Origin of the sequence: Massilia sp. TSP1-1-2 (assembly GCF_049896185.1) — a bacterium.
In the GTDB taxonomy this organism is placed as follows: Bacteria; Pseudomonadota; Gammaproteobacteria; order Burkholderiales; family Burkholderiaceae_D; genus Telluria_A.
In genome coordinates this window covers 1-57,671 of sequence record NZ_JAFCTU010000034.1, presented here as the reverse complement: position 1 = coordinate 57,671, position 57,671 = coordinate 1, and the positions used below count along the sequence as shown (strand labels likewise).

The 57,671-nt window shown below is 64.8% G+C and carries 10 protein-coding genes (1 of these 10 running past the window's edge); all 10 read right to left on the bottom strand.

The window, feature by feature from the left end; translation table 11 throughout:
• Positions 1–723: the start of a hypothetical protein gene (locus tag ACP7BV_RS22345; protein ID WP_426106921.1), read on the bottom strand. It extends 1,446 nt beyond the left edge of the window; only the first 723 of its 2,169 coding nucleotides appear in the window; the start codon lies at positions 721–723; the stop codon falls past the left edge of the window.
• Between the two features lie 13 nt (positions 724–736).
• Positions 737–2,623 (bottom strand): efflux RND transporter periplasmic adaptor subunit, encoded by a 1,887-nt coding sequence (locus ACP7BV_RS22340; RefSeq protein ID WP_426106920.1) that lies wholly within the window; start codon positions 2,621–2,623, stop codon positions 737–739.
• A gap of 37 nt (positions 2,624–2,660) precedes the next feature.
• Positions 2,661–3,506: an efflux RND transporter periplasmic adaptor subunit gene (locus ACP7BV_RS22335; RefSeq protein ID WP_426106918.1), complete on the bottom strand. Its 846-nt coding sequence runs from the start codon at positions 3,504–3,506 to the stop codon at positions 2,661–2,663.
• A 1-nt stretch (position 3,507) separates the two neighbouring features.
• Complete coding sequence (locus tag ACP7BV_RS22330) at positions 3,508–5,070, bottom strand: TolC family protein (RefSeq protein ID WP_426106916.1); 1,563 nt, start codon at positions 5,068–5,070, stop codon at positions 3,508–3,510.
• A 112-nt stretch (positions 5,071–5,182) separates the two neighbouring features.
• Positions 5,183–5,896: a SapC family protein gene (locus ACP7BV_RS22325; protein WP_426106914.1), complete on the bottom strand. Its 714-nt coding sequence runs from the start codon at positions 5,894–5,896 to the stop codon at positions 5,183–5,185.
• 92 nt (positions 5,897–5,988) lie between these two features.
• Complete coding sequence (locus tag ACP7BV_RS22320) at positions 5,989–6,525, bottom strand: DUF1566 domain-containing protein (protein ID WP_426106913.1); 537 nt, start codon at positions 6,523–6,525, stop codon at positions 5,989–5,991.
• A gap of 44 nt (positions 6,526–6,569) precedes the next feature.
• Positions 6,570–7,745, bottom strand: a complete 1,176-nt coding sequence (locus ACP7BV_RS22315) for a DUF1566 domain-containing protein (RefSeq protein ID WP_426106912.1) — start codon at positions 7,743–7,745, stop codon at positions 6,570–6,572.
• Between the two features lie 216 nt (positions 7,746–7,961).
• Positions 7,962–45,077, bottom strand: a complete 37,116-nt coding sequence (locus ACP7BV_RS22310; protein WP_426106911.1) for an LEPR-XLL domain-containing protein — start codon at positions 45,075–45,077, stop codon at positions 7,962–7,964.
• Between the two features lie 683 nt (positions 45,078–45,760).
• Positions 45,761–56,599, bottom strand: coding sequence for an LEPR-XLL domain-containing protein (locus ACP7BV_RS22305; protein ID WP_426106910.1), 10,839 nt, complete (start codon positions 56,597–56,599; stop codon positions 45,761–45,763).
• Positions 56,600–56,977: 378 nt separating this feature from the next.
• Positions 56,978–57,391 (bottom strand): BLUF domain-containing protein, encoded by a 414-nt coding sequence (locus ACP7BV_RS22300; protein ID WP_426106909.1) that lies wholly within the window; start codon positions 57,389–57,391, stop codon positions 56,978–56,980.
• Positions 57,392–57,671: the final 280 nt, after the last annotated feature.

The following is a 57,671-nucleotide window of genomic DNA, read 5'->3' as shown; positions in this document are numbered from 1 at the left end:
ATCCACATACGGCAGCGGCGTAAGGATCAGGAACATGACGCCAAAGGCGTGCACCGACCCGCCAAAGCGCTTGCAGACAAAGGCGTGGCCGGTTTCATGCAGCAGCTTCATGCCCGTCAAGCTCACCATCAGCCACGGCAGGTTCGACAGCGAGAACAAGCCTTGCGAATGGTTGGACAGCGCGCCCCAGTTCTGCACGGCAGTGGCCGCGCCGGCCAGCACCACCAAGAGCCACGTCAGCAGTGCACCGGGGCCGGTGGTGAGGGCGATCAGCTTGCTGCAGCGCCCCAGCAGCCGGTCCGGATCGAACAGGAAAATGCGGGTGTACAGAAAACCGATCAGTTTGCTTTGCAGCTCGCGCCGGCGCTGCGTCTGCCCGCGCCGGTAAATAGCCTGGTTGTCGGGCAGCTCCTGGAAGTACAGCATGTTGGCCAGGTGCAGCTGGGAGAGGATGCGGACCACGTCTTCCTGGCCCGGAGCCTCGTCCGGGCGGGTGGCGATAAAGTCGAGCCAGGCTTGTTCCACCGTGCGCTCGGGGGTGAGCGTGGCGATGAAGGCATACGCTTGCGGCGTGATCCGAAAGTACCGGTGCGTGAAGCTGTCATGCAGCACGTACCACGGCTCGCCGCCAAATTGCTGGCGTTCCACGCGGGTGCTGGCCGGCAGTGCCACGCGGGCCTGGGCGATGCGGAACCACGAATCGCTAAAGACCGCGCTGCTCATGTCGTGGCCTGCTTCAACCGAGCCACCAGAGCTTCATCCGCAGGCTGTCGACCAGGCCGTGCGTGAGGATCCAGCCGACGTTGCGCTGCCCGCCGTCGATCACGGCCATGCCGCTCATGCCCGGGCGCCACCACGCTTCCGGCGCTTGCGAAAGCTTGGCCTTGACCAGGAAATGGTTGCCTTCCTGGCCCTTGACCTGGGCTACCGGAATCACGCTCGAGAGCGTAAAGGCGATCGACTGGCCGGGCCTAGCCAGCAGGCGCAATTCACCGGTGGCGTTGGGCAAAATGTAGCGCACGTCGCGCTCGGCCACCATGATCTCCACATACAGGCCGTCGATGCGGGCCACCCGAAACAGGTTGTCGCCTTTCTTGACGGGGGCGTTGAGCAAGTCCTTGCGCTCGCCGGCCACCACCACGCCATCGAACGGGGCCACCGCCTGGGCCTGGGCCAGGTATTGTTCAATCCGGGTCAGGCGCGCGTCGGCCTGGGCAAAGCGCGCTTCGGCCACGCCCAGTTCGGCCAGCGAACCGGCGGCGCGCGCCTTGTCCGCTTCCGCTTCCAGGCGCTGGCGGTCGGCGCCCAGTTCAAGCTGCTGCTGGCGCAGTTCGCGCGTGTCGAGGCTGGCCAGCAGCGCGCCCTTGCGCACCACGTCGCCGGCGCTGGCCTGCACCGCGTCGATCCGGCCGTCGAACTGGGCGCTGACCAAACGCGTGCTGTCGGTGGTGAGCTGGGCGCTGGCCTCGAACCGGTAGCTCATGCTGCCCAGCAGGACAAACAGCAGCAGCGCCGACGCCGTGGCCACCAGCACCCGCGTCCACACCTTGCCCGGGCCAAGCCAGCGCGCCAGACGCGCGCGCGTCCAGTCGCGCAGGCGCGCTCCCCACCAGCGGTCGCGCTGGCGCAATTGTTCCAGCCACGGCTGCAAGAAACCAAACATGAGACGCAGTTCGGCTTCGTCGGGCCGCTGGGCCGGTTCCTGGGCAAAGCCGAACAGCAGCACGGCGCCGGCTGCCTCGCCCTTGCCACCTACACCGGCCGCACCGCTCGCCGCCAACGGCAGCGTATGCACGCGCGCCATCCCGAGCACGCGCGCCAGCTTGCCGTGCGCGGCCAGGGGCGCGCTGTCTTCACCCGCTGCGTACCAGACCGGGCCATTGTGGCCGAGCGCTTCGTCAAACACCTCGTCCATCAGCTGCACGTTTTCCGTGTTGCGCTCAAAGCGGTCGAGGTGGCTAATCGCCACGGTGCGCACGGCGCCGTCCGCAGTCCAGCCCAGTGCCACCTGGCTGGCGCCCACACCTGCAGCCAGGTTATTCACCAGTACCAGGGCAGCTGCTTCAAAATGTTTTTCGGCCACCACCTGGGCTGCCAGGTCGAGCAGCCCCGCGCCGGCGGGCGCCGCTTCGGGGGGCTCCGGTTCGCCGAAGTCGGCCACCAGCAAGGCGCGCATTAGCAGTTCATTGAGCTGGCCGCGTTCGCGTTCCGGGATGTCCATCACCAGCAGCGCTTCGCCGATCCCGGTCGTTTGCACCACGGCCAGGATGCGCAGGCGGCCCGCGTCGTCCTGCATCGGGGTAAAGGCAAATCCTTTTTCGAGGGTGCGCTCGCCGCGCTTTTCCAGCACTTTTTCCCAGTTGCGCAGGGCCCAGTCGTCGCCCTGGGCTTCCGCGCCCAGCACCGTCCAGCCGGCTTCGGTGCGCTGGATCAGCAGCACGGCCGTGGCGCGGCACAGCGCGCGCATCAGGGCGCAATAGGTGCTCCAGTAGTCGGCGCGGTTGCGCCCGCGCCGCTCGCGCCGGTGCTGCTGCAGCGCTGCCACCAGGCCGGCGGCGTCAAGCCCCGGGGGCGGCGTTGCTGCCTCGGGCGAAAATGGCGGCAACTCTGTTGGGCGATTCATGGCGGGGTCTGTTCAGAAAGGAGGCGTGGCATGCCGCTTACCGGCGCGCGAGCGGCAGCTCGATAAAGCCCTTGATGCCGGGACGGATGCTCAAGGCGCGATTCGGCAGGTCAATCCGGATCTCCACCAGGCCGCTGGAAGGGTCGGCCACGCTGGAAACCAGCGCCACTTTGCCCATCACCGGCGCGCTGCCCGATGCAGCCTCGAAGCGCACTTCGATCGCCTGGCCCGCTTTCAAGCCCGGCACTGCCTTGAGCGGCACGTTCGTGCTCAGGTAGCAGGTCGACGCGTCGACCAGCACCATCTGCGCTTCGCCCGGCTTGGCCCATTCGCCGGCCCTGGCCGCCACTTTGGTGATCACGCCGGCGCGCGGCGCCGTCATGTCGCGCAGCGCGCGTTCCTGCATGGCGCCGTCATACTCGATTTTTTCACGGCGCTTTTGCGCCACCAGCTGTTCGACCCGGCCGCGCGCGGCCGAGTACTCCACTTCCAGGCGCGCCAGTTCATCGCGGCTGATCGACGCGGTGCTGTCGAAGACGCGCTTGGTGTTCTGGTACATGGATTGCAAGGTACGCGCGCGGTCGCGTGCGGCGTCCAGCTCGCTGTTGTCGCGCCAGATCACCTGGCGCCGGTTCACTTCCAGCATCTGCATGCGGTCGTCCAGTACCATCAGCACCTGGTTGGCCTTGACGGCCTGGCCGGCGCGCACATTCAGGCGCGACACCACGCCGCCCACGCCCATGCTGAGCGCGACTTCCTGCACCGGATGCACCAGGCCGACGAATTGTTCGGCCATGGCCTGGCAGGCGGCGCCGGCGCACAGGGCCGCCAGGGTCAGGCGGGCGGCGACGTGACGGGCACGATTGCAAACTGCGGATGGCATATCAGTCTTTCAAGGTAATGGCGTAGTGATCGAGCAGGCTGCCGTCGGCAAACAGCAGTGCGTCGTTGGCCTGGCCCAGGCGCGCCGCACTTTCAACCAGGCGCTGGCGGCTCTCGGTCAATTCCGATTCGCGCTGCAGCAGCTGCGACAGCGGCGCCATGCCGGCGTCGTAGCGCACTTTTTCAATGCGCAGCAATTCGTTGCGCAGGTCGATGTCGCCCTGCATGCGGGCCAGTTCATCCTGGCCGCCGCGCGCCTGGTCCCAGCGCGAGCGCACGTCGTTGCCCAAGGCGGTGCGGATCGAATCGATTTCGATGTTGGCCTGGCGCACGCGCGCCTCCTGGGCCCGGGCCTGCGAGCGGGCGCGCTGGTTGCCTTCCAGCGGCACTTCCACGTTCAGGCCGATCGACCAGTTCTGGTAGCGCGCCCCTTCGGTCACGGTGCGCGCAATATCGTTTTCATTGGAGAGGCCGGTATTCGAACGAGTGATCAGCAGGTCGAGCGTGGGCAAGCTCTGGTTGCGGGCGAAGTCGAGCCGCAGGCCGGCTTGCTCGGCGCGCAGTTGCGCAATGGACAGCGCCGGCCAGCGCTCGAGCGCATGCTCATAGCGCCACTTTGCGGTACCGAGGTTGAATGCGGTCGGATTCGGGGCGCCCGTAGGCAGCACCAGCGTGATGCCGCTTTGTTCCAGCCCGGCGATGTTGAGCACCGTGGCTAGGCGCGATTCGGCTTCGCGTACGCCCTGCTGGGCGCGGATCTGTTCCACTTCGCGCAGCAGCACCGCCGCCTTCGATTCGATGCCATTGCTGGCGGCCAGTTTGCCGGCGTCGATGCGCGCCGCCGTATCGGCCTGCACTTTTTGCGCGAAATCGAGTGCCCGCTGCCGGATGGCGCTCACTTCATGGGCGCGGTACAGCTGCCAGTACAGGGCCAGCGCATCGTTGCCGGTCTTGAGCAGTTGCTGGCGGTACTGCAGGGTGGCGATCCGGTATTCCAGGCGCGAGACGCGCAAGTCCGTCTCCACCACTTTGTTGCCGGCGCCCTTGAGCAGCGGTTGCTTGAAGTTGAGCACGATGGCGCCGTCGTATTCGGTGTCGCCGGCCGCGCCGCTGCCAATGATGTTGTTGCGCCGTTCGCGCAAGCGATAGCTCAGCGACAGGTCGGCGCCCGTCGGCAAGCGTTCGCGGATGCCCACTTCAGCGGTGGAATTGAGTTCGTCCAGCACGTTCAGGCGGCTGGTGGCAATGCTGGAAATGCGCTCTTCGACGGTACGCTGGCGCTCTCCACCGTCGCGCCGCCCGTTGCCGAACAAGACCACTTCGTAGAGCGCTTCCTCGGCCTTGCTCAGTTCGCCCGCCACCTCGATCTGGGCGCGGCTGTAGCGCACTTCGGCGCTGCGGCTGACGACCAGTTGCAGCAACAGTTTGGGCGTGAGCGTGACGCTGCCGGCCAGCGGCTTGAGCACAGCGGGCGGGGGCGCGGCGCAGATGGCGGGCGTGACGGCGACGGTCGCCGCGGCGGCCACGGCCAGTGCCAGCAAGGTTATTCGGGTACGTGCAGACATGGCTTACCAGCAAAAGACAAATGGGGAATGACAAAAACAAACGCCGCCCGCAGAGCGCGGCCGGCGTCGGTGTGGCTGAAGCGCGCACTTGCGCGCGGCCAGCCGGCACAACTTACTTGGCCGATTTCTCGTCCTTGAGCATGACCAGGCGTTCGATCTGCGACAGCGATGTGAGCTGGGCGTAGATGGCAGGCAGGTAATGCTTGCGGCGCACGTCCAGGAACAGCTCGTCCGACAGATTGTTCAGGCGCTCTTCATTGATGACGTAGCAGCCGGAAATATTCTTGAACTGGTCATTCTGGCGCACGCGCATGTTCAGTGGAACGAACAGGTTGTGCTCCGCCAAAAACTTGCAGAATTCGGTGGTGACCGCATCCATCTGTTGCAGTTCTGACAGATAGCGCTTGACGTTCTCGATCACTTCGGTCGGCTCGCCTTTTTCGTTGAACAGTGGCTGGCCTTCGGTGTCATTGATCAGGTCGCTGCCCTCGTCGACGCACACCAGGAACCGGCCGTCTTCGCTTGCCTGCGACAAGGCGAACGGATAGCGGCGGATGATCGCCGGAATGTAGGAAGCTGCCCACTTGCCGTTGGCGTCGACGAACAGGTTCTCGCCAGCATCCAGACCCATCAGGGCAACCGGGCGGAACTCATCTTTTTCCTTGTCTTCGATAAACACCAGCGGATAAATCGCTGCCGACCTGACAAATTCGTGCGTTGTCACGTAAGCGATGTGGAATTTGGAAGCAAATTCAAAACCTTCAACCTGCTTGACTTTTTTCCCGGCGTGACGCTGCTGATTGACAGGAACGACTTGTTTAAACATGTAGATCTCCATTGGTTTGGTAAGGGTGGGACGCTGTGGTACAGCGGCCCGACATCAGTGTTCTTGCACATCCACGGCGCGCGCGCCGCCGTTCAGTTCCCGCCACGGACCAGTCGGATGTTTTTTGCTCCGGTCTTGAAGGCAGGACCCACGTCGCCAGCGTTGAAGTCGACATACCATGCGAGGGCAGCATTCAGCGCATAGGGCGACCCCGTCCAGAAGCTCTGGGCTGGCGTGCGGGAAAATACGGTGGCGTTGATTGCCGGGTTGGTGCACTTGCGTTCAACCAGCGTCGCCAGTTCATTGCGGTTCGGCAGGCGCCAGTCGTTCGCGCCTGCACCCAGTGTGGCGGACGCGGCATTGACGGTGGCGACGCGCGCCAGGGCCTCGGCCCAGGTGCCCGTCAGCACAGCGCCGGCGGCGCAATCGGCGCCGGACAAGCCTTCCGCGCAGCGCTTCCAGGTCAGCCCCGTGGCCTTGTCGAGAACGGTGTCGGTTGCGACAGTGAAACGAGTGTCCGGCGTGTCGGCGACGATGTCGGCGCCATTGCAGGCGGCCTGCGCCGACGGGACAATGGCTGCCAGCAGCGCGGCCAGTACGAGGGTGCGCTGACGCAATTGTTTATACATGGTGGCTCCGCGAGACATAGGTGAAGTAATGGCGCTCAAAGGGTTCACCGGCCACGGACCAGGCGGATGCGATTGGCTGTCGATTTGGCCTGCGCGGTAACGGCGCCGCTATTGAAGTCAACCGCCCACGCGCCCGCGCTGTCGCCCGCTTTTGGCGAATCGGTCCAGTAAGTGGCTGCGGCCTGGTTGGCAAACGCGGCGGGGATGGTCGGCGCAGCGCTCGCGCCGCTGTCGACAATGCCCGAGAGCTCGTCCGCGTGCGGCAGGCGCCAGTCAGAAAAACCGCAGGTGCGCTCGCTGTTGGCGGCCGCGACAAACGCATCGGTGTCGCACACGCTGCCGGTGCACACGCCGCCATTGCCGGTGCCGATGGCACCGCCGTTGGCCGCTGCCGCACTGCGCCAGGTATAGGTGGCGTTGGCGCTGTGTAAGCCGCTGGCAGTCTTGCCTTCCCAAACCAGCCCGGTCACGCCATCTTGCACGCAGCTTGAATTGGGCAAGGTGGTGAGCATGAAGGCTGACACTCGAAAGCCGCCCTGCCCTGTAATCGCTGCCGTGCCGTCGCGTCCAAGCTCGGCGTCTTGCCCGGCCAGGCCCACCTGCGGACAAGCCAGGCCCACTGCAGCCAGGCTGGCGCAGGTGGTGATGCCGGTGTCGTTGATACGTTTGCTCAGTTCAAGCGTGCTGCTTGCGCTGGCGCGCAACAGGCCGCTCGCTACGCCGCTTGCGTTGCCATCGTTCCAGGCAAAGCTGAGCGTCTTGTCGGCGCTGCCCGCGCCGCTGCAAATGGCCAGATCGACCTGGCGGTTGACGGAGCCGGCGTCAAGCGTGAGGCGGCCGGTCGTGCTGGCCGCCGGCGTGGCGCTGACGTTGGAAGCTGCGACGACGAAAAAATCCACGCCGGGCGAACAGGCAATGCCGCCGGTGGCCCCGGTGATCGTAAAGCTCATGCCCACCGGATAGGTTGCCGCCGCCAGAAGCGCCGGACGGAACGACAGCACAGCCTCCCCGGTCAGACCCTGGATGGCAACGCCGGAGTTTACCGCCAGCACGTGCGGCGGGGGCGGGACGACAACCGGCGGCGGCTGCGCCGGCGCGGAACCGCCGCCACCGCCGCCGCCGCACGCGCTCAGCAATACGAGTGCAGTTCCGATCAGCGAGCGGCGCACCATTATCGCTGGCGCATGGCCGCGCTTGTTGGCAGTGTGTAGACAACGCATTCCGACCCCTTGTGACAGCCCGAGACAGAACGAGCGAAGGAGGCCAGTGTCGATGGCTTTTGGTTTTGCTGTCAAGTAATTTAACTAGAGCTGTAGGAATAAATCCACGCAGAGAGGGTAAGTCTGGCGGACGTGTATTGACATGCATGTACCATATCTTTACCCGACCGCCAGAATACCTGGCCCGCTTTGCCGCCTGATTGCTTGAAATCATGCTCAGATAGCGAGATCCTCCAGCCAGTAGTCGAACGCCAGCGTTTCTTCGGCCTGCGCGCCGCCAGCACCTTGCAAGCCGAGCGCACCCGTACTCATTGCCGCCTTGCCAATACCCTGGCTGGTGGCCGACAGCAGACCGCTGACCGCCTTGTCCAGCGCGATCGATCCGGCCAGGTAGCTTGCCACCGTGCTGCCGCCTTCAGCCGAGGCAAAGGCGGGCGCGCCAAAGAAGGACAGCGGCGCCGGGGTGGCCAGCGCTGGTGCGTGCGGCACCGTCGCAGGGGTCGGGTCTTCGGTGCGGCGCGTAACTTCGCCAATGCCTACCGCCTGCTCGTACATCGTCGCGCCGTCGAGCACGTAGAAGTGGGTACGGCCATCCGCGCCCGTATCCTGCAATTCGATGCCGGTGCGGACGGCCAGGTAAATGGCCGGGGACTGCACTTCGATCGGGTTGCCGGTGCCCACTGGCGCGCCGTAGCCGTACAGCGACACGGTCGCAGCGACCACGTTGACGGCATTGTCGCCGTTGACGTCGACGATGCCGCCGCTGGTGCTGCGCAGCACCACATGCTGGGCATTGACTTGCGCCACACCCAATGTGCCCGCCGCGTTCAACACCACCGCCGCGCTCGACGTCACCGCCGTGCCGGCATCCATCGCGATCGCGCCCGCGCCGCTGTAGATCACAACGTCGCCCGCGCTGGCAGCCACACTGTCGTGCAGTACAACGCCGTTGCGCCCGTCAAGCACGATGCTCGATGCCTGAAGGCTGCCGGCGCCCTGCGCGAGCGTGATGCTGGTGCCGAACACCTTGACCGGCGCGGCCGTGATGGCGCCCAGGTCGATTGGTGCCAGCGTGACGTTGCCGGCACCCACAGCCGCGTGGCCGTCGCTGCCCTGCACGCCGATCACCAGGCTGTCGGCGCTTGACAGGTGCGCCAGCATGCCGGCGCTGATATTGAAGGCGCCGGCAGCAGCGCCGCCGACCACGATGTCGCGCGCCATGTCGCTTGGACGCAGCAGCACGTTGGCCGCACCGTTGACGTCGCCGTTGAGCGTGAGGGTATTGGCCTGCACGATGAACTGGCCGTCGACGGCGTGCAGCACGACGTCGCCGATGATCACTTCACTCGCGCCGCGAATCACCAGCGAACCGCTTTCCAGCGTCAGCAGGCTGTCAAAGCGCACCACGCCGGTGGCGTTGATGACAACGTCGCCGTTGACCGTCACCGCGTCGGCAAAGCTGACGTTGGCCGCGCCATTGATGGTGAGCGAGGCCAGCGCCGTGGTGGCGCCAATCGGGCCGCCAAAGACGATGCTGTCGCCGCCTGCGGCCAGCGTCAGCCGGTCGTTGCCGGTGGCGCCATCGATGTTCTCGTTGAACAGCATGTCGCCGCCTGCGAGCGCGCCGTTACCGGACGTTACCGTCACCACGCCGACGATCGTTACCGCAGCGCGTGCTTCGAGCGAGTCGGCCGTCAGCTGGCCTTCGACACTGATCACGCTGCCAGGACCGGACACATTCAAGACCAGGCCATCGCGAAACACGACCGGAACGGTGCGGCCATCGATGTCGATGTCCTGGCCCGGCGCCAGCGAACCGGCGCCGATGACAACGTCGTCAAAGCCGCCCTTCAGGTTAGCCAGCGACGCGCTGTCCAGGTACAGCTGGCCGGCAGCATCCGCTGCTGCGCCGCCGATCTGGATGCCCAGGGCCGGGTTGGCAGGCATGATCAAGAGCTCGCCGCCCGCGCCAACCAGCGGCTGGTTCACCACGAAGGTGTCGCTCGTGACGCTCACGTCGCGTCCCGCGCCCGCTGCCAGCGGCACGTCGAGGACCACCGGACCGCTGCTCGCCGCCAGCGTGATATTGCCCGCTGGTGCAGCCACGCCGATCAAGGCGCTTTCCGTGACCAGCGTGGCGCTGCCATCGGCGCTGACGCGCTTCACGCTTGCCGCTACGCCAGCCGCATTGACTGCCAGGCCATCGGTGTCGACCAAGGAGATGTCGCCGCCGCCCGCTTGCGCGGCCAGTTGGCTGACCGCGATCTCGATCGGATTGTCAATACTGCCAATGGCGCCACCGGCTGCCATGCGCAAGCCTGCCGCACGCAGCTTGACGCCTTGCGTGGCGCCTGCGTTCTGGCCGTCCGTGATCATGTTACCCGCTACAACGCTCAGGTTGGCGCTGCCTGCCGAAATCATGCCCACTTCAATATCCTGCGCATGCAAGGCGATGTTGCCATTGGCGCTGCTGGTACTTGCCGTGCCGGCCATCGCAATGGTGCCCACGGCGGCAAGGTCAATCGTGCTGCCCGCGCCTGCCGTGCTGATCGCCTGGTTCTGCAACAGCGACGAACCTGCAATGGCGCTGATACTGCCGCCGGTGCTGAGCAAGCCGGCGTTGGTGACGATCATGCCGCCTGATGCGAGCAGCAGATTGCCGCCGGCTGTCACGCCGGCGTCAATGATGATGTCTCGCGCCGCGCCCAGGACCGCATTGCCAGTGACGGCAACACCGCCGGCCGCCACGTGCAGCGATTCGGCTGCCGCCACGTACAGGCCGCCCGCGCCGATGCTGGCGCTAAAGACGCCTACGTCAGTCGCCAGCGCATTGGCGCCGCTACCGGCCGCCGCTGCGTTGATCGTGAGCGCGCCTGCCATCACATCGAGCGCAGGCAAGGCCTGGACCGCGCCGCTGATGGCGCCGCCGGCTGCGAGCGTAATACTGCCCCAGCCTGCCTGGCCAGCGCGCGAGCCGCTGACACGGTCAATGACGCTGCGCGCGTCGAGCAGACCAATGACGATCTGGCCGCCCGCGCTGTAAGTGATCGCGCCGCGATCCGTGCTGCTTGTTGCTGCCGGCGCCATGGTGATGTCGCCAGTGGCGACCAGCACAATGCTGCCTGCCATTCCAGTGGTGCTGATCTGCGCTGCCTGCGCAATGCTGCCCGCAGCCAGTTCAATGCTACCGGCGGAAGTCAGGCCAGAGAGCCCCAGATCGGTGACAACGCTGGCGCTGCCGTCGGCCGCCAGGCGGCTGACCGCAACCGGCCCGACGCTGCCAATCGCAATCGCGCCAATGCCGTCCACATACAGGCTGCCGGCTACCTGCGCGGCCAGCGTCGTTACCGCTACCTGCAGGTGGGCGCCGGTGATTCCGGCGCCGCCGGTCGCTTCCAGGCGCAGCGAACGGGCCGTCACGTCGGTGTCGCCAGCGCCGCTGTCGACAATCGCTGCGGCCAACAGGCTCACGTCCAAAGCGCTGACGATGCTGCCCAGCGCCAGCGTGCCGCCGGCTGCATAACGCACATTGCCAACTGCGGTGGTGGTGACGCCGTCATCCATGTTGATGGCGCCGCCGGATGACAGCGACACCGTGGTGGCGCTGCCGATGTTTGCCTTTTGCGCAATGGCGCCGGAAGCGGACAGCGTGACCGAACCCAAGGCCGTGCTGATGGCGTTATTGACAGTGATGTCGCCCGCAGTCGCCTGCAGCAAGATGCTGCCCGCAGCCGAGACGTTGTCGCTGACGACCAGCGCGCCGCCGGTGACTAGCACCAGGTCGGCGCCGGCGGCCAGATTGGCCTGGGCCGCATTGACCGTGGCTGCTACGACGCCGCGCCCGTCAACGCGGTTCACCTGCACGCTGACCGTATCGACAGTCACGCCGTCGGTCTCGCGCAGGTAGATGGCGCCGCCCGCTTGCGCGGACAGCGTCGTCACCGTGGTGTCGAGTGCGTTGGTGGCAGCGCCGATGGCCTTGCCGGCCACCAGTTGCAGGCTGCCCGCAAAGATGCCCGACTCATTGGCGCCGTCGATCACACTGGCACCTGCAACCACGCGCACGCCTGCCGTACCGGCCGAGATGATCGCGACCGTCACGTTGTTGCCCGCTTGCGCAGCGATGTTGCCGCTGCTGCTCACCAAACCCGTGCCGGCGGCCATGCCAATGTCGCGTACGGCCAGCAGGTCCACGGTCTTGCCCGCACCGGTGCTGACGATGTTGGTGTTCTGGACGATGTCGCGCCCCGCGTTCAGGCTCACATTACCCGCACCGGTCACTGCGGCGCCGGCGACGATGTCGGAGGCAGCCTGCAACAGCAGGTTGCCCGCTGCGCTCACGCCCTCGGTGACGGTGATGCTGCCGGTGCTGGCGACCAGCACCACATTGCCGGCCGAGACCAGGTCCGAGAACCCGGCGTCGACCACGCTGACGACGCTGCCTTCAGCGTTCACGCGTGTCACGCCAATGTCGGCCACAGAACCAATGACGATCCCGTTGGCCGCGTCCAGATAAACGCCGCCCACGCCAGCGCTCGATACCGCCAGCGTGCCAACATTGAGCTGCAGGTGCGAACCGGCCAGGCCCGCGCCGGTGTTGCCGGTGCTGGCCGTGGTCAGGCGCAACTGCGATGCCGTAACGTCGGTTTCCACGTTGCCCGCATCGGTGATGCTGCCCGCGATGAGGCTCACGTTGCCCGTGGTGCTGACCGCACCCAGCGTCATGACGGTGCCTGCGGCCACGCGGATATTGGCGTTGCCGCTGATGCGGGTGCCATTGTCCATTGCAATGCTGCCGCTGGCTGCCAGGTCGATGCTGCCGCTGCCCGTCACGCCAATGTCGGCGTGCTGCACGATGGTGCCGCTGGAAGCGAGCGAGATTGCGCCGCCCGTGCTGGTGATGGCGCTGTTGACAACCAGGCCACCGGTGGACGACTGCAGCAGCACATTGCCTGCTGCGAGAACGGTGTCGCTAATCGCCAGGCTGCCGGCGTTCGAGACCAGAACGATGTTGCCACCGGAGTGCAGGTTACTCTGGGCAGCGTTGCCGGTAGCGACTGCCGCGCCGCTCGCGCCCACCCGATTAGCCTGGATTGTCAAGGTATCGACGATCAAGCCATCGGTTTCGCTGACATACATGCCGCCCACGCCAGCTTGCGCCGTCAGGGTGACGATGCTGGTTTCAAGGTGGTTGCCGCCGCTGCCGATGGCACCGCCAGCACGCAGCTGCAAGCCATTGGCAAGGATGTCTGCATCGACGTCGCCGGCAGCGTCGCCGTCGATGATGTTGCCAGCAACTGCCCGTACATTCACGTTCGCGCTGCCTGCGTCGAGCGCGGCAATGGTGACGTCAACGCCGGCTTCCAGCACGATATTGCCGTTGTTGGAAGCCAGACTGCTGCTTGCCGCCATGGCAATGCTGCCAGCGGCGAGCAGGTCGAGCGTTTTGCCCGCACCCGTGGCCGCGATTGCCGATGCTTGCGCAATGTTGCGCCCCGCGTTAAGGCTGAGGTTGCCCGCACTGCTGAGCAAGCCGCCATTGACTACCAGGTCCGAACCCGCACCTGCCGCTTGCAGCAGCAGGTTGCCGGCGGCCGTGACGGCGTTGGCCGACAGGCTGGCGTCAACCGTGATGCTGCCGCCGCTGGCAAGCACCAGGTTGCCGCCCGAGATCAGGTCGGCCATGGCGCTGTCGCTGACGGCGCTGCTGCTGCCGTCGGCGGCCAGGCGGCTGACCGACATGCCGGCCACGCTGCCGATGACCAGGCCATTCGTTTCATCGAGGTACAGGCCGCCCGCCCCTGCCGCATTGGCGGCAAGCGTGCCCACCGTGGTTTGCAGGTGTGCAGCGCCCGTGCCGGCGCCTTCGCCAGCGCCGGTGCCAGTGGAGACCAGGCGCAGTGTAGCGGCCGTCACGTCAATGTCGCCCGCGCCGCTATCGGTCATGCTTGCTGCCTGCAGGCTGACATTGGCCGCACTGATGGCGCCCAGTGCCAGCGCGCCGCCGGCCACGTAGCGCACGGTGCCAGCTGCGCTGGTGATGACGCCATCGTCCATGCTGATGGCGCCACCGGCGCCGATGTCGACGCTGGCCGCGCTGCTGATCGCCGCCTTCTGGGCAATCGCACCGGACGCTGACAGTGAGACCGAACCGGCCAGCGTGATGACGCTGTTGTTCAGCGTGATGCCGCCGCCGCTTGCCTTGAGCAGGATGCTGCCCGAGGTGGAACTGACGTCATCGCTGACCAGCAAGTTGCCCGTATTCGACACCAGCACCACATTGCCGCTGGCGCTGAGGTTCGACTGGGCCGCATTGGCGCTTTGCGCCGCAGCGCCCGTGGCGTCCACCCGGTTGACCTGGATGGTGACGGTATCGACAGTGACGCCGTCGGTATCAAGCAGATACATCCCAGCCGCCCCGGCGTGTGCCGACAGGACCGAGACGCTCGTTTCCAGCGCGTTAGCGCCGCTGCCCACGGCGTTGCCAGCCGAAAGCTGCAAGGCGCCCGCGTTGATATCGACTTCATTGTCGCCAGCGGTGTCGCTGTCGATGATGTCGTTGCCGGCGATGATGCGCACGGCGCCACTGCCCGCTGCAATCGATTCGATCGTCGCGTCAAAACCTGCCAGCAGCGATACATTGCCATTGTTGCTGGTGATGGCGCTGCCCGACTGCTGCACGACGTGGCGCGTGGCCACCAGCTCGATGCTGGCGCCCGCGCCGGCCGCCGCAATGGCGCCGCCCTGGACGATGTCGCGCCCTGCCAGCACGCTGGTGCTGCCGCTGCTGTTCGTCACTGCCGCCACCAGCGTGATGTCGACACTGGCCGCCAGCAGCAGGTTGCCGCTGGCGCCAAGCGCGCCATTGATGCCGGTGACAATGCTGCCGGCCGCTGCCTGCAAGACCAGCGCTGCACTGCTGGCAATGCCCGCCTGTGCGGCGTCGGTAACGCTCGAGCCGGCGATGCTGCCGTCAGCCAGTACGCGGTTGACGCTGATCGCGGCGGTCCGGTCGACAACGATGCTGCCGCTGTCGATCAGATACAGCCCGCCGGCCACGGCCGACAGGCGCAGCGCTTCAATCTCAAGCGCTTCGCCGGCGGCGCCCACTGCCGCCCCGGCGTTCAGGCGCAAGTCACTGGCATAGATGTCAGCGGCGGTGTCGCCTGCGATGTCGGCAATTGCCCCGCCAGCCAGAACGCTGACCGAACCCCAGCCAGCTTGCCCACCGAGCAAGCCATCGCCGCGGTTGGCGGCGCTGCGCGCGTCGATCAGGCCAAGCGTGATGCTGCCGGCTGCCTGGTAGCGGATATTGCCGCCGTCGGTCTGGGCCAGGCCGCCATTGGCCATGATGATTGCGCCCGTGCTCGACTGGACGTCGATCGTCCCGCCGCTGGTGACCAGGCGTCCGAGCACGGTCTGGACGATGTTGTTCGTGGCCAGAACCGTAATGCTGCCGCTGCCGCTGCCGCTGCCGCTGCCGCTGCCGATGCTGGCGTTGAGCGTCAGTGCGCCGGCGACGTCAATGCGTACATTGCCGCTGCCGGTATTGATATCGCTGTCGATCGACAGATTGCCCGCAGCCGAAATATTGGTGCCCGAGCCGGCGCCGGTGTTCAGGCCCGTAATGGCCAGGTCGGTGACCGGCGCGGTGGCGCCAGACAGGTCAACCCGGTTGACCGAGACTGGACCGACGGTGCCAACTGCGACGCCATCGCGTTCAGCCAGGTAGGCGCTGCCCGCTGCGGACACCGCCATGACCGACACTTGCGTCTCGATCACCGCGCCAAAGGCGCCGATGCTGGCGCCCGCCTGCAGGCGCAGGCCGTAGGCGGCCAGGTTCACGCCAGGTGGCGCGGCCAGGTCGTCGTCCTGCGCGTCCGTAATTGCCGTGCCTGCGTTGATGCTGATGGTGCCGCCGCTGGCGCTGATGCCGGCGTTGACCAGGCCTACGCTGACGCTGCCGGCGACAGCCTCGAGGCGCACATTGCCATTGTTGGTCTGCAGCTGGGCTTGCGCTTCCATGCTGACCGAGTCCGCTGCCGACAGGTCGAGCGTCTGGCCGGCCTTGAGCGTTTCCAGGCGCGGCGCACCGATGCCGAGGTTGTCGATGCTGATGCTGTCGGCGGCGATGATGCTGATGCTGCCGCTGGTCGAGCTCAGGTCCGCCTTGATGATCACGTTGGCGGCCGTCGCTTCCCCGGTTTCGCCGGAGCGCAGCAGCAGGTTGCCGACGGCGCCCGTGCTGCGCACTGCGCTGGCCACGGTCAGTGCGCCATTGGCGGTGGTGATGCTGGCGTTGCCGCTGGTGCCGCCCAGGTCGACGGCAAAGCTGCCGGCGCTGGTCAGGCGTAGCGCCGTGGCCTCCTGGATGAACAGGCCGCCGCTGACGGTGTTGGCCGCCGACAGGCCGGCCACTTGCGTTTGCAGTGCCAGGCCGGCGCCGGCGCCAATGCCGGTGGTGGCTGCCAGCGTCACTTGGGCGGTGTCGCCGTCCAGATTCAGGCCGGAGCCGGTCAGTACGTCGACGATCGCGCCGTTTTGGGCCGTGAGGATCATGATGCCATCGGCTTCAATGATCGACAGCGCAATGCCGGTACCTGCCACCAGGCTGACCGCGCCCGAGTCGAGCGCGTTGAGCGAGGTGATCTTTTTGCCGTCCGCCATGGCGATTGCCGTGGCAGCGTGTACGCTGACCAGGCCACCGGCCGAACTGACGTTGCCACCCAGGCTGATATTGGCCAGGCTGGAAACAAGGCTGATAGCGCCGCCGCTGGACGTAGTGACGCCGTCATTGATGGCGTCGTCAAGGGTCGACAGTGCCCCGGACGCGTTAAGGTTGATGCTGCCGCTGGTGGTGGTGACGACGTCGTTGACCAGCAGCGCCTTGGCGCTGCCTGCCACGGACAGGCTGATGTCGCCGGTGCCGCTGGCGACAACGCCGCTGCCGCTTGCCAGCACCGTCATGGCGCCGTTGGCAGTGCTGATGTCGATGTCGCCGGAACCGGCAACGCTGGACTGGTTGACAAGCGTCAGCAGCAAGTCGCCGCCGAGCGCCGTTTCGTGAATCACGATGTCGCCGCTGGCGCCCGTATTTTGGGCGCTGACCGAGGCAAATTCCGTGTACAGCAGGCTGATGCCCAGCGCCGCATGGGCGTCCAGGCTGGCGCCGCGCAGTGCTTCGCCGCCCACGCCGTCGGCCATGACGTTGGACTGGGTAATCGCACCCGAGGCCGAGTACAGCGTGATGTTTTGCAGCGTGCCGTTGCGCGCTTCAACCTGGTTGTAGATCGAAATGTCGTTGACGGCATCGAACTTGATGGTGCCGGAAACGAGCAGCGTGTAGTTCAGCGTCGGCGAACTGAAGTCGTCGACGGCGATGCTGCCGCCGTAGACTTCAAGGTTGTCGCGCAGCGTAGGCTGCTCGACCGCGCCGATGGCGCCGATGCGCACCGCGCCCGCACCGGCCGTGGCGTGCCCCGCCATCTGGTGGCCGATGATGATCTTGCTGAAACCGTCGGCAAAAGTGGCGATCTCGTTGTTGTCGATATTGAGCGTATCGGCCGTGATGCCGTTTGGCGGCGAACCGAGTTCAATCGCCAGCCCGACCGTGGTCGGCCGCAAGGTCATGGTGCCGGTGCCAACGACTGATTCGCCGCCGCTCGAGAAGGTGATCTCGTCCGCTTCAATGAACAGGTCGCCGCCGCCCGAGAGCACCACGCCGCCCTGGAAGATGACCTGGGTGGCGCCAAAGATGGAGAAGTCGCCGCCATTGGTGAGCGTGACCGACTTGGTGAAGGTGACCACGCCCGAAGCGTGGATCACGAAGTCGCCATTGATGATGACGGACTCGCTGAACGTGACGTCGTTTGGCGTATTGATGGTGCCCGCGACATCTACGCCTTCGATGGTCAAGCCGGCCAGACCACCGTTGGCCAGGCTGGTGCCGCCCACTTCGCCGCCGATGGAAATATTGCCAGGCGCGCGCAGGATGGCGCTGTCGGGCGTGCCGTCCAGGTTGCCCTGGAAGATATGCGCCGGGTTGAAGCCCAGGTGGATGTTGCCGCTGCCGTCGCTGCCGGCGGTCAGGATGATGTTGGCGCCGTCAAAGCGCACCGAGTCATTGACCAGGATGTCGTCGGTGGCGGTCACGTCGGCCGAGTACGTGCTGGTGTGGCCCGAGCCGTCGATGATCAGCGAGGAACCGTTGTTGAGGATCAGGTCGGTATTAAAGAAGATTTCGCCGCCCAGCACCGGATTGATGAGGTGCAGCGTATCGTTGAGCGTCACCGCATCGGTGTTTCCTGCCTGGCCGATGTAGATCACATGGTGGCCCACATAGCTGCCCACGACGATCTCGGAGAAACCGTCCTGCAATTCAGCCAGCTCGGCATTATCGAGATGCATGCTGCCGGCCGTGCTGCTGCCGTTGCCCAGCACGATGACGCTGGCCGGGTCCAGCGGCACGAAGGAAATGACGGCGCCCGCGCTGCGGATGGTGCCGTCGATCTTGACGTCGTTGCCGCGCACGGTGATGTCCTTGCCGCTCGCGTCCACCGGCGCGGAGATGATCTGTTCGCCCGTCAGGCTGACCACTTCGGTGCTGCCGCCCTTGGAACCGTTGGCCGCAACGTCGCGCGCCACGTCCACGCTGACGGTGGCCAGAATCGCCACATCCATGCGTTCGCTGGACGAAGCGGTCAGCCTGACCGCGTCGACCGTGATCGACAATGGGCTGAACAGGAAGCCGGCGACCGTCTCGCCCACTTCGTCGCGCACGGCGATGGTGATGTTGCCGTCCGCCGTTTGCAGCATGGCGCCATTGGCCGCGCGCAGAATCGTTCCGTTGGCCAGGTGCGCCGCTTCGAGGTAGAACGGCACGTGGGCGACCGTGATCTGGCCGGTTGCCGCATCGACGTCGAACATACCTTGCGACATGGCCCACGACAGCTCGCTGTTGAAGTCGCGCTCAAGGCCGGCGTCCGGGCCGTCGGCCACGGTAAGCCAGCCCGCCACGCGGGTCATGCCCGCAGCGCTGACGGCTGCGTGCGAATTGAGCAAGCCGCCTTTTGGTACCTTGATGACGATGTCGCCGCCGCCGGCAACGTGCACGCCGCCGCTCATGACGATGTCGCCGTCTTCGGCCGTCATGGCCACGCTGACGCTGCCGGCGATGCTGCCGGTCGTCGCGATGTCGGCGTCCAGCGCAATCGCCCCGCCGATGCCGCCCGCGTACAGGCTGACCTTGCCGGCCAGTGCCGTGATGCCTTGGCCGGCCACGTGGATTGCCCCTGCCACGGTGGAGATGGAAACCGCGCCCGCCCCGCCCTGTGTCACATGGCGCAGTTCGAGTGCGTCGACCTCTTCAATGGCAATCGCGCCGGCGCCGCTGTTGGCCGCCTCGATCAGGGCGACCTGGGTGCGCAGCGCCTGGGCGTCGGAAGCGATGCCGCCAACTGCATGGATGACCAGGCTGGCGCCGCTGGCAACGATGTCGGTGTCGCCGTCGGTCACGCCAAGCTTGCCGCCCGCGTCAATATTCAGTTCGCCGGTATTGGTGGTGCGCAGCTTGCCAAGCAAGATGTCGCCGCCGGCGTCCAGTTCAATCAAGCCGCTGCCTGCGTCGAGCACGGTTTCACCCGTCATGACGAGCGCGCCGCCGTGGGCGTTGAGCGTGAGTTTGCCGGAGGTCGAGGTCAGGTCGGCCTGGGCCGACAGCGAAATCGCCCCAGCGGCGTCGAGCGTGATGTTGCCGCTGGCGCTGGAGACTGCCTGGTTCAGGACGATATTGCCCGCCGTGCTGGCGAGCGATACCGCGCTGCCCAGCTGGGCCGCGATGGCGCCGTCGAGCGTGAGATTGCCGCCGGCCGTGACGGTGACGGCCGCGCCGCTGCTGCTTTCAATGCGGTTGATGGTGACGCTGTCTTTTTCGTAGACGCTGATGGCGCCGGCGGCCACGATCTCGAGCGTGTCCGCTTCGATGCTGGCGCCTGCGCTGCTACCGGCGGTCACGCTGCCGTTCAGTGCACTCAAGAACACGTGCGCGCCGCTGGCCATTTTGCCGATCGTGATACTGCCGGTCAGCGACGTGATGCTCACGTTGCCCACCAGGCCGCTGATCTCGCCGATCGTCACGTTGCCATACACGACTAGGTTGATGTCGCCGCCGCCGATGCCGCCGTTGCCCATGCCGTCCATGGCGATCAGCGCGATCGACAGTTCTAGCGCGGGGTTACTGGCGTCGCTCTGCAGCACGGTCAGGTCGCTGCCGGCCCCGTGCACGGTTGCGGTCAAGGTATTGACCTGGGACGTAATGGTCAGGTCGGCGCCTGCGGTGACCGTCAGCGAGGTGGCCGTCACTTTGCCGCCGAGCGTCATGCCTTTGCCGGCCGACAGCAGCACGCTGCCGCCGGTGTTGCCTACGTCTAGCGCCGAGACCACCACCAGATCCTTGTCGGTCGCAAAATTGATCGACTCGTTCGGGTGGGTCGGCAGGTTGACGACGGTCAGCGAGCCGGTGGTGTGGATGCCGAAGCTGCCTTCGGCGCGCGTTGGCACGATCAACACGTAGTCGTCGTTGATCTGCAAGGTCTGGGCGCCATCGACGCCCGAGGCGCTGGTCACAAAAGCCTTGTCGGCCTGCTTGGCCGTCAGGGTCAAGGCATTGGTGGCGCCGACGCTGAACGCCGCGCCGACGGTCGACGCCGCATTCGCGTCGATCTTCGCTTCAAACGCGCCCAGTACCGAAGCCCAGTCTGCGCTCACGATGCCAAAGCCGGTCACGTTGTCGCCCACCTTGACGCTGTAGGCATCAATACCCACGCTCACTGTGTAGGTGACGCTGGACGAGACGGCGTTGCGGAAGGCCAGTTCGCTGACCTGGGTGGCGCTGGCGCCGGCTGCCGTTACGTGAACCAGGCTGGCCGGATTGGCGACTACCTGGTCGGTGCTGTAGGTCAGCGCAGGCTTGCCAACCGTGAACGCGGTATTGACGACATTGGCGGTGATGACGAGCTGGTGCCCGCCGCCGTTGGCGGTATTGGTCACCGTGACGTTGTTCGCGCCTTCGATTGCGCTCTTGAACGCGGTGAACACACTGCTCCAGCTGGCCGTCACGCCATTCTTGCCGGCGGTGACGCTGTACAGATTGCCGTTGACGCTCACGTCGAACGCGTGACCATCGAGGATGGTCAGCGCCGCGTAGTCGATGGTGTTGACCTGCGCCTGCGAGACGCCGGCGCGGGTGGTCGGCGTATTGGGCGCGCCCAGCACGTCCGCCTTAGTCGAGATGAAGGCGGCGTCCACCGAGAACGCCACGTTGGCCGTCTTGGCCAGCAGCGTGAGCGCCTGGTTGGTGGCGTCGATGGTGACGGTGATTTTTCCGTCCAGCTCGATCGATGTTTTGAGCTCGGTGAGAACCTGGGTCCAGGTGCGTACCGGATAGGTGGTAGTGCCGTTGCCGGCGACCACTTTGCTGACCGTCAGGGCCGAATGCTGTACGCCGTTGACCAGCACGACGACACTGCGTCCTTCCTGGAACGTAACGGCGCCAAAGTCGATCAGGTTTTGCTGGGCCACGCCGGAGGCTGCGGCCACCAGCGGCTCGGTGCCGTCGATGGTGACGCTTGCCACCAGCGACGCGGCGACCGCATCGATGGAGAAAGCGGTATTGTTGGCAACGGCGGTCAAGACCATTTTCGACAGCGCCACGTTGGTGGCGTCGGCGTTGACAGTGATCGCTTCGCCCGCTTCAATGCGCGCTGCCAGCGTGGTCAGTACCGAAGCCCAGGTCTTGGTCACGGTAGTGGCTGCGTACGTGGCGTCGTAAGTGGCATGCGGATTGACGGCAGCGGCCAGGCCGGCGCCGATTTCAGCCAGCGTGGCGGTGCCGTCAGCCACGTAGACGAACTGGCTGGCGCCGATGGTGACGACGTACTGGCCATTGTTGACCAGCGGGGCGCCGGTCAGGTTGGCCGTGACGCCCGCTTCGGTGGTCTTGGTCAGGGTGATCTTGTCGGCGCCCACATAAGGGCTGAAGCCCGAGACTGACAAGGTGGCGGTGCCGGCGCCGTCGCTGATGGTGACTACGGTGGTGCTGGCCGAGGCCGCATACGAGGCATGCGCCTCGATTTTGGCGGCCAGCGCGGTAGCGATATTGTCGAGCGTGTTGCCGGTGACGGCGACATGGCTGAAGGCCACGCCGGCCACGGTAATGGTGTAGGTGCCGCCAATGACAACCGCGGTGCCCGACAGGTTGATGGTACGGTCGACCGTGGCGTCGGCCCCGGCCACGCTCACGGCCGACGCGGAGGCGCCCGTGATCGGTGAATTGACGTTCACGCTGATGGCGCCAGCGCCCGTGTTCTTTAGGCTCAGGATACCGTTTTCGCCCGTCTGCACGCTGTACACATGGTCATTGATGACCACGGTGTAATCGGTGCCGGTGGCGAGGTTTTCAAACTTGTAGCGCACTTCGCTCACTTGCTTGGCAACGGTGCCAGGCGCGGTGGTCGCAATCTGGCCATCGTCCACGAACGCGTTCGACACGGCCGTGTCCAGGTGCTGGACAACGTCAACCGCACCGAGCACGAAGGTGCTATTGTCGGCCACGGCGGTGATGGTCAGCGCGTGCGCGCCAGGGTCGGCCGCCACGGTGACCAGGCCACTCGACTCGAGCTTGAACTCGAGCGCTTCGAGGATCGACGTCCAGGTGCCGACAACGGTCTTGCCGTCCACCAGGTCGCCCGCCTGGACGCTGTAGGCTACGCCGCCCAGCGTGACGCTGTAGCTGTAGGTGTCGCCCATGCGGTTGACAAAGATGAGCTTGTCGATCTGCTTGGCGGTGCTGCCCGCTGCGGTAACTTTGGAAACGTCGGCGCCGAACACGGCGCCGGCCACGCTTTGCACGTTTTCCAGCGACACCTGGGTGACGCCAGACAGGTAGCCGTCGGCGTCGAGGTAGCGAATTTCCAGTTCGGCGCCGGCGCCGTACTTGGAGGCGTCGGTCATTTCGACGGGCGCCAGCGGCTGGGTGCCGCGCAAGGTGACGTGGAAACCATACACGTCGGCCGAGTTGTTGTCGTAGGCGGCGCCGGTGACGCTGCCGTTGACGTCGCGCTCGATGGCTTGCCACTCGACCAGCGTGCGGCGCGCGTCGAGAACGACCGAGCCGCTGGTCTTCTGGGCGCCCTGCAGCACGGCCGCTTCCACATAGTCGACGAACATGTCGCCGCCCGACTTGACCACGATGTCGTGGCCGTCGACCATATTACGCACATCGCGCAGGTAGACATTGTCGCCGGCGAAAATGTCGATCGCCCCTTCCTGGGCTACCACGCTGCCGACGTACAGATCGGTCGCTTCGTTGACCTTGATGTCGCCCTTGACGGTCGACTTGGCCGACAACGACGAGACCAGCGTATTGAGCTGGATGCCGTTTTGCGCCGTCACATTGAGCGCATTGGCGATGAATACCGAAGCGCCATCGCTGGTGATCGCGGTGGCGTTCAGGGTCAGCTTGCCGGTGGTGGTGTTGGCCGCCACGATGCCGCCCTTGACGGTGAGCGTGCCGCCGATGTCGAGCGTGACGCTGCCGGTGTAGTCGTAGCCGGACAGGCCGCCGACGAACCCGGTCAGTTCCAGCGCGCTGCTCAAGGTTACGGACACACTATTTAGCGCGCGCAATTCAAAGTTCGACGCCGGCAGCGCGTTGGTGCGGATATTGATCGCACCGGTGGCCTTGGCTACGCCGTGCTCGTCGATCGTGTCGTTCAAGTCGCCGTCGTTGTTGAAGTCGATGCCGGCGGCAATTTCAGTAAAGATGTCGGTACGGTCGCCATCCTTGTTGAAGTCAAATTCCTGGCTGACGGTGCGCACGCCCTTGGCCATGATGGCCAGGGTGCCGATTTTGGCGGCGGCCACGCTGCCGTCGAAATGCAGGCCCTTGACGCTGATGGTGCCCGAGACGTTGACGTCTTCGCCGGCCACCAGTTCAAGGCGCGTGTTGGCCGAAAGCGTGCCGTCGATCGACAAGGTGCCGCCCGTTTCCAGGATCAAGGTGTCGGCCGCAATCGCGCCTGGCAGCAGCTTCGTGGTCTGGCCCAGGATGTCCGGGCCGAACAGGAAGTAGTCGCCGGCGCGGTATTCGATCAGTTCAGGCGCATTGAAGCCCGGCGTGGCGCTGATGCCGAGGAATTTGTAGAGGTGGATCACGTGCGCCGCATTGAAGGCGACGCCGCGCGAATATTCGACGGTTTCGCCGCTCCTGCGCGCGCTGACCAGCACGTCGGCGCCGGTAGAGACCAGGCGCACGGTGTCGCCGGCGATTTTTGCGTCCACGCCGGTGGTGCCGATGACGACGTTGTTCTCGTCGTGCAGCGTGACTTTGCCGGCGCGCAGTTCGCCCTGGGCCGTAATGCTGACCAGATTGCTACCGTTGGCGCTGACGCTGGTGGTGGCGTTGATGATGGACAGGCCGGCGGTCTGCTCGAGCGCGCCGTCAAATTCGGACAGTTCGATGTTGCCCGTGTCGGTGCGCGCGTCCAGTTCGCTGGCCGCAATTTCCAGGCCAATGATGCCGTTCGCCGCCGACAAGGTCAGCCGTTTGCCGACCAGGTCGACCCCGGTGTCGCTATAGGTCTCGGCAATCTTGCCGCCGATGGAGTCGAGCGTGATGTTGCCCGCCGAACCTACCTTGGCGCCCAGGCCAGCCGCGCCGGCTGCACTGTCAAGGTAAATGCCGGCCGATGCATGGCGCACCAGGATGTCGCCCTGGGCGGTGATGTCGATGTTGTTGCCGGCGCGGTTGGACGCCAGGCGCAGTTCGGCCACGTCAACCGCACCTTGGGCGTTGAGCGTAAAGGAGCCGTCGGCCACGGAAACGTTCTTGATGGTGAGCGCCGCGGCGCCCTGCGCAATGACCATGCTGCCGACGCCGGTGCTCGACACCGTCAGGCTGGCCACGTTGGTGGTCAAGGCAATCGCCCCGGCGCCGGTGACGATCAGTTCGTCGGACTTAATCAGGCCGCTGGCGTGCGTGATACCGCCCTGCACCGCCAGCGTGATGTCGCCGCGCCCGCCGGTCGACAAGTTATTCAGAACCAGGTTGGCGGTCGCCGTGCTGGCCTTGTATGTTGCGATATTAATATCATTACGGTCGCTCGAGCCCACCGTGCTAACCTGCTGGGCCTGCACGTCGCCAAAGGCGATCAAGTTTAATGCGCCGTCGGCCAGGCGGACGTCGGCCAGGATCAGGTCATCTTGGCTGGTCAGGTCCACATTGCCCGAACCGCTAGTGGCCAAGGTCAGGCTGGCCGTATGCAGGTTGAGCGTAATGGCGTTTTCAGCGTGCGCGACGACCGCTGCGGCGGTGATCGCATTGTTGGCCTTGGCCACATCAAGCGCATGCACCACGGTGGCGTGGGTCAGCGGATCGATATCGCTCACCGTCATCGTCACGGTCGGCGAAATTTGCAAGATCGAACCGGCGGCTGCGTCCAGGTGAACAGTGGCGCTGGCCGTCAGCACGGCGCTGTCAAGCACGATGCTGCCGCCGTAGATGCCGCTGGTGAGGCGCAGGTCGCCGGCCGTGGCCGTGAGCGTGGTGTCGGCGTCGGCGTGGATGCCGCCGTCGCCGCTGTTGCCGGTGCCGGCGTCAATCACGATGGCGCCGGCCGTGATTGACCCTGACAGGTTGATGTCGCGGTCCGCGCCCAGCGTGACCAAGGTCAATACGGCATTGGCGCCGGCCGCGATGTCGCCGCCGACGACCATGTCGGCCGACGAATCGAGCCGCACGGTACTGGCAGTGCCGGTGGCGACAATCAGTGCCGAGTCGTGCAGCGTCAAGGTGCTGGTCGCGTGCAGGTCGACGCTGGCGCCGGCCAGCACGGAGCCGACCTGGATGCCGTCGATGACGTTGCCGCGCACGGTAAGCTGGTTCTGGGCGTCGATGTCGAGCAGGCCGCTGGCCGTCAGCTTGCCGCTGACCTGGACCGCGCCGCCAGCGTCGATCATGATATTGGTCGCCTTGACCGTGTCGCCGCCGGCGTTGTCGAAGGCCTCGGTCTGGCTGGTTGCCACGGTCGTGAGCACCGTCTGTTGCTGGACAATGGCTTGCGTGCTCCAGACGTTAATCTTTTGCATCGTCACCACCGCCACGTCCTGGGTGCTGGTGGTGTACACCGCGCGCAGGCCGTTGACGTCGACGTCGTTGGTGGTTACTTTAAAAGTCAGCTGGTCGCGCCGATCCGTGATTTTGTGGTTGTCCGAGGTCCACGCATAGTCGTAGCTGGTGTTGGTGCCCGCCACCACGCCATCGAATTCCTTGCGGCCGATGATGTGGATGTACAGGTCGTCGCCGCCGCCGCCGTTCGCTTCGCTGCCGTAACGGTAATCGTTGGACGTGGTGATCCACTGGTACTGCTGCTTCCAGGTCGCGAAGTTGGCGCCGTTGAATACATCCGGCGCCCAGAAATCGTAGGCGTCCTCGCCGCCCGCGAACATGTACAGCAGGTCACGCTCCCAGTTGTGGTATTCGGAGCCGAGCTTCCAGATGTCGCGGTAAGTGTCGTAGTTCGACACGTGGCCCCACTCGGGCACTTCGTCCTCGTCGTCGTAGTCGCCCCAGCCGCTGCCATCATCGTTGTCGACCCAATGGCCGACCAGGTTGGTCCAGCCGCTCCAGTATTTGTAGGCGAACGCGTTGGCGTCGTACTCGCTGCCGCTCCAGGTCTGTACCAGCGTGGCGGTGTCGTTGCCAAGGATGTCGGCCCAGTTCTGGCTAGCGTAGATAACGTCGGTAAAGCGGTTGCCCTGGAATTCGTTGATGGCGTAGGTGTAGTTGCCGGCGTTGTAAGCGTCGGCGTCATCCGCGTAGTACTGCGCCTTGGCGCCCTCTTGCAGCGCCCAGTCGGCGGTGCGCACCAGCACCGTGGTGCTGGAGGCCGGCAAGCGGCTCGAAATATCGAACACGCGCGTGCCCGAACCCTGGTCGTAGTCCACGTCCCAGCGTCCGCGTCCGTCTTCCTGTTCGGCGTGCGGCAGCGTGACGGCCGGGAAGCCATTGACCGGATAGTAGTAGTCCGAATGGTCCTGGTCGTACGAAACGCCGGCCGTATCCTTGTAGTGGCCCACGATCTCGCCCACGGCGCTGGCGGCATCGGTCCAGATGCCGTTGTCCAGGCCATCGTCGGTGGTGTCGCTGTAGTACTGCGGCACGCCGACCGAGGCGGCCGACAACAGGTCATTCTGGGCGCCCTTGGGCATCAGGATGTATTTGTCGTTCCAGCCCTCAAGGGCGATATGGTAGATCACCAGCGGCGTGGCCGCATCGGTCTTCCAGGTCGGCGCCCAGACGGTGTTCGGCTGCTGCACCCCGTCGACCGTGCTGTGGGTTTGCAAGTTGGTGGCGTTGAACGCGTACAGCGTCATGTAATGCGTCGAATTGAGCACGGCCTGGCGCTGCAGGTCGTTGAGCGAACCGAAGTCCTTGTAGGCGGTGCGTTCGGCAACCGTGGTCACCGCGCCCGTGGTCAAGCCTGGCGAAGTGGCCGAGGCCGGATGGCCCGGGGTGCCCGCATTCGACCAGACCACCTTGTCGTTGAAATAATCGATGCCTTCGATCAGGTACTCGCGGAACTGCTGGCCTTGCGGCGCGTTCGGGTTGTAGTAGCCGGTCTGCGACAGCGTCACATCCATGGTGTGGTTGGTGCTGCCGATTTTCACCGATTTGTCGCTGGTGTGCTCGGTGATCTGGGTCTGCACGTAAGAAATGACCGGCACATCGATCTGGCCGGTGATCACTTGCTGGTAGCCGGTGATGACGTTGAACGTCTGCGCTACCGTGTTGAAGGTCTCGACTGTCACTTCGCGCCCGGCGACGGCCGCGTCGGAGTTGACCGTGACGTCGCCGCCGGCCTTGATCGCCACCGAACCGTCGGCCAGCAATACGCCCTGGCCGTGGATGGTGATAGCGCCGCTTTGCAGTTCGGAGCGTGCGATCGCCCCTTCCATGCGCGCGCGCGTCCAGGACATGTCAACGCCCGCGTTCAATTCAATGGCGCCGTCCGATTGCAAATAGCCTGCCATATTCAGTTCGCTGCCGGCGTTGACCAGCAGGCGCCCTGCCGAGCCGCCCACGTGCACCGCCAATTGCGTGGCCGGATCCTTGTAGGTGATGCCGGCCTGGACGATGCCGTTCAGTTCGATGCGCGGCGCCGTCAAGTGCACCAGGCCGTCGGCCTTGATGATGGCGTCGTCGCGTTCCGCGCCCGGGGTCTGGTCCACGCCCGAGACCAGCAACTGGGTGCGGGCCTGGATGAAGACGTCCGAATTGATGCCGGTGGCGTACACCACGCTGCCCGACAGCACGCTGATGCGACCGCCCAGCAAGACCACGTGGTCGCGCACATTGATGTTACGCAGTACCACCACATCGCTGCCGGTGGACTGGATTTGCAGCAGGCCGACCTTGGCCTGGCCGAGGTTGGCCGGACCGGCCGCGTTCGGGTCGTTCTGGCCGACCACGCCTTGCACCAGCACGCCGTCGGTGGCGCTGACCATGATGGTGCCGCCGGCGGCGGTGTCCAGCGTGCCGCCGGAGACGTACTGCTTGGCGGCGTCCACGATCATGGTGTCGATCAACACGCCAATGCGGGTGGCGTCGGTGCCGCCGGTGATGGTCAAGGTCTCGTCCGCATGGACCAGGCCGTCGATCCATACCTGCGAGCGCGACAGGATGCTCACATCTGCGCCCTTGTCGCTGGCGGCGACCTGGCCCTTGAGCTGGATGTCGCCTTCGCCCTGCATCGACAGGAAGGCGTCCGCGCCGCCCGCCACTTCGCTCCACGCGCCTTCGCCGGTGGCGTCGGCCGTGACGGCGCTGCGGTTGGTCATCGAGAACGCCAGGCCCACTGCATTGACGCCCGCCTGGATTTGCAGGCGCCCGGTGCTGCGCAAATTGGCGCCGAAAGTGTCGTTGCCGATCACGATTTCGCGCGCGCTGCGCAGTTCCAGCGAAGCGCTCTTGCCGGTCCAGGTGGAGCTGTAGTCGGCCACGTGGAACGAGGCGCCGGCCAGCACGCTGCCGGCAATGGCGATGCGCTCGGCGCGCAGCGAAATGGCGCTGTTGTCGCCTTCCGAGTACAGCTTGGAGTCGGACGAGATGCTGAGCATGCCACCGGCGCGAACGTCCAGCAGGCTGTTGACGGCGATGATCACGCCGCCGGTGTTGCTCGCGGCGCTGCCGATGGCAAGCGCGCCGCCGGCGGTAATTTCAAGCCGCTGTCCGGCGCCCTGCATCAGCAGGCGCGTATTGTAGATGTCGATGTTGCCGCCGGCGGCCAGCGTCATGGAACCGGCCACGTCGATGGTGCCGTGCATGGCGATGCTGTCCACCGCAGTGACGGAAATGTCGCGCGTGTAGGCTTGCAGCGAGGCGCCGGTGGTTTTGATGGAACCGGTCAGGTCCACGTTCTGGCCCGACAGCACCAGGCCCAGCGCGCTCGACAGGCCGCCGTTGGCGGTGACCATCAAGGTGCCGGCGCTGGAACCGATTTGCAGCAGGCGCAGCTGGGCGCTGTCAACGCCGATCTGGCTGTCGATGATGACGTTGTTTACGCCATTGATCAGGATGCGGCCATTGGCGCCAAGCGAATTGAATTGCGCCGTATTGGTGGTCTGCACGCTCACTGCCCCCGCCTGCACCACGCTGCCGCCGTTGACGACGATGTCGCGCTGGGCGGTCAGGTCGCCGCGCAGTTCGACGCCGCCGGCGGCGTTGATGACGATGTCGGCATACGCACCGCGCGCGATCAGCGCGCCTTCCAGCACCAAGTGGCCGGTCGGGTTGAGCGTCATGCTGCCGCTCAGTGTTTCCAGTACGCCGGTAGCCGTCAGATTCACGTTCTGGTTGCCGCTGGCGCTGTTCGAGGCGAACATATTGATGCCGCTGTAGGCGCGAATCCAGCCCGAGACGGTAATTTCGCCGCCCGGCGCGTCGGCGCGCCCGAGGTTCACGACCGAGCCGCGCGCTGCCGCGTCAAGCGCAATGGTGCGCGCCGATTCGGTGGCGCCGGCGGTGGCAGCCGTGGCGGCCAGCTGGGTAAAGCCAAGCAGCTGCGCATTGCCGCCATTGGCCTTGGCCATGGTAAAGCCAAAGTTGCTGGTCAGTTGCAGACGGCTGTCCTGCAGACGGACCTTGAGCTGCGCGTCGCCAACGGTGGCGCTGCTGCCTACGGCGGGCGAACCGCTGGCGCTGACCGTGACGGTAAAGGTGGTGGCGGCAATGGCGGCCTGCAAGTCGGCAGCCAGGTTGACCGGGCCGGCATTGTCTTGCGTGTCGAGCGCATGCAGCGTCACCGTGCCTTGCACGGTATGGGTGCCAAGGTTGAGGGTGACGATAAACGAGACGTCCGACGCAATGTCGCCGCGGGCATACTGGGCAAAGTCGTCGGCGACGATTTCGTCGGTCCAGGCCGGGGTCAATACCGACAGGTCGCCCGAGGACGACAGGTTGATGACGCTGTTTTCCTGCAGTGTTTTCAGGTGCACGTTGCCCGACAGGACGATGCCTTCGTCGGCCCACGGCGACTGGACCGTGACGGCGCCGGTGCCATGGCCGCCGCGCACGTCGATCAGTGCGCCGGCGACCAGGTCGCGCCCCAGGCGGATCTGGCCATCGGCTTCGATCACGATGCGCGAAGCGCCGCTGTAGACGGTGGTGGTGCTGCCGAGCAGTTCACCGCGCGCGTCGTAATGGTCGACGACGTCGCCGCCGGCGACCAGCACGCCGTCGATCTGCGCGTCTTGCGCCGAATCGATGGTGATCATGCCGTCGGCGTTGCTGGTGGCGATGCGCGCGCCGCCCGGCATCTTGATGCCCACGCCGTCGCTGTTGCCCCCGCCATGCAGCGCAACGAGCGCGCTGGCGCGGATAGTGGCGCCAATTTCCGCTGTTTCGCCAAAGGCGCCGCCAACCACTGGCACGACCGCGCCCAGGTACAGCTGGCCGCCGGCCGACAGGTTCACGCTCGAATCCTTGCCCGACCAGACGACCGCGCCGCCTTCGGAAATCGGCCGGTTCACGCCGCCCGACAGAATATGCCCGCCAATGCTGGCGTTGCCGGCAGCGGTCATGCTGACCAGGCCGCCGGAAACGCCCGAGGTGTTGCCTGCGGCCGTGATGCCGCCAGCCGTGGTGATGATGACCGAGTAACCGTTGTCGTCCGCGCCAAGCACGCTTGTCGTGAGCAGCGACACTGCTTTGGAGGCGGACAAGGCCGAGTCGAGCAGGATCTGCTGGCCGGCCGTGACGCTGATGGTGGCGTCAGCCTTGTCCAGATGCAGGCCGCCCATATCGACCGAGCCGCCGGCAACCACCGAGCCGTGCAGCTCGACGTCCTGACCGCCCTGCAGCACGATGCTGCTGCCGGCGCTGTTGGTGGTGAGGGTTGCTACCGCGTGCAGGTACAGGCTGGTGCCTTGTGCATTGGCGCCGTGCAGGTTGGTGCCGTCGAGCGCCACGCCGCCTTGCAGCGTGATGTTGCCGCCGACGTTGGCGGTGCCTTCCCAGTAGGTGAAGCGGTCGGACTGGATCACCAGGTCCGAATGCGCGCCGGCCAGCGTAATGCTGCCGCGTACAATGGCGTCGCCGGCGCCGCTGACGACGAAATCGGCATTGTCTTGCAGCGTGATGATGGTGCCGGTGAGCAGGAAGCCGAAGCCTTGCTGGCCCAGCAACTGGTGCGGCGCCAAAATCTGGATCTCGTCGGTCGCACCGTTATTGTCCGCGTCGTAGGCATACACCATGTAAGCCACGCCGCCGCTGCTGACGATCCAGCGCTCGTTGTCGGCCGCGCCCGTGGCGCCCCAGTTCAGCGCGCTGTTGCTGTAGTCGACGCCTTCGGTAAAGGCGGTACGCACGCTGGCCGCGCCCGCGCCATCCTTGTGGAACACGGTCTGGGTGTCGCTGTAGCGCACAAAGCCGGCCTGGTCCAGGATGCGGAACTGCTGGGCCGCGCTCATTGCATCAAAGGCGGTGCCGGCCACGGGAATGGCCACGTCGCTCCAGCGCACTTCAGCGTTCTTGTAGTCCACGCCCTGCACGAAGCCGAGCTTGTATTGCTGGCCGGCGGACGCATCGGCGTCGTGATAGACCAGGCCGTCCCAGCGCGCGTAGCCGAGCTGCGCGAGCACGCGCTCTTGCTGGGCCAGCGTGAGCACCTCGAAACCGGCATTCGCGGCCGGTTTGGCCACGCTGCCCCAGTCCAGGGTGCTGTTCTGGTAATCCTTACCGGTGCCCTGCTCGAGCGTGAGCAAGACTTGCTTGCCGGCGGGAGCGCCCGCCTTGTACAGCACTTGCTGGTCCACTTCGGCGTAACCGAGCGCGTCGACAACGACTGCGCGCTGGGAAGCGCTGAGCTGCTCGAACGTGGCGTCGGCCCCTGGTGCGCGCACCCCGCCCCAGTCGATGCTGTCAATGTCGAAATCGGCGGCGGTGGCGGCAAATTCGGTGACCACTTGCAGGCCGGCGGCGGCGTGCGCGTTGTACCAGGTATTGCCTTCATACGTTTCGTAACCCAGGCTGGCGGCGACGACTTTCTTTTGCGCGCTCGACAGGCTGTCAAAAGCGGCGCCGTCGGCAGCTTTACCCGCACTGCCCCACAGCATGCTGGCGTTGGTGTAATCGGTAATTGGACCTTGGGTAAACGTGGTGACGACTTTTTTGCCAACGTCCGCGTTGTAATTGAAGTAGTTCTTCGGTCCCGTGCCCGCATCGAGGTAGGCGACGACAATCGCTTTTTGCGATGCAGTCAAGTCTGCGTAGCCGGCGTCGGCGTCCGGACGGACCAGGTTTGGCCACAGGTCGCCCGGCATGCCGTAGTAATCGAACACATAGCCCATGGCGTTGGCGGCCACGAGTTTTTGCGCGCCCGACAGCTGCGCGAACGTGGCGTTGGCCGCTGGTGCGGCAACGCCCGCGCCGGACCAGTCAACGCGCCCATTGCTGTAGTCGGCGCTGGCGCCTTGCACAAAGCCGGTCAGGAACTGCTGGCCGGCGGGAGCGTTCGCATTGAAATACACCATCCCCGTGTAGGCCGTGTAGCCTGCCTGCGAGGTCGCCTGCGCGCCTTCGGTCAAGCTGGTGGTAAAGCGGCCGGTGGCCGCGTTGTAGTAGGCGCCGCCTTCCACCGCGGTGTAGCCGAGCGACTCGGCAACGAGCGCCTGCGCCGCTGGCTTGAGCGAACTGAAAGGCGTGTAGTTCGACAGGCTCGAGACGCCCACGCTGTTGTCCAGCGTGACATGGCCGGCGGCAAACAGCGCGCGCAATTCGGCTGTCATCACCCCGCCGTTCAAGGCCGCGACCATGGCGGCGAACTGGCTCTTGTCGGTCAGTGCCGACAGCGTCTTGCCTGGCAAAGCGTTAAAATAGTCGGCGTAATTGTCCTGCGCGTCGCCCGACGAGAGCGTCATGGCGCCGCCCGCGGTCAGCGAGCCGGACAGCTTCATTTCGGCGCCCGACGACAGCGCCAGCGTGGCGCCGGCTCCCGTCAGCGTTGGCAGGGCAAACGCGTCGGCGCCAAACTTGGCGCCCGAGATGACGCCGCTGCCGGCGTCCAGGTGCATGTAGCCGCCCGCCGACAAGGTCACGGCGCTGCGCGCGCCTTCGGCGGTGACGACGCCGCCCTGGAGCACGGTCATATTGGCGCCGGAAGTGACGCGCAGGACGGCGTCGCTGCCCCCTGTCTGCAGCAGCGCGGCGCTATGGATCGATTGGGAACCCGTGATCAGGATGCGGCTGCCGGCGTTGGTGCTCAGTACGCTGCTACCCTTGTCCATCTGGATGCTGGTAATTTCGCCTTCGTAGTTAACCAGCGCATTGGTGCCGGTGCTGGCCGAGACCGTGATCTGCACCAAGTCGTCGCCAACGATGTCGCCGGTGATGACGATCTGTTCGAGCGCATTGATGATGACGGCGCGCGCATGGATGCCCGAATCCGGGTCGCCCAGCGGATCGGCGCTGTTCTTGGCCTGCACTTCGAGCAGGCGGCTGTTGAGCGTGAGGGTGCTGCTCGACTGCACGTCGCCGACGATATTGATGCGGTCCGCATTCAGGCTGGCCACATCGTTGAACTTCGCCGAATAAACATGGCCGTTGACGGTCTTGTCTTCGATGTCGCCCACATACATGACCACGCCGGCCAGGTTCTGGCCCAGCGTCACGGACGAGAAGCCGGTTTTCAGGGCCGACAGGTCGCCCAGGCCGAATTCAAAGTTGCCCGTCGCGCCCAGCGACGAATACTCGAAGCCGTACGGCGTCTGAGCCGCGCCGCCGATATGGTAGTTCTGGTTGGCGGACGTTGCATGCAGGACCAGCGCGCCGGTGCCGCTGACCTGGTCATTACCGGAAAGGAAATCAATATCATCGGCCACGATGGCAATCGCGCCACCGCTGCCGGTCGCGATGACGCCAGCTTGCAGCGTGAACAGTGCTTCGCGCCCTGCCAGCGCCACGTCGATCGCGCCGTGCGCGGCGACCAGGCCGGCGCCGCCCACGTTCAGACTGTCCGCTTCGCGCACCACGATATCGTTAAAGCCGGCCGTACCGCGGTTGACCACGGTCAGTTCGGCCAGCTCGGTGTTGAGCGTGCCCTGCACGCCGGCAGCGGTGATGCTCACCTGCGACTCGGCGCCGATCAGGGTGGCGCCGCGCACGTCGACCAGGCCGGCGGCGCTCAAGAACATGTCGGTCGCGCCCCAGCTTGCGCCGTTGACGCTGCTGATGCGGCTCACGGCGGCGTTGTCGGTAATTTCAATGCGGTCCAGGCCGTTGTTGAAATCGATCACGCGCTGGTCGATGCGCAGCTGTTCCTGATTGCGGGAAATCGCCGTGGTGGAGCTGATCGGCGCCAGGATCAAGCGGTCGAAACCGGCGCCGCCGGCCACTTTGGCGTAACCGTCGCCGCTCATGAAGATCAAGTCGTCGCCATCGCCCGCGTCGATGGTGTCGGTGCCCGTGCTGGTGATGCGGTCGTTGCCCGCGCCGGTAAACAGCACGTTGGCGCCTGCGCCCATGTCGACGATGTCGGCCGCGCTGTTACCCACGAAGCGGTCATTGCCCGCGCCGCCAAGGTAGGTGATGCCGTTGGTGAAGCCGCCGACGAATTCGTCGTTGCCGTCGCCGCCGCGGATGATGCTGTTCTTGCCCCCGCCAATGATGGTGAAGCGGTCCTTGCCGGCGCCGCCGTCAAAGAACAGGTCGGCCGTCACGGCGTCGCCGACATAGATGGAATCGTTGCCGCTGTCGCCAGTGGCGAAAATTTTCGTGACGCCGGTGTATTCCTTGACCACGCCGAGCGACTCGACGCGCAGCACGCCGGCGTCGTTCTGGTTGATCTGGTAAGTCTCGTTGGTGGTCTCGTCGTACAGGGTGCCGCTGCCATAGCGGCCTGAGGTGTCGCCCATGCTCAGGTACAGCTCGTTGCCAACCTGGGTGGCAATGCGCGGAGCATCGCCCCAGCTCCAGAAGTAATCGGCCGAGACGCTGATGCCGACGATGGTCACCGAGGCGGCCAGGTGCGCGCTGGCCGGCGTCAGTTCGATCAGGCCGGAGAAGCCAGCCAGGGTTTCATGGATGCTGAACAGCCCCATGTCGATGGAAAGGTCCAGCGAGCCGTACACGCTGGCCGCAATCAGGGTGTTACTGATCGTCAAGGACATGCCGGCGGTCAGCTCGAGCGGGCCCATGTCGACAAAAATCTTGGCCGCGCCCGTGATTTCAAAGTCGCCGTCGGACTCGATATAGCCGCCCACGTCGACCGTCACGAAGCCGAAGAAGTCGAGGCTGGCATCGAGTTCAAGACGGAATACGTCATTGGTGACGCTCATGCCGCCGTGGAAGTCGATGTCAAAGGCGAGCACGTGCAGCTTGCCGTCCAGCTCCAGGTTGAAGGTGGTGCCGGCCTTGACGCCCACGTAGTCGGTGGTGTCGCTGGTGTTAATTTCCAGGATCGCGCCAGCCTTGATGCCGATCACGCCCGTGCCGATTTCAATATTCGTTGCCAGGCGCAGCGCAAAGACCATGCCTTCGTCGGCATTGATAAAGGCAATGCCGCCGGCCACGTCGATGGTGCCCAGTTCGCCCAGTTCCAGCGACAGCGCCGCCTGCGCCGTCAGGCCGGTCTTGTTGATGGTCAGGTCGAGCGAGCCTTCCAGGTTGACCGCGCCGCCCGCCAGGCTGATGCCGGCGTTGCCGGCAATGTGCAGCGACTGCGCCGCCAGCTGGGCGTTGACGAAGCCGGCGCCGGCCGTGTTAATGGCGCGAACCGTCTGCACGCTGGAGGTGGTGTTCACCTGCAGCAGGAAGTGACCGGTCACTTCAAACACGCCGCCATCCATCAGAACGGAGTTTGGCCCCGCGCCGCCTACTTCAAAGGCGCCGTACACGCCGCCCGAAATGATGCCCAGGGTACCGGTCACTTGCAGCGGCTTGATCATTGGCAAGTCGAGCGTGGCTTCGGCCGACAGCTCCATGCCGGTTTCGGAAATGATGACGCCAAAGCTGCCCTGCAGCGTGAGCGCGTCGTCCATCAGCGACAGTTCGCCCGCGCCAAACAGGCCCACGTACATGCCGGTCCAGTCAGGTTTGCCCGGCGGCGTGGCCGAAATCGTGTATTGATTGTTGTCGAAGTGGACGGTATCGCGGAACTGTACCGGCACCGTGTACGTGACGTCCTGGCCGGTGGTGTTGAGCACCAGTTCCAGGTTCGCGTCCAGGCGCACGGCGGCGCCCAGGTCGACGCCGGTGGCCATCTGCATGCGCAGCGCAACGCCGGCCGAGGTGATCGACAACAAGCCCGTGGCGTGGGCGCTAATGGCGACCGCGCCGCTGCCGACCGACGCGTCGACGTCGGCAAAGATGGTCAGGCCGCTGGTGTCGGCGGTGATGTCGAACACGCCATCCATATGGACCAGGCTGAACATGTCGAGCTTGGCCTGGCCGGAGACGCGCAGGAATTGGTTGGTGTAGTTCAGCACCACCGGCTCAAACGGATTGCCGGTCTCGATCGCGTAACCGGCGTGCACCACCTTGTTCGGATCGGTCCAGGTGCTCTTTGAAAAATCGATGGTGGTGGCGGCAAAGGTCACGCCGGCGCTGTTGTACGACACATTGCCCGCGGCGTCGCGGGTAAAGCCGGTCGCGAGCGTCGCGCGCAAGCCCGTGTTCAGGTTCAATTCCAGGTCTTCGGCTTGCAGCGTGGCGCCGTTGATGCCCACCAGGCCGATCATGTCGATGTCGGCGTCGGCGGCAATGTAGACGCCCACTTTCAAGCCCGACACGCCAATGACCAGTTCCTTGGCCACGACCAGGCCCAGGTCCAGGTCCTGGATGGCCAGGCCGACCGCGCTAGTGTTGGGAGTATCGCGCTCGGTGATGCGATGGTCGCCGTCGGTGTCTTGCCAGTAGGCGCCGGTGCCGATGAAACCATAGGCGTCGTTGATGCCAACGGCCAGCGACGTGACGGTGGTGGTCTCGCCATTCGACAGCGTGACCGTTTCCGTACCGCGCTTGGTGAACGCCATCGAGGCGGACAGCTGGACGAAGCCGGCCAGGTTGATCTGCGCGTAGCCTACCTTGGCCTGCACGATTTCGCTGGCAAAGTCGAGCAGCACCACATTGTCGCCGCCCGCAGGCAGCGCGTAGGCGCCGCCGGCAAAGCTGGTCGCAAAATTCACCGACGGCGGGCCGAACGCTTGCAGCACCGCGTTGCCAATCGGGCCCAGACCCGGCACGTAAGCGGTGTTGATGTTGATCGTGATGTCTTCGGCGCGCACGCTCATCAGAGCCGGGTCGACCCCGACCAGCATAGCGCTGTCCACGTGCGCCTTGGCGGCAATGAACTTGGGCACCAGGTTCTCGCCGCCGGGAATCAGGCCGGCCAGCGTTGGCGTCATGATGGCCAGGCCAAAGTCGACATTGTCGATCACCAGGCCAATGGCGCCTTGATTGATGTTGTCGAGCAGGCCATCGTGATCGGCGTCCGGGCCGTAGCGGTACGGGCCGCCCACGCCGGCAAAGCCGGTCAGGTTGGCACCGCCCAGCGTCATGAATTCCACTTGCAACGGCATTGGCTGGCCCGGCGTGGAGCCGGCGATCACGGCGCCAAGGTCGTCGGCCAGATTTTGCAGGCCGCCCAGGTCAACGTCGACGATATGGCGCTCGCCCTTGCGGAAGGCCAGCGAGCCGCGCAGGCTCAAAAACTCCGATACCTGGATTTCGGCCATGCCGATATCCAGGCCAATCAAGTCTTCACCGTTCATGTTCAGGTACACCGGCTGGCCGCCGGTACGCACTTCAAAGCCGGCCGGACGATTGGCCTGGGCGTTGGCCGGGAAGCTGGCCGCAAAGTCCGCGGTCGAGCGCATCGCGCCGCCAAACAGCTTGCCGCCGCTGTTCACTTCAATGGTGATGTCCTGCGCCGAGAGTTTCAGCACGTCGCCAAAGCCGTAGGTGGTCAAGGCGTCCGCGTGCGCGTACAGCGAAAAGAAATTCTGGGCCTTGAAGAAGTCCGGCAGGTCGGCCTTGAATACCGACAGGCCGACATCGATGCCTTCCATCGAGAAACCGACCAGTTCATCGGCATTGCTGATGATGAGTTTCCCGGTGTGCGCCGGGTCTTCCACGTAGTCCGGATTGCCCAGGCCGACAAAGGCGTACACGTTCGAGGCGCCGAACGACAGGCCCTTGAAGCCGACGTTGTCGATGCGCGAATAGTCCGCCGAAACGTCGCCCACATATTTGAGCATGTCGATCACCGAGCCGTATGCCGGCGGCAGCGACGCCTTGAGCAAGTCTTCGACCAGGCCGATTTCCGCCGGCAGGCCGGTGTACATGGTGCCGGTGAAGGTTTCGCCGACGTTGAGCTGGAAGTCGCCGCGCAGGTGAACGAAGTCGCCCAGGTTCAGCGAAATGTCTGGAAAATCGATGCTGCCGAACAGGTTCAGGCCAAAGTTCGGATCAAAGCCGATCGACAGGTCGAAGTTCTTGACGAAGTCCAGCGCACCCTTGAGGAAGTCCAGGTTCGGCGAGAACGATGGCAGCAGGTCGCCCAGGCCGGCCAGGCTGATGCTCGGGAAAAAGCCGATGCCCGGGATCGACGGCAAGTTGAAATTGAAGTCGAAGCTGGCGTCGAAATCGAACAGGTCGAACAGGCCCAGGTGGGCGTCCAGGCTGATGCCGATGGTGTTGCTGTCAAAGTCGAGAAATTGCGGTACGCCGGCGCTGCCGGTCGGAACCAGCAGCTTGCCGCCGGCCATGGTGGTGTAGTCAAGATAGACCGTGGGCGCAGGATTGCCGCCGATGGTCGCTGCATTGATGTGGAAAGCGAGATTGTCCGCTTCCAGCTCCAGGAACGGATCGGTGCCGACCAGCTTGGCCGAAGCGGCAGTGGCCGTCACGCTGTAGAAATTCACGCCTGGCAGCGACAGGCCCGGGGCGATTTCGGGCGTGACCATGGCCAGCACAAAGTCGAGGTCTTCGATCGTCAAGCCGATGGCGTCATCATTGGTCGGGTCGTTCAGGTCGATGACGTCGTTGTCGTCGGTGAGCGAATCGGTCCGGTACGGCCCGTTGATGCCGGCAAAGGCGTACACGTTTTTGCCCGACACGATCAAGGCGTTGCCCGAGCCGATGATTTCAACGCCGGCAGCATTGAAGCCGACATTTTCAATGGTCTTTTTGGCAAACGAGAAGCCGCCCTGCAGCGTCAGGATGCCGGCCACGCTGGCGTAGGCATTGCCGGTCGAGGCTTCCAGCACGCTGTTGCTAAAGTCGAGCAGCATGGTTTCACCGCCGCCGGTGGCCACGTTGTAGCCGGCGCCTGACGCGGTGCTGCCGCGGGTGAAGTCACCGATCAAGCCGGTGGTGTTCGACATGTTGATGCCGACGTTCAAATCCTGGATGTCGAACTTGATGAAGTCGCCAAAGCCGGCGAAGCTGACGCCGTCGGCATGCGCCTTGACGGCGGTGAACTTGGCGTTGGCCGGGACCAGTGGATTGGCCAGGTCGAATTTGGTGTTGAGGATGGCGATGCCGAAATCGAGCTTGTCGATCACCAGGCCAACCGCATCCGGATTGACGCTGTCGTTGGCGTCGATGACGTCGTTATGGTCGCTGTCGATAAAATACGGGCCGTTGATGCCCACGAAGGCGTGCAAATTGCTGCCGCCAATTTCAATGCTCGACGCATGCACGTCGTCAAACGTCACGCCCAGAGCGCCCTTGACGGAAATAGTGGTGTCGAGCGCGCGGCGGAACGCGAAATTGCCCGTCACTTGCAAAAATTCCGATACCTGCAGCACGGCGTTGGTGACGCTGGCGGCCATCATGGCGCCAGGGCCAAAATCGATGACGACCGGGTCGCCACCGGTTTTCACTTCCAGGCCGCCGGCAAAGCTCGACGCAAAATTGATTACCGGGCGCTTGTTGGCAAGACCGGTCCAGCCGGCGCTCCAGTTCAGCTCAATCGTGGCCTGGTGGCCCGAGAGCTGGAAGTCGTCGCCGCCACCGACCAGCGCCACTTCGCCGGCGCTGGCCTTCAAGGCGGTAAAGCTTGGCAGCTTCAGGTTGGCGTTTACGGCCGTCATGATCGACAGGCCCATGTCGACATCCTTGATCGCCAGGCCATAGACGTTGTCCTGCGCGCTTAACGGCAGGGCCGAATCGAAGTCCGGAATGCCATAGCCGATGAACAGGTTGACGTTGCTCATGCCGACGTTGAGGGTCGATACGTCGACGCCGGTGAGCGTGGTGCCATCGTCGGATACGTCCACGCCCAGCAGTTCGAGGCGCTCGAGCGTTGGCAGCGCGTCAAGCTCGCTGCGGCGAACGCCGGTGTCGATATTGACGATATGGCGCTCGCCCCGTTCAAAGGCGAAGCTGCCCTGCAGCCACACGAACTGGTCGATGCCGAGCGTCGCCTTGGCCACTTCGACCGCAGTCTTGCCGTTGTCGTAGTCGATGATGACTGGTGCGTTGCCCGTGGCAACCGACAGGCCGCCGGCGCCGTAGGTGCTGGTAAAGTCGACGTAAGCGTGGGTCTTGGTGCCGGCCCAATTGACGCCGCTGTTGGCGCGTACGCTGATGCCTTCGGCTTCCATGGTCAGGAAGGACAGACCCTTGAAGGCCAGTTCATCGGCCGTGGCCGACAGCGCCCACAGGCGCGGCACGATATTGCGCGCATCCTTATAGACCACCAGGCCCAGGTCCAGGTTTTCCAGCACCAGGCCCACCGCGTCTGGCGAGCGCACGTCGGTGCCGTCGACAAAATACGGACCTGCGCCAACGAACAGCTTGACGTCCGACAGGCCCATCGTGAACGAACTCATGGACAGATTGTTGATGCGCGAGAAATCGTTGGCAGCGACTTCACCGGTGGCCACCAGCGGCGCGAGCTTGAGCGCGCCTTCCGGCGATGCTGCGCTAAATCCGGTGACGATGTCGACCTGCACGCCGGTCGCTTTTTCAAGCGCGAAGCCGCCTTCGATATGGAAAAAATCATCGATCTTGATCAGCGCGTGCACCACTTCCACGCCAATCATCGAGCGTGTGTAGTCAAGCACGATCGCGTCGCCACCGGTGGCAACCTGCATGCCGTCGTCGCCAAAGCTGGAGACAAAATCGATATACGGCGCAACCGTCAGGCCGCGCCAGTTGCTGCCTTTGTTGAGCGACATGGTCAGGTCGTCGATCTGCAGCTGCATGAAGCCCCAGTCCACGTCCAGCGGATGGGCCCAGTTGGCTTTCATGGCGTACATGTTCGGAATCACGCGCGCCGCGTCGACGGTTTTTGACGCGTGCATCATGACGAAACCGATATCGATTTCATCGAGCGTAAACAGCGGGTCGCCCGCATTGCCTACGATGATGCTCACGTTCGATGCGCCAAAGCTGATCATGTCGACCGGCAGGTCGTCGAACTTGGCGTTGTCGGCCGAGAGATAACCGTCGGTCTTGAAGTGCGCCAGGCTGGTGGCCAGGCTGGCATACGCGCCGGTCAAGTTGGCCGGCAGGCCGGTCATGACGTCAACGTCGATGCCGGTGGTCTTTTCAAAGGCAAAGTCGCCGCTGATCTGGAACATATCGCCGACGTTCAGCAACGCATCGTTGAGCGTGACGCCGATGAAAGCCTTGCTGTAATCGATGAACAGCGGGTCGCCCGCAGTGACCGGGATTTGCAGGCCGCCGGCAAAGCTGGAGGCAAAGTCCACGTACGGGTGGATCAGGGACGCGTCGGCCCAGGCGCCACCCTGGTTGACGTCCAGCGTCAGCTGGTCGATCTGGAACTTGAACAGGTCCATGTCGACATTGACGGGCGAATCCCAGATCACTTTCATGGCGAAAAAGTTCGGGATCACGCTGTTCGGGTCCGCCAGCAACGTGGAATTCATCAGCACCAGGCCGATGTCGATATTGTCGAGCGTAAAACCAAGGCGGTCCGGGTTGACTACCTCGTTGGCGTCGAACAGACCGTTGTTGTTGGTATCGATGAAGTAAGGGCCCAGGCCCGCAAAAACGTCAACATCGGTGGCCGACAGCAGCAGCGTGGACACTTGCAATTCTTCGATCCGCTTGTGATCGGCGGACAGGCCGTCGACCTTGTCGAGGCCGGCCTTGAGCGCCGCGTTCGCGCCGACCGGGTAGCTGTTTGGCAAGCCCGTGACGACGTCCACGTCGGTGGTGGCGCTCTGTTCAAGATACAGGCTGCCGCTGATGTAGACGTAGTCGGAAATGGCCAGCGTGGCGCGACCGATCGACACCGCCGTCAGCGCGCCCTTGGCGCCGTCGAAATCGAGATCGACATCGGTGCCGGGACCAGTCAAGACTGTGACCGGCGTGGCGGCAAAGTCGACTACCTGGCCGCCAACAAAGTTGGCCTTGTTAATTTCAATGGTGATGTCGGTCGCGGCCAGTTTCAACGCCTCGAGGCCGACAAATTCGGCGCTGCCAGCTTGCGCCTTGAGCGCGGTCCAGCTGTGCGCAGGCGTGCCCTGCTCGCTCATCAATACCAGCGCCAGGTCGAGCTCCGTCATGCTCAAGCCAAGCGCGTCGTCGGAACCGGCGCCGGCGCCGGCGCCGGCGAACACGTCGGCGTCGCTCATGCCAAAGGTCAGTTGATCGACCGTGACGATGCTGCCGTCGGCCAGCTTGACCTGCACGCCTGCCATGCGGCGCACCGCAAGGTTGCCGCTGGCCTGGACAAAGCTGCCGACCTGCAGGCTGGCGCCGCCAACGGCCACTTCCTGCAGCGACGCGACCAGGCCGGCGCCGAACACGTAATCCAGGCCGCCGGCGTGGATGGTGGTGGCGCTGGCGTCAAGCGCGGTGTTGTTGTAGCGTACGGTGACGCTGTCGGCCGTCAGGCCAATGGCGCTGCCCAGCTGGGCGGCGAGCGAACCGGAAGCTTCGAGCACGGTGCCCGCTGCGTTGATGTGCATGCCCAGCGTGCCGCCGGCAACACCAATGCCGAAGCCGCCGGCACCCATGCTGGCGCTCACGTTTTTGGCAATCACGGCCATGGAGCCGTCGCCGCTATCCTTGGCAAAGGCGAAGTCGCCGGCCACGTCCAGCACGCCACCGATGCCGGCGTGCAGGCCGAGCACGCTGGCCTGCAACGCCACATTGGCGCCCAGTTGGCCGAAGGTGTACGAATAGTCGCCCGCAAAGTCGAGCGTGCGCCCGGTCAAGTCGCTGCCGGTTTTATTCAAACGCAGGGCGGCGGCGTCAGCGGTGACGTTGGCAAATGCGCCGCCGGTCAGGCTGAGCGCGCCGCTGCCTTCAAACGCATAGCCGCCGTCTCCCGCCAGCACCAGGCCAAAGGCGCCGTCGGCCAGGCCGATTGCCACGCCGCCGGCGGCAAAGCCGGCCACCACATGGTCGCCGGCGATCAGTACTTCGCCGCCCACCACGGAAACGCCCAGGTCCGCTTCAAGCGCCAGGGGGCCCATCGCCAGTGAAGCATGGCCCGATACCAGCAGGTATTCGCCGGCGCTGCCGTCGTCATTGAAGGTGGTGCCCGCGATCGACAGTGGATTGGTCGACAGGTCGAGCGTGGTGGTGTTGTCGCCGCCATTGGCAAGCGTGCCGGTGCCAAAGGACAGGTCAAATGCGAGGTTGGTCGCAGTGATGGTCAAGCCGTTGACGCCGACAATGCCCACGCTGCCGATGGTGCCTTGCGCCAGCACCCAGCCGTAGCTGCCGCCGGCAGAAGGCTCGACGAACGCGACGCTGACGTCGGCGTCGTGCACGGCCAGGCCGACCGCGCCCGGCGTGGCGCCAGGGCCGCCCACGCCGATGAAGCCTTCGGCGTCGGTAAAGCCGATCAACCAGGCGTGCGCGGCAATCACCTGGCCGGTGACCGGATCGGTGACGGATTCGTCGGTGTAGTCGATGCTGATCTGGCCGTCGAGAAACAGATTGCCGTTCAGGTTGAGCGAACCGCTAAATTCAAGCGGAGGAATGCTCGGGAAGTAGCCTTTGCTGAGGAAGTAGCCGACGCCGTCGGCCATGTCGCCGCCGACCATGTCGATCAAGGAATGGGTCAACGGGTCGAGCACGTGGGTGATCAGTTTCAGCGAGTGGGCGTCCTGCACCAACTCGAAGAAAATATTGTCGTCCGCCTGCACCAGGCCGGTCGCTTCGCTGAACTGGCCCACGGCCGTGCCGAAGGTCATGAATTCGAAGACCTGGCCGTCGGTCGGCTTGTAGCCATTCCACAAGCTCACTTCGAGCTTGCCGTCCAGCGTAGACAGGTTGGTAACGTTCAACTGATCGTAACCGGTGCCGGGCGCAGCGCCGCCCAGCTCGATTTGCAGCGTGGCCGTCGACGTTTGCATGTAGTCGCTGACGTTTTGCATGCCGGGCGAATAGCCGGGCGCTACAGTGCCGGTGTTCAGGATCGACACATTCATCGTCCCGCTTCCCTTGAGCACGTCGTTGGCGGCGACCGAGAACTCGGATGCCATCGTGGCGCCGTTCTGGGCCAGCTTGGCAAGGTCGAACAGGTGCGGGTCGGCCAGGTCCAGGCGCGGGGCCGTGGAAGCGGCCAGCACCTGGTCGACCAGCGCGAAGCTGACCGGGGCCGAACCGTAGGTGCCGGTCTGCGCCGCCTGGTAGGCGTCGAGCAAGGCCCCGTCGTGTCGGGTTTCATCGGGGAGGATCAGGTGGGCCAGGCCCATGATCGGATCAGCGGACAACAACACCCTGGGTTCCAGGGCCTCAACACGAAAAGCATCACGCAGTTTGGAAACTTGCTTTTTGAGTCGTTTGGTCATGTTGAGCATTGTCGAGCTTTCGTCATGTTGTCCACTGGCCAAGTTGGCGAGTGGCTGGCGCTTCGGGTTGCGAGCTTGGTCAAATTCCGGACGCAGCTTCGCAAGGTTAGATCAAGGGGCGATCTTACCGGAGATACGAGGTAGAAATGTTACTCAAATTAAATATAAATTAATCTGGAACACGGGCTGGGGTCGGGAGCACGGCTATAGGAAAAATGCCAGCGCAAATATGTATTTACACGCATTCCAGCTATAGCGACCGTGCTTGTAACGGGGGACGGAAATGGCGTTCGTTTCCCCATCTTGGCGCGCGCTTTTTTGTGTCTTTTTGAACGTGGCGGCGCCATGAAAAAGTTTCTCAGGTATCAGCGCTTTTTTACAGAAAGCAATATAGTTATGACAACTTCGACTCCATTTTGCCTGCAAATTAAGCAATATAGATGTCAGAATTTCATTAAGCCCCAGCATCGAACGACACAATGCGGGCACATTGTCTGCACTACAGGCGCGTTCAGGCCGGCCGGCATCCGCAAAGGATGCCGGCCTGGACCAGACAGATGTAAGTACGCGAAGAGCGCCCGGGTCGTGTGTTTCCGGTTCAGGCGGGCTGACCAGCCGCCAGGCAAGTCAAAGATGCCGTGTGCAAAAAAGCCACACCTCGGCGTATTGACAGCTGGCGCTTTTTACACCACCAAGTCCTCCAGCCAATAGTCGAATGTCTGCTGCAAGCTGGCCGCCACGCCGCCATGTGCCTGCAAACCGAGCGCGGCGGCATCGATACCGTCGATACCGTCGATACCGGACCACGACATTTGGTCGCCGTTTGCTTGAACCGACATCGCCCCGGCAAGATAGCGCTCTACATCACTGTGACTGTTGGCCGCCGGTGTTGCGCCGTACGAGAATGGCGAGAGCGCGCCGCCAGCGAGCACTGGTGCAGCGCTTGTCGCCACCGCGCTTGGCGTCGGATCCACCGTATTGCGCACCACAGGGCCGATACCGACCGCCTGCTCGTACATCGTCGCGCCATCGAGCACATAGAAATGGGTGCGGCCGTCTAGTCCCGTATCCTGCAATTCGATGCCGGTGCGGGCAGCCAGGTAAATGGCCGGGGACTGCACTTCGATCGGGTTGCCCGTTCCCACTGGCGCGCCGTAGCCGTACAGCGACACGGTCGCAGCGACCACGTTGACGGCAACGTCGCCGTTGACGTCGACGATGCCGCCGCTGGTGCTGCGCAGCACCACATGCTGGGCATTGACTTGCGCCACACCCAATGTGCCCGCCGCGTTCAACACCACCGCCGCGCTCGACGTCACCGCCGTGCCGGCATCCATCGCGATCGCGCCCGCGCCGCTGTAGATCACCACGTCGCCCGCGCTGGCAGCCACACTGTCGTGCAGCACAACGCCGTTGCGCCCGTCAAGCACGATGCTCGATGCCTGAAGGCTGCCGGCGCCCTGCGCGAGCGTGATGCTGGTGCCGAACACCTTGACCGGCGCGGCCGTGATGGCGCCCAGGTCGATTGGTGCGAGCGTGACGTTGCCGGCACCCACAGCCGCGTGGCCGTCGCTGCCCTGCACGCCGATCACCAGGCTGTCGGCGCTCGACAGGTGCGCCAGCATGCCGGCGCTGATATTGAAGGCGCCGGCAGCAGCGCCGCCGACCACGATGTCGCGCGCCATGTCGCTCGGACGCAGCAGCACGTTGGCCGCACCGTTGACGTCGCCGTTGAGCGTGAGGGTATTGGCCTGCACGATGAACTGGCCGTCGACAGCATGCAGCACGACGTCGCCGATGATCACTTCACTCGCGCCGCGAATCACCAGCGAACCGCTTTCCAGCGTCAGCAGGCTGTCAAAGCGCACCACGCCGGTGGCGTTGATGACAACGTCGCCGTTGACCGTGACGGCGTCGGCAAAGCTGACGTTGACGGCGCCATTGATGGTGAGCGAGGCCAGCGCCGTGGTGGCGCCGATCGGGCCGCCAAAGACGATGCTGTCGCCGCCTGCGGCCAGCGTCAGGCGGTCGTTGCCGGTGGCGCCATCGATGTTCTCGTTGAACAGCATGTCACCGCCTGCGAGTGCGCCGTTACCGGACGTTACCGTCACCACGCCGACGATCGTTACCGCTGCGCGCGCTTCGAGCGAATCGGCCGTCAACTGGCCTTCGACACTGATCACGCTGCCAGGACCGGACACATTCAAGACCAGGCCATCGCGGAACACGACCGGAACGGTGCGGCCATCGATGTCGATGTCCTGGCCCGGCGCCAGCGAACCGGCGCCGATGACAACGTCGTCAAAGCCGCCCTTCAGGTTAGCCAGCGACGCGCTGTCCAGGTACAGCTGGCCGGCAGCATCAACTGCTGCGCCGCCGATCTGGATGCCCAGTGCCGGGTTGGAAGGCATGATCAAGAGCTTGCCGCCCGCGCCAACCAGCGGCTGGTTCACGACAAAGGTGTCGCCCACCACGCTCACGTCACGTCCGGCAGGCGAGGCAAGTGGCACATCGAAGACGATCGCGCCGCTGCTCGCCGCGAGCGCAATACTGCCCGCCGGCGCCGTGACGCCAACGAGCGCGCCATCGAAGACGGCGCTTGCGCCGCCGCCGCCGTTAACGCGGTTCACGCTCACCGAAACGCCGGCCGCGTTCACCGCCAGGCCATTGGTATCGATGAGAGCAACGTCGCCGCTGCCCGCAAACGCGGCCAATACGTCCACGGCTGTTTCAATTGGATTGGCCACGCTTCCGATGGCCGCACCGGCAACCATGCGCAAACCTGCCGCCTGCACCTTGACGAATTGCGCCTCCGATCCGTTCTGGCCATCGCTGATGGCGTTGGCGGCCACCAAACTGACGCTGCCGGTCCCGGCGACAATGGCGCCAAGCGAAATGTCATGCGCGTGCAACGCAACGTTGCCGTTATTGGTGCTTGTACTGGCCGCACCGGTCATGCCGATAGCGCCGGGGGCGACCAGGTCGATGGTCTTGCCTTGTCCAAGCGTGGTGATGGCGGCACTTTGGGCCACCGACGAACCGGCGTTCAGGGAGATGCTTCCGCCGTTACTGAGCACGCTGGCATGCACCAGAATCGCGCCGCCTGCCTCGAGCAGCAGATTGCCGCCGACTGCAGCGCTGGCGTGCACGTCGATATCCTGCGCCGCGCCAAACACCGCGTAGCCTGCGACCGTCACGCCGGCATTGACGGCGATGGTCGCGCCCGCGTGCAGCAGCAGCGCGCCGCCGACGGCGAGAGTCGCATGCAAGTCTACATCCTGCGCTGCATTGAAGCTGGCATTGCCCGCCACCGTAACGCCGGAATGGGTGACGAGGGCAGCGCCAGCCCGCAGCACCACGGCGCCGGCTACTGTGACAGCGCCGTCGACACTGAGTTCGTTCGCCGCGCTCAATGCAACGTCGCCTGCCACGGTGACGCCGCCGGCAGCCAGCGCCAGCGAACTGGTGTCGGCCAGGAACAAGCCGCCCTGGCCAATATGAGCGACCAGGTTGACAATCTCGGTGCCGAGCGCATTGGCGCTGCTGCCCGCTGCGGTTGCATTGATCGTCAGGCTACTGGCCATAACGCCGACATCGGCCACTGCTCCAGCCGTATCGGCCAACACGCCGCCGGCGCTCAGGCTGACAGCGCCCCAGCCGCCCTGCCCGGCCTTTGCGCCGCTTGCGCGTTCAACAGCGCTGCGCGCGTCGAGCAGGCCGAGGGTAATCTGGCCAAGCGCGCTGTAGGTGATCGCGCCGCGATCCGTGCTGCTCGCTGCTGCCGGCGCCATGGTGATGTCGCCAGTGGCGACCAGCACAATGCTGCCTGCGATGCCGGTGGTGCTGATCTGCGCTGCCTGCGCAATGCTGCCCGCAACCAGTTCAATACCGCCGGCGGAAGTCAGGCCAGAGAGCGCCAGATCGGTGACAACGCTGGTGCTGCCGTCGACCGCCAGGCGGCTGACCGCAACCGGGCCGACGCTGCCAATGGCGATGGCACCAATGCCGTCCAGATACAGGCTGCCGGCTACCTGCGCGGCCAGCGTCGTTACCGCTACCTGCAGGTGGGCGCCGGTGGTTCCGGCGCCGCCTGTCGCTTCCAGACGCAGCGAACGGGCTGCGACATCGGTGTCGCCGGCGCCGCTGTCGACAATCGATGCGGCCAACAGGCCCACGTCAAGGGCGCTGGAGATGCTGCCCAGCGCCAGCGCGCCGCCGGCGGCATAACGCACATTGCCAACTGCGGTGGTGGTGACGCCGTCATCCATGTTGATGGCGCCGCCGGATGACAGCGACACCGTGTTGGCGCTGCCGATGTTTGCCTTCTGGGCGATGGCGCCGGAAGCGGACAGCGTGACCGAACCCAAGGCCGTGCTGATGGCGTTATTGACGGTGATGTTGCCCGCAGTCGCCTGCAGCAAGATGCTGCCCGCCGCCGAGACGTTGTCGCTGACGACCAGCGCGCCGCCGGTGACCAGCACCAGGTCGCCGCCGGCGGCCAGGTTGGCCTGGGCCGCATTGACCGTGGCTGCTACGACGCCGCGCCCGTCAACGCGGTTCACCTGCACGCTGACCGTATCGACAGTCACGCCGTCCGTCTCGCGCAGGTAGATGGCGCCGCCCGCTTGCGCGGACAGCGTCGTCACCGTGGTGTCGAGTGCGTTGGCGGCAGCGCCGATGGCGTTGCCGGCCACCAGTTGCAGGCTGCCCGCAAAGATGCCCGACTCATTGGCGCCGTCAATCACACTGGCACCTGCCACCACGCGCACACCTGCCGTGCCGGCCGAGATGATCGCGACCGTCACGTTGTTGCCCGCTTGCGCAGCGATGTTGCCGCTGCTGCTTGCCAGACCCGTGCCGGCGGCCATGCCAATGTCGCGCACGGCCAGCAGGTCCACGGTCTTGCCCGCACCGGTGCTGACGATGTTGGCATTCTGGACGATGTCGCGCCCCGCGTTCAGGCTCACATTGCCCGCACTGGTCAGCGCGGCGCCGGCGACGATGTCGGAGGCAGCCTGCAACAGCAGGTTGCCTGCTGCGCTCACGCCCAAGTAATCCGCATCGCCGTCGGTAATGGTGATGCTGCCGGTACTGGCGACCAGCACCACATTGCCTGCCGAGACCAGGTCCGAGAACCCGGCGTCGGTCACGCTGGCGATGCTGCCGTCGGCGTTCACGCGCGTTACGCCTATGTCGGCCACGGAACCAATGACGATGCCGTTGACCGCGTCCAGATAAACGCCGCCCACGCCAGCGCTTGATACCGTCAGCGTGCCAACGTTAAGCTGCAGGTGCGAACCGGCCAGGCCCGCGCCAGTGTTGCCGGTGCTGGCCGTGGCCAGGCGCAACTGCGATGCCGTGACGTCGGTTTCCACGTTGCCTGCGTCGGTGATGCTGCCCGCGATGAGGCTCACCTTGCCCGTGGTGCTGACCGCACCCAGCGTCATGACGGTGCCTGCAGCCACGCGGATATTGGCGTTGCCGCTGATGCGGGTGCCATTGTCCATTGCAATGCTGCCGCTCGCTGCCAGGTCAATGCTGCCGCTGCCCGCCACGCCAATGTCGGCATGCTGCACGATGGTGCCGCTGGAAGCGAGCGAGATTGCGCCGCCCGTGCTGGTGATGGCGCTGTTGACAACCAGGCCACCGGTGGACGACTGCAGCAGTACATTGCCTGCGGCGAGAACCGTGTCGCTGATCGCAAGGCTGCCCGCGTTCGAGACCAGGACGATATCGCCACCGGATTGCAGGTTGCTCTGGGCAGCATTGACGGTAGCTACCGCCGCGCCGCTGGCGCCCACCCGATTAGCCTGGATTGTCAAGGTATCGACGATCAAGGCATTCGTTTCGCTAACGTACATGCCGAGCGCGCCGGCTTGCGCCGTCAAGGTGCCGACGGTGGTTTCAAGATGATTGCCGCCGCTGCCGATGGCGCCACCAGCACGCAGCTGCAAGCCATTGGCGAGGATATCGGCTTCGGTGTCGCCGGCGGCGTCGCCGTCGAGAATGCTGCCGGCGACGGCGCGCAGGCTCACGCTTGCCGTGCCCGCGCTGATTGACTCAATGGTGGCGTCCAGGCCCGCCTGCAGCACGATGTTGCCACCGTTGGAAGACAGCAAGCTACCCTGCGCCATGACCACGTTGCGCGCGGCGACCAGGTCAAGCGTCTTGCCAGTGCCGATGGCGGCAATTGCGCCGGCCTGCGCAATATCGCGACCGGCTGCAAGACTCAGGTTGCCAGCGCTGCTGAGCAGCGCGCCGTTGATCAGCAAGTCCGAATTTGCCCCTGCCGCTTTCAGCAGCAAATTGCCGACGGCGCTGACCGCATAGGTGGCCAGCGAGCTGTTGACGGTGATGCTTGCACCGCCGGCCAGAACCAGGTTCCCGCCCGATACCAGATCGGCCAAGGCCGCATCAGTCAGCGTGCTGCTGGTGCCATCGACAGCCAGACGGCTGACGGACATGGCGGCAACGCTGCCAATGATGATGCCGTCTGTTTCGTCGAGATAGATGCCTCCGGCTCCCGCCACATTGGCGGCAAGCGTGGCGACGGCGCTCTGCAGATGGGCAGCGCCCGTGCCGGCGCCTTCGCCGGCGCCGGTGCCGGTGGTGGCCAGGCGCAGGCTGCCCGCAGTCACGTCGATGTCGGCGGCGCCACTGTCGATGATGCTCGAGCCCTGCACACTGGCATTGGCCGCGCTGATGGCGCCCAGCGCCAGCACGCCGCCGGCGACGTAACGCACGTTCCCCGTTGCGCTGGTGATGACACCATCGTCCATGCTGATGGCACCGCCGGCGGTGATGTCGACACTGGCCGCGCTGCTGATTGCCGCCTTTTGGGTGATTGCACCCGCCGCCGACAGCGAGACCGAACCTGCGAGGGTAGTGATCGCGTTGTTCACGGTGATGCCCCCAAGGCTCGCCTTGAGCAGGATGCTGCCCGCGACGGAACTGACCTCATCGCTGACCAGCAGATCGCCCGTATTCGTCACCAGCACCACGTTGCCGGTGGCGCTGAGGTTGGACTGGGCGGCGTTGACGCTTTGCGCTGCGGCCCCCGTGGCGCTCACCCGGCTGACCTGGATGCTGACCGTGTCGACCGTGACGCCGTCGGTGTCAAACAGGTACAAGCCCGCCGCGCCGGCGCGTGCCGACAGGACCGCGACGGTGGTTTCAAGCGCATTGTTGCCGCTGCCGATCGCGTTGCCTGCGAAAAGCTGCAAGGCGCCTGCGGTGAGATCGGCTTGCGTGTCGCCGGCGCTGTCGCCGTCGATGATGTCGTTGCCGGCAATGACGCGCACGGCCCCGCTGCCCGCAGCGATCGATTCAATCGTCGCGTCCACGCCCGCACTGACCGACACATTGCCATTTGTGCTGGCCAGCGTGCTGCCATTTGCCTGGACCACGTTGCGCGATGCAAGCAGCTCGATGCTCGCGCCCGCGCCGGCAGAAGCGATGGCTCCCACCTGCACAATATCGCGCCCGGCCACAAGACTGGTACCGGCGCTGTTGTTGACCAGGGACCCGCCAAGCGTGATGTCGACGCCGGCCGCGAGCAGCAGATTGCCGCCGGCGCTGATCGCGCCGTTGATCCCGGTGACGATACTGCCTGCCGCCGCCTGCAGTACCAGTGCTGCGCTGCTGGCCAGGTTGACCTGTACGGCGTCGGTCACGGAAGAACCGGCGATGCTGCCGTCGGCCAGTACGCGGTTGACGGTAACGGCGGCGGTCTGGTCGATGATGATGTTGCTCGCCTCGCCAATGTACATGCCCGCCGCAGCTGCCGACATGCGCAGCGCTTCAACTTCCAGCGCCTCGCTGCCGGCGCCGATGGCTGCCACGGCATTCAAGCGAAGCTCGCCTGCGTAGATGTTGGTCGCAGTGTCGCCGGCAAGGTCGGCGATGGCGCCGCCCGCAACCACGCTGACCGATCCCCAGCCAGCTTGCGCGCCGAGCAGGCCGTCGCTGCGATTGGCGGCGCTGCGCGCGTCGAGCACGCCGAGCGTGATGCCGGTTGCCGCCTTGTAGCGGATATTGCCGGCGTTGGTCTGGGCCAGGCCGCCATTGGCCATGACGATCGCCCCCGCAGTCGATTCGACGTCGATCGTGCCGCCGCTGGTGCTCAAGCGTCCAAGCCCGGTCTGTACGATGTTGTTCGTGGCCAGAACGGTGATGCTGCCGCTGCCGTTGCCGATGCTGGCATTGAGCGTGAGCGCGCCGGCGACATCGATCCTGACATTGCCGCTGCCGGCGTTGATGTTACTGTCGATGACCAGGTTGCCGGTGGCCGAAATGTTCGTGCCCGCCCCGCCACCGGTGTTCAAGCCCGTGATCGCCAGGTCGGTCACCGGCGCGCTCGCGCCGGACAGATCGACGCGGTTGACCGAAACCGGACCGACAGTGCCAACGGCCACGCCATCGCGCTCGGCCAGGTAGGCGTTGCCGCTTGCCGCCACCGCCATGACCGACACTTGCGTCTCGATGGCGCTGCCTGCGGCGCCAATGCCGGCGCCGGCCTGCAAGCGCAAGCCGTAGGCCGCCAGGTTCACGCCGGCCGGTGCTGCCAGGTCGTCGTCCTGCGCGTCCGTGATGGCGGCGCCGGCATTGATGCTGATGGTGCCGCCGCTGCCGCTGGTGCCGGCGTTGACCACGCCCACGCTGACACTGCCGGCGACAGCCTCCAGGCGCACATTGCCATTATTGGTTTGCAGCTGCGCTTGCGCTTCCATGCTGATCGCGTCCGCTGCCGACAGGTCGAGCGTCTGGCCGGCCTTGAGTGTTTCCAGCCGCGGCCCGCCGACGCCCAGGTTATCGATGACGATGCTGTCGGCCGCGACGATACTGATGCTGCCGTTGGTGGACGTCAGATCGGCGCGCAGCTCGACGTTCGCTGATGTGGCTTCGCCCGTTTCGCCGGAGCGCAGCAGCAAGTTGCCGACAGCGCCAGTGCTGCGCACCGCGCCAGACACGGTCAGTGCGCCGTTGGCGGTGGTGATGCTGGCGTTGCCGCTGGTCCCGCCCAGGTCGATGGCAAAGCTGCCTGCGCTGCCAAGGCGCAGCGCGGTGGCTTCCTGGATGAACAGGCCGCCGCTGACGGTGTTGGCGGCCGACAGGCCGGCCACCTGGGTTTGCAGGGCCAGGCCGGCGCCGGCGCCAATGCCGGTGGTGGCGGCCAGTGTTGCCTGTGCCGTGTCGCCGTCCAGGTTGGGCCCGGCGCCGGTCAGCACGTCGACGATTGCGCCATTTCGCGCCGTGAGGATCATCGCGCCATCAGCTTCAATGATCGACAGCGCAATGCCGGTGCCGGCCAGCAGGTTGACGGCGCCCGAGTCGAGCGCGTTTTGCGACGTGATCTTTTTGCCGTCGGCCATGGCGATTGCCGTGGCAGCACGCACGCTGACCAGGCCGCCGGCCGAACTGACGTTTCCACCCAGGCTGATATTGGCCAGGCTGGAAACGAGGCTGATGGCGCCACCGCTGGAGGCAATCACGCCGTCGTTGATTGCGTCATCCAGCGTCGACAGTGCACCGGACGCGTAGAGGTTGATGCTGCCGCTGGTGGTGGTGACGACGTCGTTGACCAGCAGCGCCTTGGCGCTGCCTGCCACGGCAAGGGTAAGGTCGCCGGTGCCGCTGGCGACCACGCCGCTGCCGCTCGCCAGCACCGTCATGGCCCCGCTGGCGGTGCGGATGTCGATGGCGCCGGAGCCGGCCACATTCGACTGGTTGACAAGCGTCAGCAGCAAGTCGCCGCCGAGCGCGGTTTCGTGAATCACGATGTCGCCGCTGGCGCCGGTATTCTGGGCGCTGACCGAGCCAAGTTCCGTGTACACAAGGCTGATGCCAAGCGCCGCATGGGCGTCCAGGCTGGCGCCGCGCAGTGCCTCGCCGCCCACGCCATCGTCCAGGAAGTCAACCTGCGCAATGGCGCCGGAGGCTGAGTACAGGCTGATGTTTTGCAGCGTGCCGTTGCGCGCTTCGACCTGGTTGTAGATCGCAATGTCGCCCACGGCATCAAGCTTGATGGTGCCGGAAACGAGCAGCGTGTAGTTCAGCGTTGGCGAACTGAAGTCCTCGACGGCGATGCTGGCGCCGTAGACTTCGACGTTGTCGCGCAGCGTAGGCTGCTCGACCGCGCCGATGGCGCCGATGCGCACTGCGCCCGCACCTGCCGTGGCGTGCCCCGCCGTCTGATGGCCGATGATGATCTTGCTGAAGCCGTCGGCAAAGGTCGCGATCTCGTTGTTGTCGATATTGAGCGTATCGGCGGTATTCCCGTTTGGCGGCGAACCGAGTTCAATCGCCAGCCCGACCGTGGTTGGGCGCAAGGTCATCGTGCCGGTGCCTACGACTGATTCGCCGCCGCCCGAAAAGGTGACTTCGTTCGCTTCAATGAACAGGTCGCCGCCGCCCGAGAGCACCACGCCGCCCTGGAAGATGACCTGGGTCGCGCCAAAGATGGAGAAGTCGCCGCCATTGGTGAGCGTGACGGACTTGGCGAACGTGACCACGCCTGAGGCGTTGATGATGAAGTCGCCATTGATGATGACGGACTCGCTGAACGTGACGTCGTTCGGCGTATCGCTGGTGCCGGCTACGTCAACCCCTTCGATGGTCAAGCCGGCCAAACCGCCCGCCCCCAGGCTGGCGCCGCCCACATTGCCGCCGATGGTGATATTGCCCGGCGCGCGCAGGATGGCGCTGTCGGGCGAGCCGTCCAGGTTGCCCTGGAAAATATGGGTCGCATTAAAGCCCAGGTGAATATTGCCGGTGCCGTCGCTGCCTGCCGTGAGGGAGATGCCAAGGCCGTCAAAACGCACCGAATCGTTGACCAGGATGTCGTCGGTGCTCACGACATTGGCCGCGAACGTGCTGGTATGGCCCGAACCGTCGATCACCAGCGAGGAACCGTTGTTCAGGTTCAGATCGGCATTGATGAAAATTTCACCGCCCAGCTGCGGATTGATCAGGTGCAAGGTATCGTTGAGCGTGACGGCGTCGGTGGCGCCGGCTTGGCCGATATAGATCAGATGGTGACCGTCAATGCTGCCAAGGACGATTTCACCGACACCTTCCTGGCGCTGGCCAAGCGCGGCGCTGTCGAGCTGCATGTCTTCGCCGGTCCCCGTCCAGGCGCCGTTCGCCAGCACAATCGTGCCGCCAGCGTCGAGCGGAACGAACGATAAAGCACCACCTGGCACCCGCGCCAGCACGGAGCTGTCCAAGACAGCAGCAACGCTTGCGCCGCTTTGCACCAGCATGGCCAAATCGAGCAAGTGAGTGTCGACTGCGCCCTGCTGCGGCGCGCCCATGGCCGGCGGCGTGCCGCCGTCCGGGGCCTGGGTTGTCTGGTAGGCGTCGATTACGACGTGATCGGGACTGGTCTCCCCTGGCAAAATTATATGCACCAGGCCAATGATGGGATCGGCGGACAGCAAGACCCGTGATTCGAGCGCTTCAACGCGAAAAGCATCGCGAACTGTGGAAACTTTTTGCTTGATGCGCTTGTTCTTGCTGAACATTGATTGCTTTCATATATGGGCCGCTACTGAATCCGGAGCCGCTATCGCTTCAGGGCGTCGCTTGGTCAATTTTTCGGCGCAGCTGCGCAAGCTCGGCATGAGGTCGAAATAGTAACGGAAAAAGGGGGATACAAAAGTTACCCAGACTAAATAAAGCTTAATCTGTGGACAGAAGAGCGGGGCCGGTCCACGTGTCAACACAACGACAAGTGTTAACCGGACGCAATTTCGAGGGGACGTTGCAACGAAACCTGTACCAAAAAGCTGAGCGCGACCGCCAGCAATATGGCCGTAAAGGCAACGCAGTCGCCGCACTACAACTGAACGCGGGCCTCTACTCCCCTCCGTCTTGTGCAGTGGTGCGACGGCAGCAGTCGTTCAGCTCTTGAACAACTTTAGCAGTGTTACCGCGGGCGAAGCCGATCCGATCTTGCGGTTTGTTTGCGCCGCTTCGATGACTTCGACCAGTTCGTCGTATTTGTCGGCTTGTCTGTCGTCGAGATTGGTCATATTCATATTCCAGCGCGGGAAAGTACGAAAAGTTGCTGGCTCGTTGTAAATCACCCGAGAATTCTTGTGGCGGGGGTCAAGTTCAATTTTTTTGTAGAGCTTAGCCAGCGACAATGCCGGCCCTTCCAGCACTTGCAAAAACCAACCGCCGTTATAAAACAAACTGCCCGTCACGTCCAACGGTTCGTTATTTGCTTTGGCAGTTTTCTGGATTCCATACAGATCCTCAGCGGACATTTTGCGTGTAGCCTGGCTGAGATAGATTAGTTGATTAATTGACATTATTTTTTCCCTTGTTGTGACATGCGCAGGCCGGTGTGTTCAGCAAGCGAGGATTGCCAGCGGCAATACTTTGCCAAGTGCAGATAATACTATTAGGAAATAAAACTTGTCGCAAGGCGTGTTTGCTGCGCGCAATAACTTGCGCACAAGGTGTTGTCACGACGAGACAGTACCCCGCTACGCGCGCTGATCCGTACGCAACAGCGGTAATTTGCAAGCTAGTTGTCGCCTAAAAGCGGTTTCTACGCTGCTTTTTTGAGTTCTGGATTTTTCTCCTTTT

Excerpts from the sequence above, each read along its gene's own strand:
- ACP7BV_RS22315 (WP_426106912.1), bottom strand. The coding sequence starts at position 7,745 with ATGCGTTGTCTACACACTGCCAACAAGCGCGGCCATGCGCCAGCGATA.
- ACP7BV_RS22305 (WP_426106910.1), bottom strand. The coding sequence starts at position 56,599 with ATGTTCAGCAAGAACAAGCGCATCAAGCAAAAAGTTTCCACAGTTCGC.
- ACP7BV_RS22325 (WP_426106914.1), bottom strand. The coding sequence starts at position 5,896 with ATGTTTAAACAAGTCGTTCCTGTCAATCAGCAGCGTCACGCCGGGAAA.
- ACP7BV_RS22320 (WP_426106913.1), bottom strand. The coding sequence starts at position 6,525 with ATGTATAAACAATTGCGTCAGCGCACCCTCGTACTGGCCGCGCTGCTG.
- ACP7BV_RS22330 (WP_426106916.1), bottom strand. The coding sequence starts at position 5,070 with ATGTCTGCACGTACCCGAATAACCTTGCTGGCACTGGCCGTGGCCGCC.
- ACP7BV_RS22335 (WP_426106918.1), bottom strand. The coding sequence starts at position 3,506 with ATGCCATCCGCAGTTTGCAATCGTGCCCGTCACGTCGCCGCCCGCCTG.
- ACP7BV_RS22340 (WP_426106920.1), bottom strand. The coding sequence starts at position 2,623 with ATGAATCGCCCAACAGAGTTGCCGCCATTTTCGCCCGAGGCAGCAACG.
- ACP7BV_RS22300 (WP_426106909.1), bottom strand. The coding sequence starts at position 57,391 with ATGTCAATTAATCAACTAATCTATCTCAGCCAGGCTACACGCAAAATG.
- ACP7BV_RS22310 (WP_426106911.1), bottom strand. The coding sequence starts at position 45,077 with ATGACCAAACGACTCAAAAAGCAAGTTTCCAAACTGCGTGATGCTTTT.